Source organism: Deltaproteobacteria bacterium (assembly GCA_030690165.1).
In the GTDB taxonomy this organism is placed as follows: Bacteria; Desulfobacterota; GWC2-55-46; order UBA9637; family UBA9637; genus JACRNJ01.
Genome location: JAUYHF010000009.1, coordinates 1 through 57,671 on the forward strand (window position 1 = coordinate 1; position 57,671 = coordinate 57,671).

Sequence of the window (57,671 nt, forward strand, 5' to 3'; positions counted from 1 at the left end):
GCAAGTCTTACTGCTTCTTCCTTAAACTGCTTATCGTATTTCCTGTTCACTTTCCTTTCTTGCATTTCACACCTCCTTAGGTTATATGATTCTACTATAACCTAACCCTTTGGTGTGTCCACTATTTCGGGGGAGGTGCAAAAATGAATCCTTCCCATACAAAGAACTTTCCGTCTTTGTCATTACTATCAGCCATTCGCCTATAGTTTAGGTGCATTTCTTTTGCTTTCTTTTCTAAACCTGCCACTGGCATTCCAATAACTACCAGTTGATTAAATGCCTCAACCTGCTTTTTTGCCCACTCTACCTTCAGTTCCGCGTAGATGAAAAGAATACAGGTAAAAATTATGAAGGCGAGAACAGCTTTAGCGAAGAACTTCAATACTCTGCGCAGAAATGTCGGTTGTGACTTTATCAGGGGCTCATGGTTCATTGCGTTGCCCCCGAATTCACGCACTATATCCGTTAAAGACCCACGATAGCACCAGACAATCCAGCAAATGAAATAAAGCGCCATAGATACCTTTAAATTTTCCCATCTCAACATTTGGTTGCCAACAGCGGAATGATAAAGCCAATAAACCCAATCTACAGCAAACATCGCTGGCACGAGAGCAGCCACTACACGTAAAGGCCACGCATGAGGTCTAAATCGAATTGAGTTGTATATCGTAATCACGCTCCAAGGTGCAAAAACATACGTAAGCCCACCCATGATGAGGCTGATTCCTACATCCCAATCACATATGTCGTAGTACACCGCACCGTAGAGGAGCCAGAGCATCCCTATGCCGAAGGTGGCAAGTTTCCAAGGGCGCCGCAATTCGCTGAAGTATTTCCTGTCGGGCAGGAAGGTAATTAAGATATTCTTTTCTGTCATTTTGTTTCTTTTGTTGCACAACCAATTATTGACCAGTTTCTTGACTTTATCGGAATTCTCATGCCGTGTCAAACAAGACAACAAACAAGAAAACAAGGTAATGTCAATTATTATGTGTCAGTAAGAAAGGGGTATTAGTTCCCTCCTTTTTGTTTTCATAGGTAAATACAGCATACAGTATTCTTTCCATACTCGTTCTGTCGCTGAACACACCCATAGGTCTTGTCCTTCTCCTTACCTCTCTAAACCTCCTCTCTATTGCGTTCGTCGTCCTTACAGCTTTCCTTACAGGTTCTTCCTTGAATCTAAAAAAGGTAAGAAGAGCATCAATATCCTTTCTTAAGCAAAGAACTGCTTTAGGATATATCCTCTCCCATTTATCGGCAAATACCCTTGCGCTGCTTCTTGCCTTCCTTTCATCCTTTGCCCTGTATATCCTCCGAAGGTCTTTCTTTACCTCTTCCGTATCCTTCTTCTTTACCTTGTTAATGATATTTCTCATCTTATGCGCCCAGCATCTCTGGATTGGAATATCAGGATATACAGTCTTTAGGGCTGCAAGAAGCCCTTTGCCTCCATCAACACATAGAACATCTGTTCCTTCTCCGAGAAGTCCTCTCTTATACAGGTTTGTAAGAAACCTCTCCCATTCAGCCTCGCTTTCGCTTCCTGCAATATAAAAGTCTATAACCTCTTTCTTTAAATCATGCCGTATACCTAATGCTACAAGGACAATCTTCTTTATTGCCCCAACTCCTGTCTTTTTTGTTAGCACAACACCATCAAGGATTATGGCCTTATACTTATCCGCAAGTCTGCGCCTGTGAAATGCCTCTACTGCCTTGTCAAGGGTCTTGGCTACTATTGATACAGTGGATGGGCTTATCCTCTCTCCCAGCACGCTTAATAGCGCTTCGCCTACTTTGCGAGTGGATAGCCCAAGAACAAAACAACCCAGAATCATCTGGTCTATATCTGGGCTGCGTCTTGCATATGCCTTGAGAACAGATATGGCGCTGAATGTCCTTGTCCTGGGAACATCCAGCTCTATATCTCCAAGCCCTGTTAGAAGATGCCTTGAGTAATAACCGTTCCTGCGGTCATAGATACCTTGATTGGATATCTCAAGGAACTGCCGTTCCAGATAAGCAGCCATCCTGTCCTCTATTACTTGTTTAACCGCCTTCCTGCCTTCTTCCTTCCAATCGTTCTCTTTCCACTGGTGATAGTCAATATTCATTTCCTTGACTATCCTTACTGCCTGTGCATAATTCTCTATTGTGGCTCTTTGAGTCATGGGGTATCCTCCTTTTGTTTTGGTATTGGCTTACCATGGAGATACCCCTTTCTTGCTTCTGACACAAGAAATAATACATTACCATTTTTATAACAAACTTGACAACCGGCAAAACCATGCTACAATAATTTTCGTTCAAAATACATTAACCCCATAAGCCCTCACCGGAAGGGAGGCGGGGAAGTATTAAGGAGGCAGGACATGAAACGACACATGGCATTAGGTTTATTTTTAGCCATTTTTATGGCTATGGCATTCAGCCTGGCGAACCCCGCAGCATCCTTGGCAGTGGGTGAAGAACATGCAATAGAAGGGGTGAAACATGCAAAAGAGGGTGTAATGCATCTAAAGGAGGCTATAAAGCACCTTGAAGAGGGTCTCAAGCAGAATAGCAATCCTCATGCAAAATCGGCTATGGAGCATGCAAAAGAAGCCGTCAATCACGCTGAACAAGCAATACTCCATGGCGAGGAGGCTTCTGGAAAGAAAAAATAATGGGGTTAATTGCCTTATAATCAACAGCCCTGAGGGGTTTCATAACCTTGGGGCTGTATAGTTTTTAGAGTATATGCAACAATGAACCTCCCCGCAGCAAGCTGCGATATATTAAAATTTAAGAGAGGTCTAAATATGAAAATAGATTTGCAAATCACTGCCCGCAATTTTGAGATTACTGAGCTTATAAGAGAACAAATCAAGGAAAGAGCGGAAAAATTAGACAGCTTTTATAGCCGCATTATGCGCTGCAGGGTCGTGGTGGAGGTTCCTCATCACCATAAACATAAGGGTATTTTGTATGATGTTCATATCTACATAACAGTGCCTGGCGGAGAATTGGCAATAAAACGCGAGCCGAATGAAGATATCTCTGTGGCAATAAGGGATGCCTTTGACGCAGCGCGCCGCCAATTAGAGGACTATTCCAGAAAACAGCGTGGTGATACAAAACGGCACGATGAAATTCCTTCTGCCATGATAAGCGCCATATTTCCTGACAAAGGCTACGGCTTCATCACTACATCGAATGGCAGGGAAATATATTTTCATGAAAACAGCGTGCTGAACAACGAGTTTAAGCGCCTGAAGATTGGCGCAGGGGTGCATTTTGCGGAAGAACAAGGAGAAAAAGGACCGCAGGCCAGCACTGTAAAGGTGATAGGGAAATAAAAGTTTACACCCGTCATATACAGTCAATAAGCCCAGCCCTATGGGCGGGGTTATTAACCCACTTTTTTCAGGAATTTCTGTATCCTCCTTGCGTTGGTACCCACATCGCTTATACCAACCCTTGAGACTGATCGGATGTCAATACGGCTCCCGGCTCCTTCGGATATGATTCTCACCACAATGTCATCTTTAAATCCGAACCAGTATGTTGTATCAGTTGCCTCTATGCGCCCCTCTGCCTGATTTGCTTCAACGATCTGCCAGCCCATATTAACTGCCGCTGAGACAGCCCTCTGAAAGGCCTCATCCGGTGGAACAGTAAGCGCCAATGGACCTATGTCCGGGTAGCCGGCACGCTGTTGAGCGGCAATCTCCCTGCCTCCGTAATCTGATGGATTGAGCGCATCTCTTCTCATGGGAAGGATTGCCTTAAAAGATGGAGGATTCTCTGTATCCGTAGTGATGTCATGAATCCTCGGAACAGTCTGAGCCTTTATCTTCCACTGCCACAGGGTTCCGGCAACAGGAAGGGTGATGAGCAGGCCTGTCAGCGCAATAGCAAAACTCAACCGTGCACCAATGAACCCTGACCAGGCACACCCGAGCAGCGACAACCCTGCCGCAACAAGGCTTGCATAACCGCTGTATTTAAGAATAGCAAGCCCTGTCCTGAAATGCCACCATCCCCAGCGGCTGCCGAAGCCTGCCAGTATAACAGCAGATACTGCCAATATCGATATGAAAAAACAGATGAATACTAAACCGGTAAGCGCAGTATATCGCTGATTAGGTCGTCCTGTTGTAGCATTTGGTTTCCCATTTGTGTATATATCTTTGGGCATATTTGTTTAGGCACAGCGCTGGTCTGAGCATTTTGCAACTGCTCCTAATCACCGTGGTGACATTTTTTTTGCATTCTGTTTAAGAATATAGACTCTTGTAAATTTATAGCACAATAAATCAATAGTGCAAGCAATAAAATTGAGCGCCGTGTCCTTTCTCCATGCAGGATCGACTGGAAAGAGTCGTGGTCTTTGTGAAACAGATGAGCAGTGGCAACATTATAGAAGGTTTTTATTAATCAAAGCGGGAAATGGCAGGCAGCCAATCTACTATCCCGCCTTGGCATTAAAAGAGGCGCTTCTATTCTGCACCTCTCCTGCGCATATATACATCTTGTATGAAATACGCACCCAGACGGCGGATTTATGGGGCTTGGTATCTCACCTTTAAGTATAATCCTTTTCTTCTTTTTATTTGGATCTGGTATTGGAACTGCTGATAACAGCGCTTCTGTATATGGATGCACAGGATGGCTGTAGATTTCTTTGGATGTCGCTATCTCCATAATCTTTCCCAGATACATGACTGCAACCCTGTCGCTCAGATATTCCACAACCCTTAAATCGTGAGCAATAAAGAGGTATGTCAGGTTAAACTCTTTCTGCAAATCCTTAAAGAGATTTATAATCTGCGCCTGGATTGAAACATCAAGAGCAGAGATTGGCTCATCTGCTATAATAAACTTCGGGTTCAGTGCAATTGCCCTGGCAATACCGATCCTCTGCCTCTGTCCGCCGCTGAATTCATGGGGATAGAGCGAGATGGAATTCTTTGGAAGGCCGACAATGTCAATAAGCTGCTTGACCTTTTCTGTTTTCTCCACGCCTTTCGCTATACCATGAATGGTCAATGCCTCTCCTATAATCTCTCCAACAGGCATCCTTGGATTAAGAGATGCGTAAGGGTCCTGAAAGATAATCTGCAAGTCCCTTCTTACGGATTTAAGCTCCTTTGATTTTAGATGGGTTATATCTCTGCCATCAAAGATTATATTGCCAGATGTCGGTTCAATAAGCCTTGCAACAACACGGCCAAGGGTAGACTTGCCACATCCGCTCTCACCAACAAGGCCGAATGTCTCCCCTTTTTCTACGGAAAGACTCACACCGTCAACCGCATAAACAACCCCGTCGGTTTTCTTAAAAATACCGCCCCGTGCAGGAAAATACTTTGTGATATTATTTAGTGTGAGCAGTGGCATAATGTAATCTGTTTTCCCCCTTTACACATGTTGCTCTTTGGAAATGTAGGAATACACAGCAGGGATCACATACAGGGTCAGGGCGCTGGCGAAGGACATACCGCCAACAACGGCAATACCCGTATAAACGACAGCTTTAGTCATCGCCAGCCAGCTTAAGTGGCCCGCTTCCCGAAAAGCGATCAAGGTAGAGGTATATCACAGGTGTGATGAAAAGTGTGATCACCTGCGAGAACAACAATCCACCTACTACTGCAAGACCCAGCGGCTGACGCAGCTCGGCACCAGCGCCTAAGCCCATGGCGATAGGCAGCGCACCCATCATCGCCGCCAAGGTGGTCATCATTATCGGGCGGAAACGCAGCAGACATGCAGTTCGGATTGCCACACTTGGCGCCATTCCTTCGTTGCGTTGGGCGTTAATCGCAAAGTCGATCATCATGATGGCATTTTTTTTGACGATACCGATTAACATCAAAATGCCGATCATAGCGATAATCGAAATATCCATGTTAAACAGCCACAACATTGCCAGTGCGCCGACTGCGGCCGAGGGCAGCCCGGCAAGAATCGTGATCGGGTGGATATAGCTCTCGTACAAGACACCCAGCAGCACATAGATCACCACTAGCGCGACGGCGATCAGCATTACCTGGCTAGTCTGCGAGGACTGGAATGCAGCGGCATCGCCGCTGTAGCTGGTGAGAATGCTCACTGGCAGATTGAGTTCGTGCTTGAACTGTTCTATGCGCTTGGATGCGTCGCCCAGTGCCGTGCCAGGCGCGAGGTTGAAGGAAATAGTGAGTGCTGCAAGCTGCCCAGCGTGATTGATCGAGATTGGTCCCACTTCGCGCTCGACGGTCGCAACGCTCGATAATGGAACCAGAGTGCCGTTCTTTGCGCGCACATATATTTTGTTGAAGGCGCTCTCGTCGGTGCGATCTTCGGCAACAGCCTGCATGATGACCTGATAGCTGTCGCTGGAAGTGTATATCGTCGAAACCTGGCGCTCGCCGAAAGCACTGTAGAGTGTAGAACGGATATCCGCGATCTGCACACCCAGCAGGTTGGCCTTGTCGCGGTTGATATTGAGGCGCGCCTGTAAACCCTTCAGCTGCGAATCGCTGGCAACATCGCGGAAGATCGCGTCCTCGCGCATGCGCGCCATCAGGCCATCGGATGCTGCACGTAGTTCTTCGGCGCGCACGCTGCGCATGACATACTGATAGCGGCTCTTGCTGATACGGCTGCCAAGCCTGAGGTTTTGAATGGGGTTGATGAAAACATTGACACCTGGGATGACGCGCACATCACGGCGCAAATTTTCGATCACCTTGTCCATAGGCGAACGCTCGCGGCGCAGCTTGAGATCCATGAACAGGCGCCCGCTGTTGTTGTCGCTGGCGTTGACAACGAGCGTATCAACAGCTGGATTGGCGCGAATCACATCGCCCGTACGTTGCAACAGTTCGACCATGGCTGGAAAGGAAATATCCTCGACCGCCTCCACCGTAATGATAGCCTGACCGATATCCTCATTGGGAAAGAAACCCTTGGGCAAGAGCAGGAACAGAGCGACGGTAGCGACGAAGGTGCCGACCGCTATGCCAAGCACCACACGGCTGTGGCGCAATGCCCAGTCAAGCAGGTGTTCGTAGAACGTCCGCATTTTGGTGAATGCATAATCGAACCATGCTGTCCATTTCAGGACGCGCCCTTCGGTCTCATGCTGAACCAGATAGCGGCTGGCCAGCATTGGTATCAAAGTGAGCGACACCACGGCCGACACGAGAACAGCAACTCCCACCACAGCAGCGAACTCATGGAACAGCAACCCGATCACGCCTGGCATGAAGAAAATTGGGATGAACACCGCCACCAGCGAGAGGGATATTGAAATGATGGTAAAGCCCATTTCTCTCGACCCTTGCAGTGCGGCCTGCATCGGCGGTATGCCTTTCTCTACATGGCGCACAATATTCTCGAGCACCATGATGGCATCATCCACCACCAGTCCGACCGCAAGGGTGATGGCGAGCAACGAAATGTTGTCAAGGCTGTAGCCGAAGGCGCTCATGAAAGCCACCGTACCCAACAGCGAAATAGGCAGAGACAGCGCCGGAATGAATGTGGCGCTAAGCTTGCGCAGGAATAGGAAAATCACCAGCACGACAAGGGCGACGGTTATCATCAGTGTGACCTGTACGTCGTGAATCGAATTGCGGATTGACTCCGAGCGGTCAACGCGCAGCTTGAGTTGAACCGACGACGGCATTTGCGCGATGAGCTTGGGCAACGCCGCCTTGATCTTATCCACCGTAACAACGGTGTTGGCGCCCGGTTGGCGCTGCACCGAAAGCGTGATGGCACGTTCGCCGTTAACCCAGCTTGCTGTCTTCACCGATTCCACGCTATCTTCGACCACCGCAACATCTGAGAGTCGCACCGGATTGCCGCCGGGGGCTATTGCTACAACCAGATTGGCAAATGCGGCGGCCTTGCCAAGCTGGCGGTTGGCCTGGATGATGAGCGTTTGGCGCGGCCCTTCTAACGTGCCGACAGGGGTGTTGGCGTTAGCGCTGCGCAATGCATTTGCGATGTCATCAACAGTCAGGTTGCGCGCCGCAAGCGCATCAGGACGTACTCGAATGCGTACGGCATATTTCTTCTGCCCGTTTATGTTTACCTGCGCTACGCCGGCAAACGTGGAAAGTGTCGGCGAAATAAGATCACTGGCGAAGCTGTTCAAATCCGATAGCGGCATCGAGGGTGATGTCAGGGTAAGGAAAATGATTGGTGCGTCAGCTGGGTTGACCTTTTGATAGGATGGCGGCGTGGTCATTTCCGTTGGCAGCGAGCGCTGCGCACGAAGCAACGCCGCCTGTACATCAATGGAGGCGCTGTCAATATTACGGTCCTGATCGAATTCCAGCGTGATCGAGGTGTTGCCCAGCGTGCTCGTCGAGCTGATTACGGCCAGGCCAGAGATGGTGGAGAACTGGCGCTCGAGTTGCGTGGCCACCGAAGAGGCCATGGTTTCCGGACTGGCGCCGGGGAGCGTTGCTGTAACCGAGATGGTTGGGGTATCGTAAGTAGGCAACGCGGCAATGGGTAAGCTGCTGTAGGCAAGGATACCGGCAACTACAACGGCTGCCGACAACAGCACCGTCATCACCGGGCGACGGATGCACAACTCAGAGATGTTCATTGCTTGCCCACGATGTTGGTCTTCGCGCCGCCCTTGTTAGTGTTCTTGCCGTGGCTGTCTTCCATACTCTGTCCTCTGTTTTCTGACTCGACCACCACACTGCCCGGCCTGAGGTTCTGCGCCCCTTCCACAACGACGCGCTCGCCAGGCGCAATACCCTCAATCACTGCAAATCCATCCTGGATCAAGATTACATTGATGGGCAGCGATGTTACCTTGCGGTCTTCCCCTATCACGTAAATAAATTTCTTTTCAGGCCCGGTCTGTACCGCTTGCACAGGAACCGTTACTGCGTGGGTAAGTGTACGCGGCGCAAGTGTTACCGTGACAAACATGCCCGGCCAGAGGCGATTCTCCACATTGGGAAACTCTGCCTTGAGACGAATGGCACCGCTTGCCGTATCCACAGCATTATCAACAAAGACAAGGCGTCCCTTCAGGGCGGCTGGCTGGCCTGGTAAATCCAGCTTTGCGTGTACAGGCACTTCGCCTTTAATAAATGCCTGTTGTAAATCCGCAAACTCGCGTTCGGGCAAGGTGAAGCTGACATTGATGGGATTAATCTGCGCGATGCTTACCAGCGCAGCTCCGTTAGGCTGCACCAGGCTGCCAGGATATATTGCAATAGCACCAGTGCGCCCGGTGATAGGGGCGGTGATTTCGCTGAAACTACGCGCCACACGACTCACTTCCACGGCAGCCTGGTCAACCGCAAGCTGGCCGCGCAATCCATCTACCTGGTTCTGCGCCACATCAAGCGCAGCCTGTGAAATGAACTCCTGCCGGAACAAATTGCGCAGACGTTTAAGATTCCGTTCGGCGTTCATCAGGTCGGCGCGATCCTTGACCACCTGTGCCTCGGACTTGCTGAGATTAGCATTCTCGGTACGCATATCGAGCGTGAATAAACGGTCGCCCTTGCGCACGAACTGTCCCTCCTTGATATACACAGCCTTGATTGTGGCGCTGATCTGTGGATGCACCTCAACTGTTTGCATGGCAGTTACCGTGCCGTTGGCAATGAGCCTTACTGAAACATCAGTCTGCGCAACCAGGGCACTCACTACCTGAACCGTGATCGTTCCCTTAGCGCTGGTTGCAGTGCCCTTGGCGCGCCATACCCAGATGCCGCCTGTGGCCAACGCTATGAACAGAATTGCGGCAATAGCAATCCACCTTTGCCGCTTGCCGTGCACCGAAGCTTTTGTTTGGGACATGACTTCCATTTAAAAACCTCGCCTGAATCTCTTATTTGTAGATATTAGCTGGCAGGAGATGTTTTTGCAACCAATAATCCAAAATAAACCTCCTGAGACATTTTAATTACAGCTTATAAAACATTCATGCTGCTTTCAGTCTTTGAATATATGTTTTCCAGTATGACAATGGCATCGTCAACAACCAAACCGAATGCAATGGCAATGGCAATGCTTTGCTCTACTTCTTCAATCGACGTCCTGATATATTTATTACCTTCACTATAGTATTCGTACATTATTGCGCCTTATAACACGCCGCCCAATGCCCTTTTTTAACCTCCAGCAGTTCCGGCTCATGCTCTGTGCAGCCTGAGTCTCCCTTCGGACATCGGCCATAGAAGCTGCATCCGGGAGGGAGATTTATAAGCCCCGGCACTGTGCCTGGGATTGTTTTCAAAACTCCGTCTGTCCTTTCTATTGTTGGCAGAGAATCGAGAAGTCCGATAGTATATGGATGCAGCGGCTCTGCAAATAAAGTTTTTGTATCAGTGTATTCTACAATCTTCCCTGCATACATCACCGCAACATTATCTACTGTCTCTGCAACAACACCAAGGTCGTGGGTAATAAGAATCATTGCCATATCAAACTGTTTTTGCAAACCTTGTATCAATTCCAAAATCTGCGCTTGAATTGTAACATCAAGCGCGGTTGTAGGCTCATCAGCAATGAGCAAGCTTGGGTTGCACGAAAGCGCCATTGCAATCATAGCTCGCTGCCTCATGCCGCCGCTCATTTGATGTGGATAGTCTTTAATTCTTTTCTCAGGCGATGGAATGCCCACAAGCTTAAGCATCTCTGCGGTTTTATCAATTACCTCTCTTTTATTCAGATTTTGATGCAGAGAAATGGCCTCTGAAATCTGATTGCCGATGGTCAACACAGGATTGAGGGAGGTCATGGGTTCCTGAAATACCATTGCAATCTCAGCGCCACGTATCTTCCGCATATCATCTTCAGAACACTTGAGCAGGTCTTTATCGTTATAGAAGACCTCACCCTTTACAATCCTGCCCGGAAAAGAGACAAGCCTCATGATTGAAAGCGCGGTAACGCTCTTTCCGCAGCCGCTCTCTCCCACAAGACCGATGGTCTGACCTTTATCAAGACCAAAGCTCACTCCGCGCACAGCCTTGATCTCGCCAGCATCGGTGAAAAATGAGGTGTGCAGATCGGTTATTTTGAGTAGAGGGTTTGGCATAGTGTTTTGGTTTTCAAACCTTAAGGTTTGAGTTACAGTAACTCAAGGCTTTAGCCTTGAGATTTTTCAATCTCTGTATATATGCTGTCTATCTTATCCTGAATCTCTATTGTTTTCTTAAGGACAGCAACTATCCAGCAGTAATGTTTTATATCATCAAGAGACAGCGCCCTGTCTTTTCTATCCTTGAGCCATTTATCCAGAACCTGATAGCCGCCGATCCGGTATTCCCAGACCTCTTGAGAAATGCCCTCAAAATACTGGTCTTTGTTTATGTAAACAACCCCCTGACCCCCTTTGTTAAGGGGGACAATCCTTAATTCCCCCTTTGTTAAGGGGGATTGAGGGGGTTGTTCATATTTCGGCTTTTCAACTTTATTATCTCCTTCGCCTTGAAATCTGGCAATGGACTGGCCGAGTTCCTCTGGTTTCAGAAGATGCAGTTCAATAAGCCTTTCGCCGTATTCTCCTATCTTCTTAAACAGTTTATAATCATTTGTAAAAGGAACTCGTGGAAAATCTATCTTCAAGAATTCAGCATATTTCTCACGATAGATGTTTGAATAAAGAACTGCATAAATGTAATAGAAAATTTCTTCAGGGGAAGGAGCTTTTTTAAAAGTTTCTTTCAGTTTTTCAAAAAGTTCCTGAGATATATTCGGCTTCTTTGCCAGATAATCTGCCTTTGGTTCAAAGAGCATCATTACACTGCTTAAAGATTTCTTCTTGGGTTTATCTTTAGGTTGATAGAGGTAAAGGGGGAAAAGGTAATTTATTTCGGTTGTTTTATTTGAAACAACGCAAGATTCAGCAATCGTATTACAAACAAATGTATGATAAAAACTCGTACTACTTTGCTGTCTGCATGTTAATAATCCTAAATTCTCTTGGAGCATATGGTGCATGACCTCCCTTCGCGGACGTTCAATAAGCGCATCATGATAGAAAACCCACCGGTTGTCGAAAGGACGGTACAAAATTCTTGTAAAATCTTCTTCCCATTTATCATCTTTCCTGACTGTTTCCCGTGTGTCTTCAAGTTTCCAGTTGGATTTGTCTTTCAGGTTATAGGTTTGTTGCATGATTTCATCAGGTATTTTTTTATCCCTGAACTGCATTATTCTTCTTTTTAAAGCATTCCTGTCAGAGTCAATCACAAAATTGTCTCTTGCTGTAACTATCCCGACGCTGTTTACAGGAAATATATCCGTAATTTTAGGATAGGTTTCATACTGTTTTAAAAGCCCTTCATCTCTCGGTATAAAGAGATAAAATTCTGTTTTGGGATTTATCTTCTTCCACTTTGTTGTATTTATGTCATGTTTATCAAGATAGTTATATTTATCTTTTCTCTCTCCCCATATCTCAGAATGGAAAACTTTGCATTTGTGTTTTTTGGGTTTTTCTTCAACTTCCTTTTCTGTAAAAATATCCATTTGCGGCGAAGGTGCGAACATTGGATAAATAGGCTCTTCTTTTACCTTCTGTTTTTTTATGAACAGTGAAATCGCAACACCCTGCCGGATGTCAAAGACATTCTCATCTTTTGAGCCATCAGGACATTTTTCTTTTTTGAGGCTGTTGCCGTGAAGGTCGAGTAGATAAATCTCGTCAAAGCTCTGCATCAATGAATGCCGCATCCCCCTGAATGTCGGATTATCCAGATAACTGTGATTCGTGATAAATCCTAAAACCCCTTCGCCAGCCTGATCTATCTTCCACTGGGCAAACCGTATGAATTTCACATAGTCATCTTGCAGCCACTTTGGATTCTTTTCGCCAAGAGGTTTGCCGTCAACCTGATAGTATGCCTTTATCTCTTTTGATATCCAATCTCCGATATTGGTTGAATGCCCAGAGTAAGGCGGATTGCCGAGTATTACAAGAATGGACTGTTCCTTCTTGACAATACCTGCCAGATGCGATTCCTCTGAAAGCGATGCCATGCCGGGAAGACTCGTCTGCTCAAGTTCCTCCATTTCTAATGTATTTGTAAGGAAAAGGTTGAATCTATCATCATCTTTAAGTTTGCAACCAAGTTCTTCCAGCAAAAAAGACATCTTTATATGTCCGATTGCATAAGGAGCCATCATCAGTTCAAAGGCATAGAAATTTTGAAGGATATACTCTCGGATAAACTTTTCTTTTGCTCCGTCTCCGTATTTGTAGATAAATTCTTCCACGGCGAGCTTGCTTGTTTCGGCAAGAAAGGTGAGTGTGCCTGCAGCCGGATCCAATACGGTTACGGAACCTGATGCAAACCCGTCTCTTTTTTCAAAATATTTCTTCAGGATATTGTGCAGAGAACGGACAATATAAGAAACCACAGGCTCTGGCGTGTAATAGACGCCTCTCTTTTCCCGCGTCTTTGGGTCATATTCCGCAAGAAATGTCTCATAAAAATGGACAATGGGGTCTTTGCCTTTATGTTTGTTAAAATACTCATCAAGTATCTTATAAACATTTGTTGTAGCCAGAACATCTGATATGTCATCAATAATCCATTCCATCTGCCGGGGCAGATCGCCCAGTGAGATGAATCTGAATACATCCCTTAATATGCCTATTGTCCGTGGAATCTTATCGTATGCGAGTTTTCTGTTGAAACCGTTTTCTGTGCGGGTTCTGGCAGCAAAGAGGCCGTAGGCAATGGTTTGCGAATAAAGGTCTGCAAAGTCTTCCTTTGTCAGCCCGCTTATAAGATGCTCTTTAAACGCCTTATAAAAACCGAGGATGTTCCCTTTCCCCTTTTTTTCTTCTTCTTCCAACTCCTGTGCAATCACCTCATCCTTTAAAAAGCGCGTCCTCTTTGCAAGCTCTACTGCCAATGCTCTGGCATCATAGACCTTTGGCAAGGAAAAAGAGAAGAATTTTCCCAACAGATTGCAAAAATCTTTTTCTTTCTCAACCGGCGGGACTGCCTTGAGTTTGTGAATGACAAACGGCCGCGCAATCTGGGCTTTATCAATCAACTGGCCGTTGCGGTAAAGTCTGAATTCAAAAAAGTTGGTTAATATAAGATTGGGAAAGGTATGAAGGTAACGTTTTAACTGCCCGGTTTCTTCTATATGGTCTAAATATTCAACTGTCGGCGCCTTTGCCTCAATATACCCTACTATCTGCTGTTTTCCATCCCATATTCTGAAATCAGGATTTCCGGCATCGGTTTTTTTAGGCAGGGTTGTAATGTCTACATTTTTCCTGTTTATTGAGTCAGCATAATTTGTTAGAAGCTCCTCAAGGCATGAGTAGTAGCTCTCTTCCCTTGCATCGCCTCTATTTGTAATATCAGATACGCGTTTAAGATATGATTTCAGCATGAATTATATTTTCAGCCTCGGGTCTATAGAATCCCTTATCCCTTCCCCCAAAAGATTATATGCCAATACTGTTACAAATATGGCAAGGCCAGGAAAAACAGAAAGCCACCATGCAATCTCGATATTATCTTTGCCGATTGTGAGAATATTCCCCCAGCTTGCGGTGGGCGGCTGGACGCCTATGCCAAGAAAGCTCAATGCCGATTCTACGAGAACAGCGCCTGCAATTCCCAACACCGCTGACACAAGCACAGGTGACATGGCATTTGGAAGGATATGTCTGAAGATAATCCTGAAATCGCTTGCGCCCAGCGCCCTTGCCGCAAGCACAAATTCCCTTTCTTTCAATGACAAAAACTCTGCCCTCACAAGCCTTGCCACACCCATCCATGATGTGAGGCCGATTACAATCATTATGTTCCAGATACCCGGCTCAAGCATGGCAATGACTGCAAGGATTAAAAAGAATGTTGGGATGGCCAGCATAATGTCAACAAATCGCATTATGACGGTATCCGTCCATCTGCCGTAGTAGCCTGATAATGCGCCGAAGATGATGCCTGCTAAAGTGGCTATACCCACAGCAACAAAGCCCACTGCAAGGGATATCCTGGAACCGTAGATTACGCGGCTTAAAATGTCTCTTCCCAAGTCATCTGTTCCAAAAGGGTGTTGGAGGCTCGGCGGCTCAAGCACATGCTTCACATCTATTACATCTGGGCCATGTGGAGCAATAAATGGAGCAAGTATGGCAACGGTAAAAAGTATAAACACAATAACCCCGCCAAAAACCGCAAGCCGGTTCTTTTTAAACCTGCGCCAGAAGATATACTTTAAACTTCTGACTTCTGACTGCTGACTGCTGACTGTCATCTCGCCCTTATCCTCGGGTCCGTCAGAGCATACCCTATATCCGCCAGCATATTTCCCAACAATGTCAATATTGCTCCGATGGTTAATATGCCCATTATTACAGGATAGTCCCTCATCATTACAGATTGATAAAAAAGCTGGCCCATGCCCGGGATACCGAATATATTTTCAAATATTACGCTGCCGCCGATGAGCCCGGGGATTGAAAGACCAAGCAGGGTTATCACAGGAAGCAGTGCGTTTCTAAGGGCGTGCTTGTATATAACCTTCCTTTCAGAAAGCCCCTTTGCCCTGGCAGTAGTGATGTAGTCCTGCCTTATAACCTCAAGCATGTTGCTCCTCATGTATCTTGAAATGCCAGCAAGCCCTCCAAATGCCTCCAGTGTAACAGGCAATATCAGATGGCTCACGCTGTCCCATATCTTGTTTATAGCAGACAGGTTTTCATATCCGAGGGATTTCAAGCCTGATACGGGAAGCCAGTGCAGATTAACGCCAAAGAGTATCATAAGGAGCAATGCGAGCCAGAAAGTTGGAATGGCAAAGCCAATGAAGACAAGCATCGTCGTAATCTTGTCGTAAAGAGAATATTGATGAACAGCGGATGATACGCCTATGGGTATGGCAATGGCAAAGATTAAAACAAGGGCAAGGGAGTTAATCAGTATGGTAATAGAGAGTCTTTCTTTGATCTTTGTCCAGACAGGCCGCCTGTCAGTGGAAAACGAATCGCCGAAATCAAGTTTTGCAACCCTCTTAAGCCACATTAAATATTGAACATGGATGGGCTTGTCAAGATTGTAGTATTTTGTAAGCCTTTCCCTTGCCTCAGGCGTCATCTTCGGATTTAAATCAGCAAGCACATCCGTGGGCTTGCCGGGCGCAAGCTGGATTATGAAAAAGGAAATGATGGTAATCCCAAACAGAGTTGGGATCATCTCAAGGAGTCTTTTTAAGAGGTAGGTTAGCATCTTATGCACTTGCGGGAGCAGGTTTGCAACCTGCTCCCTGAATTCCGTGATTACTTCTATATGAACTATTTGGGTTCAAGTTGCAAACTTGAACCCGCTCGGGATTTTTACTGTATCACCTTATGTTTTTGCTGCCCTGCCGGCACATACCATTTATCTATATTGTAGCCCATGCCTATAAGGGGCGCCGGGTCTATTCCCTTAAAGCGCGCATGGACAATGGGTGTTGCGTCAGGGACATAAAGAAATATATATGGAAGTTCGTCTGCAAGTATCTCATGTATCCTGAAATATGCCTTTTTTCTTTCTTCTGTATCAAATGTCCTTCTACCCTTTTCCAGAAGCGCATCAACCTCTGGATTGTTGTAGCTTACAAAATTAAATTCCTTTTCTTTTGTCTTGCCCGAATGCCAGATATCGTACTGGTCAGGGTCAAGGCCAATACTCCATCCAAGTATCACCGCCTCAAATCTCCTTTTGTCTATAAATTCATTTATGAATGTCGACCATTCCAGTGTCCTCACTTTTACCATTATGCCAATCTTGGCCAGTCTCCACTGGATAATGGTTGCAGTATTTATCCTTACTGTATTTCCTTGATTCGTCAGTATGGTAAATTCAAACGGCCTGCCGTCTTTGTCAAGAATACCGTCTCCGTCAGTATCCCTCCACCCTGCCTCAGCAAGGAGTTCTTTCGCCTTTTCCGGATTGTATTCATATTTTTTTACATTGGGATTGTAAGGCCATGTATTCGGCACATATGGCCCAGTGGCTGGACTTCCAAGGCCAAAGAGAATGCCGTCCACTATCTCCTGTTTGTCTATGGCGTAGGCTATTGCCTGGCGCACCCTCTTGTCGCCGAACCAGGGATGTTTTTCCATGCACTTTCCTGTGTCAGGCTCGCGCCTTAAGCACATGTTCAAACCCATGTATGTATATGCAGGCACAGGGTATCTGTATTTCTTAAAGTTTTTTTCTAAATACGCAGTGTTTGTCTGTCTTGTATACTGAATCGGCGTAAGCCCCATCCAGTCAATGCCGCCTGCCTTGAGCTCAAGGAACATGGTCGCAGGGTCAGGTATGACACGATATATATACCTGTCTATATACGGTCTTCCCTCAAAATAGCCCTGATTTGCCTCTAAGACAACCTCCTGCCCTGGCGTCCATTTAAGAAATTTAAAACGGCCCATGCCGATGGGATGTCTTCCAAGTTCGCTTTTTGTTATATCCTTGCCCTCTAAAAGATGTTTGGGAAGGACAACTATATAAGACCAACTCCCCAATGCAGGGGCAAAGGGCTTTTCATAGATAATCCTGAAGGTATATTTATCAATAACCTCAGCCTTTTTTACCTGCTTAAAATCCTCTGAATATGCGGTAGGTGTTTTTTCATCTATTATGGTTTTATAGCCGAACATCACATCATCGGCAGTAAACTCAACACCGTCTGTCCATTTAACACCTTTTTTTAAATAGAATGTAATAACAAGGCCGTCTTTTGATATGTCCCATGACTCTGCCAAATCACCTATGAGCGTTAAGTCCTTATCATATTTTACTAACCCGTTGATAATAAGGCTTGCCACATTATGGGATGCCGAATCGCCTGCAAGCATGGGGATTAGGACGCTTGGCTCGCCGATTGTGCCTTCCACAATGGTATCGCCGTAGGCAGGGGCAGTATCGCTATTTGCAAGCTGCACTGCATTAGCTTCTTTGTCTATCTTGGTACAGTTAGCAATAAGAGATAAGGTAATAAATGGCAGAAGGATGTGTAATATGCGATATGTAATATGCGATGTGCGATACATGGCAATTTAAAATAACCCAATCAGGATATTTTTGCAAGGATTCCTACCATCCCATATTAATCAGTTCAAATATACCCCTTCTTATCATCATTACTGCAATGGCGGCAAGGAATATGCTCATGACTTTGGAAAATCCCTTTGCGCCGTTTTCGCCCAATATCTTCATTATTGCATCCGACTTGTTAAACGCAAGCCAGACTATGAAAAGATTTACGAGTATGGAAAAAAGCGCGGGCAGATAGCCGTATGTATCCACCAGAATTATTATAGTTGTCAATACGCCTGGACCCACAATCAGAGGCATCCCGAGCGGCACCACCCCTATGGATGAACCTTGAAATCTCCTTGTCTTTTCCGGAAACAAGAGATCATTGATTGCCAAAACAAGAAGGACTATCCCGCCTGCTATCTTAAAATCTGCGACAGTTATGCCAAGGGCCGAGAATATGAATTTTCCTACAGCAAGGAAACATACGCTTATCAGAAAGGCTGTAACTACTGACTGCTTTATAATAATCTTTTTATCGTCAGGCGGCATACCCTCTATCATGGATAAAAAGATGGGAAGCACAGCTATTGCGTCCATAGCCACAAATACGGGGATTAGCGCCAAAAGGAAATTTGTAATATCGTAATTCATATCTCCTCCAATCTGTTTTCTATCAGCGATGCCCTTTCAGTTCCTCTATTCGGGTCGTTTTCAGGCCTGCTTTTCCATCTCTGATGAAGCCAGAACCATTGTTCAGGATATTTTCTTACAAAATCCTCTATAACCCTTGTAAATGCGGCTGTATTCTCCATCTGGTCTTTTGCCCTGTCGCCTGTATCAATAACTTCAATCTCCTTGCCTATTATAACCCTGTGCCTCTTCCCATCCCTTACTATAAATGTGGGGACAACAGGCGCGCCGCTCGATATGGCCATAAGCGCTACCCCCTTATTTGTGCACGCAAGCCTGTTAAAAAAATAGACAAACACGCCTTCGGCCCAGGCTACATTCTGGTCAAGCAGAATCCCCGCAACCCCGCCTTTTGAGAGTATTCTGAGAAGCTCCCGCATAGAACGTCCTTTAGAAATTATCCTATTACCGGCCTTCGTTCTTACCCATCTTACAAATTCATCTATGAGAGGATTATCCATGTCCCTTACTACTATATCCACCGGATACCCCTTCAGGGCATAGAAGATGGCCATAAGTTCCCAGTTGCCGAAATGGCCGGTAAGAAATATCACTCCCCTCCCCTTGTCATACGCCATTTTAAAATTCTCAAACCCTTCGCACTCAATATATTTGTCCAGACTTTCCTTTTTAAGCCAGGGGAGTCTGCAAAACTCCATTAGATTCATTCCAAGATTTTCAAAAACCTTCTTTGCTATGATATCTATTTCATCAGATGTTTTTTCATCTCCAAAGGACGTCTTGAGATTATTTAGCGCAATCTCTCTGTGCTTTTTATCCAGATAAAAACCAATTCTGCCCAGACCCCTTCCAATCCAGAGACTTATAGATAGAGGTATATGCCCTATAAACCAGGATAAAATCTTAAGCGCAATGATTACAAATCTATTAAACATTCACCAATATCTCATTGAAATCTTTAGTGTTTTTAATATTAACATCTACTGCAATAGTATAAAGAGGCAGGTCTTTTATTGAAAGCCTCTTTAATTTTACGCCATCCTTCTCAGTTGTAACTATAATCTCAGCCTCAGCCGCTGCATCCTTAATCTTTTTCAAATCATCTAATGTATAAAAATGATGGTCGGGGTAGATAATCTCTTTGATTATAATTGCCCCTAATTCTTTTAGTGTCTCGCTAAATGATCTTGGCTCTGCTATGCCTGAAAGGGCGACAACCTTCTTCCCTTTTAAAGTATCCACATTATGCCTGCTGTTATCAAGAAGATTTATAACGGCCTGCGGTTTATAATTAAATGAAATAATAGGCTTGTTTTGTTTTTTTAAATTTGCAATTTGCAATTTGCAATTTGCAATTTGCAATTCATTGCCCTTAACCATAAAAAATGACGCCCGGTTAAGACCGCTCAAAGGCTCTCTCAGAATACCCATTGGAAAAAGCCTATGGTTTCCAAACCCTCTACGTGAGTCTATAAGCGCAATATCCATATCCCTTGCAAGCCTTATATGCTGAAAGCCGTCATCAAGTATGATAATATCCGGCTTGAATCTTTCAACGGCATACATACCTGCCCTGTAGCGGTCTCTGCCGACTATCACAGGAACGGTTTTTAATTTTACAGCCATTAGATACGGTTCGTCCCCCGCATCTTCAGGGCCTAATAATATATTTTCTCCGTCAGAAACAACGCCGACATCCTTTATCTTCCCCTTATATCCCCTGCTGAGTATAATTACTTTTTTGCCTCTTTCCAGTAATCGCTCCGCAAGATATATGGCCATCGGCGTCTTGCCACTTCCGCCTGTAGTGATATTGCCAATGGAAATGACCTTGCAATCGAGCCTGTGTGTCTTAAATACGCCAATACAATATAACAAAAATCTAAGCCGCAGCCCAATGCCATATAGAAGAGAAGGAAGGTATAAAAACCACCTCCCCTCTCCTTCCATCCAGTCGTTAAAAATGCGGGTTATCTGCTCAGAAATCTTTAAGTGGCTCATGTGATTTTCAGACTGCTAATTTTCATAGATATATAACCCATTCAGTATTCTTTGGCAAGAAAGAAAGGCATAGCTAAATCTCTTGACATACATGATTAAATAACTTATCATCTTCTTAATCATGGATGTTTTTTACAAGCCTGCATTCAGAAATTTTGTCAAAAAACAGACAAGGCCTTTTCAACTTGTTATTGAAGATGAAATTGACAGAATTAAAAACAATCCATCTACTGGAGAAATTAAAAAGGGAGACCTTGCAGGATTTAGAGTTCATAAGTTTAAATTCCACCATCAACAATATCTTCTTGCATACGAAATACAGGGTAATGACATAGTGGTCTATGCGATAGGGACTCATGAAAACTTTTACAGAGACTTCAAACACTATATAAGGGGGTAAATAATTATGATAACAACAATAACAGCGGAAAAGGTTTATAAGGAAATATTAGAAATGCCGGTAAAGGAAAGAGAGAAACTTTTCACCGTTATAGGAAGGCGGGGTTTTGAAAAAGAGGTTTATACGCATGATGAGGTGTTTGACGATATAAGGCGGTACCCCTTTACTATAAAAGAGGCAGCGGAATATCTTGAGGTAGCAGAAATAACTGTCAGGAGATGGGTAAAGCAAGGGATTTTAAAATTTAAAAGAATCGGCAAAAATATAGTGTTTGAAACAGATGAACTTAAATCTTTTAAAAAGAAAGTCTGAACATCTTAATTTTTTCATCAGGCTTACCTCTTTAATCAACTTGATAAAACTTCCTAAACTCTTCTTTGGTTAAATTAACCAACCTGTGCCAGTTCCATCCTTCCCTTCCATCTGGCATTGATTATCTCCTTTAACACCCTATGCCCTTCCTGTTCAAACTCAGGGTCGGTTTTTATCAGATTAAACGCCTCATCCCTTGCCTTCTGAAGCAGAGAGGCATCAGTCAAAAGGTTGGCAACCCTGAAATCAGGCAGACCTGACTGTCGCGTGCCGAGAAAATCTCCGGGGCCTCTAATCTTCAAGTCCTCCTCTGCTATCTTGAAACCATCGTTTGTCTCTTCCATTACTTTAAGCCTTTTGTATGTATCCACTGAGCCAATTTTACCGGCAAGAAGTATGCAGTATGAATCATGTTCTCCCCTTCCCACACGGCCCCTCAACTGATGAAGCTGGGAAAGGCCGAAGCGCTCTGCATGTTCCACCACCATACATGTTGCATTAGACACATCTATACCTACCTCTATTACAGTGGTTGAAACAAGGATATCCATCTCCCTTGCCTTAAATGCCTTCATAACAGCCTCTTTTTCATCAGACTTCATCTTTCCGTGGAGAAGGCCTATCTTATATTCCGTAAATATATCTTTTCTAAGATGCTCTGACATCCTCGTAGCATCCTTTAAATCAAGTTCCTCTGACTCCTCTATTAAAGGATAGACAATATAAACCTGTCTTCCCTTCTCCAGCTCACCCCTGATAATCTTATAAACTCCTTCTCTCTCCCTTTCTCTGAAGACCTTTGTTTTAACCGGCCTTCTTCCCGGAGGCAGCTCATCTATAACCGAAACATCAAGGTCTCCGAAAACTGTCATGGATAATGTCCTCGGTATCGGTGTTGCTGTCATAACGAGTATATCAGGATTTGCCCCTTTTTTCTTAAGCATCGCCCTCTGGATAACGCCGAACCTGTGCTGTTCATCCACAATCACAAGTCCGAGCCTTGTAAATTCCACATCCTCCTGAATAAGGGCATGGGTGCCAATGGCAAGGTTTATATTACCAGTTTTTATATCATCCAGAATTGCCTTCCTTTCAGATTTCGTGAGGCTGCTTGTGAGGAGCGCAGTCTTAATGCTAAGACCTTCAGCATATTTATGGATATTAAGATAATGCTGTTCTGCAAGTATCTCCGTGGGCGCCATAATTGCGGCTTGATAGCCGTTATCAATTGCAATAATACTTGCCATAAACGCAACAACAGTCTTGCCGCAGCCGACATCGCCTTGAATAAGACGGTTCGCAGGGTGCGGCTCTGACATATCTTTTTTTATTTCCGAGACAACCCTCTCTTGCGCCGCGGTTAATTTAAATGGCAACATGTTTATAAAATTTTCAACCAGCGCGGAATCAGTATTGAATGAAATGCCTTCTTCTTTGGCAAGCTTCTTCTGTTTGAGTGCAAGCCCCATTTCAAGGGAGAAGAGCTCATCAAACACAATGCCTTTTCTTGGCAACCAGTTTGATAAGTTTGAGGTAGGGGCGTAAGGCATTACGCCCTTACTGATTTCGGAGTTTGGAGTTTCCGTAGGTTTATGAAGTTCAGCCACAGCATTTGGCAATTCCATAAGCCCGTATCTCTTCAGAACATCCGGTGGAACCGAGCCGATTACCATGGGTGAAAACTCATCAACTATGCCTCGTATGATCTTTCTTATTGTCTTTTGATGCATATTCCCTACCTGCGAATAGACAGGCGCTATCGCATTAAAGTTAATGGAATCCAGTGTGTCATCATTTTCAAATATTTCTATATCAGGGTGTATTATCTCCTTTTGGCCGCTGAAAATACCCACATCACCGTAAACGACAAGCCTCTGCCCGATTTTATATCTCTTTTTCATAAGCGGAAGCCTGTAATGGAACCATTTCAATTTAAGAAACCCGCTCCCATCGCTTATGGCAATCTCAAAGACCCTTCGCCTGCCGTAAAATACCTCGCCCATGGCCGCTATCTCACCTGATACAACCTCTTTAGCTTTTAATATAAGTTGAGATATCTTTTTCATCTTGCGTCTGTCCTCATACCTGATTGGTAGCCAATATAAAACATCCTCAACCGTATTCAACCCTTTATTTGCGAATACCTGGGCCAATTTCGGGCCTATGCCTTTAATGTTTTTCAAAGGGGTGGAGAGCTTAGATAATCTCGTTTTTATATCATCTAAAGAGTAGTGTTCAGCATTCAGCTTTAGGTTTTCAGCAAATACATCTACATCCGGCCGCTGATTGCTGATTACTTTGATAATCTCCAATCCCATCCGGATTTTCTCCTTCTTTTCACCCACAGCCATTCTATCAAAGCCCTTGAATGCAGCCTCAAGTTCGCTCATTTTTTTAATGTCGTCATCTGAAATTGGAAGGGATAAGGCTTGTTTGCAGAGCTTTCCCACAAGACCTTCAACATCTTTTACTGCTGAGATATGCGTAAAATTGTCTTTGGATGCAAATGTGAAGGGTTTAAGGAGGGTTGAGATTATTTGAGAAAGCTCCATGTCCTAATTCCTGAGAATCAGAAATAAGTAGATGTTCATTCAATTTTTTGATGCCGAATACGAATACCCATAGGGGTAATGACTGAAAAGGACTCCATCAACTCACTGAAGTGTTTTATGATTAAGGGAACAACAATTTGAGCCTTCCTAATTGGGGATAAACCAGCCAATCTGACCAGCACAACTCCGGAAGAAAGACGACGAAGACGAAATACCAATTCACCGAAGTCTTTATCTGCTGTTAATAAAAGAGCTCCTTCACTGTTTGCAAGTTCAAGCACAACATCATCGGAAATTCCAGGGGCCATTTCAGCTACATAACCAACGATATATCCTTTCTCACGAAGCGCATCAACAATTTGCTTGTCGATGCTTTCATCTGCAAGTAAGTTCACGCCGCCGCCCCGGCAACCGGATAAACAACATCCCCTTTTAAGACCTCGGCAGCAAAAGCAAGCGCAGCCTGAACACCTTCATGAGTCAACCTTGTATGAGCTTCAAGAATATCTTCCACTGTTTCGCCAGCAGCCAGTTTTTCTAAAATAAGTTCAACAGTTATTCTTGTTCCGGCTACAACAGGTTTCCCCATCATCACAGCCGGATCTGATACAATTAAATTCCTCACCATATATACCTCCCTTGCAATTGCTTAATATTACCATACCCGCAAATTATATAGCAAAAATATTGAGAAGGGCAAAATTCTTGAACCTTACCCTTAAGCGCTCTCTGTTACTGCCGCTGCTGTAAATTACTTTTAAACGGCGCTACCCATATTAGTTTCTAAATTATTTATTGCCGTTACTATAATAAAGACCCTTTTTATTATCGTATAATAGTTCACCTTTTTTCTGCCTTTCTGTTAACTCCGTTAATACAGTCTCAAAAAGCTTTTGCGCTGTATAGCGGCCAAATCGCGTCTCAGGTTCGCAACCTGGGGCACCAAGCGCAAGCCAACTAAGCAGTATCACCATACCAGTTGAACACCATCTGTTCTTTTTACTCAAAAGGTAACCATGTAATTCGTTAAAACTTATTGACTTCACAACGCCTTCCCAAGTTTCCCTGTGTGTTTCTTTAGCATGTGCAACATTATCTGGGGTTACATTTACGCCAAACAAGACAAACTCATCACTACTATCTTCATTATCTTCTATTAGCTTGACATGTCCCATCTTCACCTTTTTATTCCATTGTATAGAGAGACCGGTTTCTTCCAGAATCTCGCGCATAGCTGTTTTTATTAGACTATAATTGTCAAAAAGCTTATTCGGCGAGGACGCAGGCATATACCCGCCACCAAACACATGATAGCAACCAGCATATCGAGTGCCTTTTTTTCTTTTATGTAAATATATTTCCTTGTTTTCAACACAGAAAACAATAACGGTAGAGTAAATAACATTAGGCTTTTCCCCCCCTTCTTCTCTTAAGGCTGCAATTGTAGCATAATCGGTAGTGTAGTAATGCCACTTAGAATCTTCAATCTTTTTTGCAGAAATTGCATGAGGATCGTTTGGCCTTTTCTCATCTTCAAACTTTTTTTTCAGTTTGCCTATTTTTTGTTGATAATCATCTCCAAGCCATTCTTTTAACTTATCATCAAAATTAGGCACTTCATCAGACGCAGGAAGTAACGAAGGAATATCATCCAACTCTTTTATAAATTTTGCGGCCTTTAATTCATTACAAAAGAGTTTATTTAACTTTTTTATATAGTTCATTGCAACCTTAGGCGGTTCAAACCGATATATGGGAATTTGTTTGCCATGTTTAACTAATACGCTATCTTCAACGATGCCAATATTAGGCCTAGTTTCGCTATCAAAACTTTTGATATTATTATAAGTTTCTTTAGATATAGCTAATTTATTTCTGTAACTTAGCCCCATTATCCGGAAAGCATTGTTAAGTGGTTTGCCAGCGAAATTCTCTCTATCATTTATATCTTTATAAATTATGACATCGCCGCTATTAATACCAATCCTAATATTATATTTATTACATCTACAATATCCTTTGACTTCAAAATCGCATCGTTTGTGTTTACATTCTGGTTTTGTGTTGTTAGCGTCTATCTCCTTTAAAAGGTCAAATGCAAACCTTAATGGCAACTTATTACTCGGAGTTAAATCTTGAAAAATAACAGCCACGCCGTCTCCTGTTGGTAAAAGAGTCATTGTGTAAAGTTTCTTCATTTTTTCGAGATGTTCTGTGAATAGGTTGATTATTTTGAGTTGTGATACAGTATCTCTCAAAGAATACTTTTCAATATCAACGGCAACGACATGAACATGTTTTATGTTTTGTTTCATCATAGAGATATTCCCCTTAAAACACAGAGTGAATGGTGGTCACAGTCCATACTACGGGCTACAAGCCTTAAAGACAGACGGCAAGGCAAGGGAGTGTCAAGCCGTTATTTTTTGATATTTCCCCTTTTTTACATTGGCTAACACAGGTCAATGGGTTAACCCCTTGTCCCTGCTTCATGATATTCCTGTATCGACGTTACACCAAGCCCTTCTGTTATCAACGCGCCTATTCCGTGAGCTGCTGCCTTTGCTCCTGATACGGTGGTAAAATACGGAACGCTGTATACGAGCGCAGACCTTCTTATGGAATACGAATCCTTAACCGCCTTTATCCCGAATGATGTGTTGATGACCATAGCAATCTCTCCGCTTTTTATCTTATCAACTATATGAGGCCTGCCCTCTACGACCTTATACACAAATTCTGCATTAACCCCTTTTGCTTTCAGATGCTGGGCAGTCCCGCTTGTCGCTATGATTTTAAAACCCATAGACTCTAATTTCCTTGCAGCAGGTATAATCGCGTCTTTGTCATCGTCTTTAACACTGATAAATACTGTGCCTTTTAAAGGGAGTTTTGCCCCTGCCGCAATCTGGGCCTTTGCAAATGCTCTCCCAAAATCTCTGTCTATCCCCATGACCTCGCCTGTTGATTTCATCTCAGGGCCAAGTATGGTATCAACTCCTGGAAATTTTATAAACGGGAATACCGATTCTTTTACCGATATATGTTCTGGCGCAGCCTCTTCTGTAAAACCCAGTTCTTTAAGCGTCTTGCCAAGCATAACCTTTGCAGCTATCTTTGCGAGCGGCCTTCCTATTGCCTTACTTACAAACGGAACAGTCCTGGATGCCCTTGGATTCACCTCAAGTATATAAACCGCATTATCCTTTACTGCGAACTGGACATTCATAAGCCCTATTACCTTTAGCTCCTTTGCAAGCGCATGTGCCTGCCTTCTAATATCTTCCATTACATCCAGGCTTAAGGAATACGGGGGAAGCGAACATGCCGAGTCGCCGGAATGGATGCCTGCCTCTTCAATATGCTCCATGATGCCGCCGATAACAACATCAGCGCCGTCGCTTACACAGTCAACATCAACCTCAATAGCATCGTTCAAAAAACGATCTGCATATATATCCAAGTCTTTGTCTGAAGAAATAATCAATTTCTTCAGATATTCATGTAATTCAGCTTGATTATAAACAATTGCCATAGCCCTACCACCTAACACATAAGATGGTCTAACAATAATTGGATAGTGAGTTTGTTCGGCGAGTCCATCAATTCCAGCATATATACCAATCTCAAATGCTTTTTTATTTGGTCTGATGTCAAAACCTTCAGGATAACGAAGCTCCAACTTATTCAATAGCTCACGAAATCTAAATCTATCTTCTGCAACATCAATGCTGTCAGAAGATGTTCCAAGAATGTTTACTCCAGCTTCTTTCAATGCTTTTGCCAATTTCAGCGGCGTCTGGCCGCCAAACTGCACAATAACGCCAAAAGGCTTTTCCTTATCAATTATGGCCATGACATCCTCAAAGGTGAGAGGCTCAAAATACAGTCTGTCAGATGTATCGTAATCAGTTGAAACCGTCTCAGGATTGCAGTTCACCATTATGCTCTCAATCCCCTCTTCCTTGAGCGCAAATGACGCATGGACACAGCAATAATCAAATTCAATCCCCTGCCCGATTCGGTTCGGGCCGCTGCCGAGGATAACGACCTTTTTGCGGTTGGTGGGATTGGATTCGCAGTCTGACACAGGGATCGGGGAAAACTGACCCCTGACCCCCGACCCCTGACCCCTGGAATATGGTCTTTCATATGTTGAATACAGATACGGCGTGTGCGCCTCAAATTCTGCGCCGCATGTATCAACTGTCTTGTAAACAGGTCCAATGCCATATCCTTTTCTTATCTTCCTTACTTCGGTCTCGCTGGTATTTAAAAGTTGAGCGAGCCGTTTATCGGAAAACCCAAGTTCCTTTGCCTGCCATAAAAGTTCGGAGTTTTTCAATTCCGCAATCCGCAATCCGCAATCCACAATCTCTTTTTCAAATTCCACAATATCCCTTATATTATTCAAAAACCATCTGTCAATCTTTGACAGGGCATATATCTCATCAACGGACATACCGCATCTTAAGGCGTCCCCTATATACCAGAGCCTCTCCCAGTTTGGTATCCTCAGTTTCTCCTTAATTATTTCTATGTTTTCTTCTATCTTCTGGCTTCTGTCCTCTGTCTTCTTGGATTCAAACCCATAACTCCCTATCTCAAGCGACCTCATGGCCTTTTGCAGGGATTCTTTAAATGTCCTCCCTATGGCCATAGCCTCGCCAACTGACTTCATCTGCGTTGTAAGAGTTGCGTCTGCCTGCGGGAATTTTTCAAATGTAAATCTTGGAATCTTTGTAACCACATAATCTATGGTGGGCTCAAAACATGCAGGTGTCATCTTGGTTATGTCATTTGGAATTTCATCAAGTGTGTAGCCGACTGCCAATTTTGCCGCAATCTTTGCGATGGGAAAACCTGTTGCCTTGCTCGCAAGCGCGGATGAGCGGGAGACCCTGGGGTTCATCTCTATCACATACATCTTGCCGTCAACAGGGTTCACTGAAAACTGTATATTGGAGCCGCCTGTATCAACACCTATCTCCCTTATAATCTTTAAAGCAGCATCCCTCATTATCTGATATTCTTTGTCCGTCAGTGTTTGGGCAGGCGCAACTGTGATGGAATCCCCTGTGTGCACGCCCATAGGATCAAAATTTTCAATGGAGCAAATAATCACCACATTGTCTTTCGTATCCCTCATTACCTCAAGCTCATATTCCTTCCAGCCGATCACCGATTCTTCAATCAGAAGTTCACGGTAAGGGCTTGCATCAAGACCAAACTGAACCATTTCCTTAAACTCCTCAGCATTATATGCAATGCCGCCGCCAGTGCCGCCGAGGGTAAACGATGGTCTTATGATGACAGGACAAGTCATCGTCTCTACTATGCTCAATGCATCCTGTAATGTCTTTGCATAACCGCTCCTCGGCACATTAAGGCCAATCATCTTCATTGCCTCCTTAAATAGTTCCCTGTCCTCCGCCTTTTTAATTGCATGGAGCTTTGCGCCTATGAGTTCAACACCATATTTTTCAAGGATACCGGACTCTGCAAGAATAACGGCAGTATTAAGCGCTGTCTGGCCGCCCATAGTTGGCAGCAACGCATCCGGTCTTTCCTTTTCAATTATCTTCTCAACTATCTCAGGCGTAATCGGTTCAATGTAGGTTCTGTCTGCCAGCCCCGGATCTGTCATTATTGTTGCCGGGTTTGAGTTTATAAGTATTACCTTATACCCTTCTTCCTTCAGCGCCTTGCACGCCTGTGTGCCTGAATAATCAAACTCGCAAGCCTGTCCTATGACAATAGGCCCGGCGCCAATGATTAAGATGCTTTTTATGTCAGTTCGTTTAGGCAAAATGAACTCCTTGTGCTTTTTGTATCAGTCTTACAAAATACCGTTGGGTTGATGAAACCACTCGCTAAATGTCTACCTGGTCTATTTTGCGCCGTTCTTCTGCCAACTCTTTAAACTTTTTTTCGTCTAGTTTACCTGCTTCAGCGGCAGAGAGTAGATTAAGGTAATAGCTGGCCAAAGCTGGCAGTGAAGTAATAAAATTGGGGCGGTCTTTAAAAACTGTGGTTTGTCCTTGATAGTCAGCGGTTGCCATTTCAAATGCTAATTTTCGCATATCACGTTTGTAGCTCCACTTCTCCTTCAACCAAAGAGTCACGATAGTTGTTCCAGAACCAATCAATGCTCCTACGAGACCAATGATGAGCGGTATCCATTCTTGCATTTTTCCTCCTGTTGTTGCTTGGCGGACATTATCTTCTCTTTTATACCTATAGGCACCTTTTAACCACGTAGATTTGGTTGAGCAACGCGAAACCCAACCCGCTCCCAAATATTCCAGCGGGACAAAACCCCTACATCCTACATTAGTTACGAGTCATTTTTCTTTTTGCCCGCCGAAATCCTATCGCTTACCACCTTTAATATCTCCCTGATGTTCCATTCATGCGATTCCGTTATTTCGCCGGAAATATGCCTGTGGTGCGGATAAGTCGGGACTTCCTTGTGGTGATGAGAATTATCCCATCTTGATATCAGATTGCCTTCAACATCCTGCCAGTGATAAGAATATTTTCTTCTGCCGTCCAAAAAGAGATAGTCTCTGATATGCAGAACAGATTCGTTTACAAACCGAATCTTCGCCGCAAATGACATGCCGGAACCGTATCTCTTGTGTTCCAAGACAGAGAAACTGGCGACGATATCTGAAAACTCCTCTATTGTCTTATAAAACATTCTTCAACTCTTTCAGTTTCCCTTCCCAGTAGTCCTTTCCCTCTTGTGCAAATTTCCACGCCATCAAGTCGTCATATTGCGCGAAATCCTCTTCCCCTGCCTCATATTCTCTATTAAAGTTATCGAATCCTTTGCCATACTTTTTCTCAAAATGCTCCACCTCTTCGGAAAAATTAGAGACCTTGCAAACAATCTCTGTCATAACCGTGTCTTTTATCAAATCTTCAACCCCTTTAAATTCAAGCTCCCGAATAATGTTTTTAATCTTTTCATTAATCACAATTTCTGTTTTCATTAGTCAACCTCCCGAATATTTTTTACGCGAGCCGTCCTTCCGCTCTTGTTTCTGATTCGTTTATAAAATATTAAATATTATTCTTTATCCTACTCAACACCGATTTTCCAAACACCCTTTTCTAAAAAAGCCTCAATGGTTTGTCTATTGGCTTTATTTATAAGATTCGAATGTGAAAGTTTATTGTTCTTTGCATAGCCGGCAAGGGTAATGATTTTTTTACCTTCCAAATACGTCAATCGTTTATGATAACTATTCGTAAGCGCTTTTCCCACTATTTCTTCCATGATGGCGGTCTTGCCTTTTTCATCAAATTCTTTAAATTCTTCGTAATATTTTTTCCTATCAATAAATTTTATATTTATCGGAACAAATCCTTCCCGTATCAACAAATAATTATTAATGACACGTCCAATACGACCGTTACCGTCAACAAAAGGATGAACATACTCAAAAGTAAGGTGTAATTTTGCTATACGCTTGATGATATTTTTATGACTTGTGGCATTATACTCTGCCAGCATTTTTTCAAGACGATCCGTTATCTCTTTCGGATTGGGCGCAATATGATTCCCGACACGAACATATTCATTATTATTTCTGAACCTTCCGGCAATATCGTCACGGATATTTGAAATCAACATCTTGTGAAGTAATAAAATTACCTCAAGAATAAGTTCTCGTTCATTAGCCCTTTTATCTATGTATGATACAACTTGCGCAAGGTTCTTTGCTTCAAAGATTTCTCGTTCGGTGATAAATCTATCCAAATCAATTTGAAGAAGTATCTTTTCAGTTTCTTCAAGGGTAAGCGTGCTGTTCTCTATAGCATTTGAGTTATATACCTGTTCAGCAACTTCAGTTTCGGCAATGAGTTTAATAAGAGCATCTTTGCCTATGGACGCTTTATAGTATCTCTCGCGAAGAGAATTTACCTTATTAAAAACATTAAGTGTTTTTGCCATACACTCATATTACAGTTATTTTCACTGTTTTGTCAATATAACCGTGAAAATTTGCCTTAAAACACATATTTTCACGGTTTTGGCGTACAAGCCTGACTACTTAGGCAATCCATCCTTCCTCCATGAGCGCATAAATCTTTTTCACATCCATTCTTGAACATCTGCTCCACACTGTTTTAATCTTTCTGAACTTTCTGATTAAAGGAAGAAAATTTTCAAAAATATGCCTTCAACACATACTCCTGCATCATACGATGAGTATTGAAAAAGGAGCCGTTAAGGGCAATAGAGTAACGCATAATTTCAATAAAATAATTACGATTATGATAGAAAGTGGGGATAACAATGTTTTCCAGTTTTTCGTACAGGGATGCGGCATCCTTAGCATGGTCCGATTCTCCCATTGCCCAGCCTGTTATTCCCTCTATATGCCCTTCAACCCACCATCCATCAAGCACGCTCAGACTTGGTACGCCGTTCATTGCCGCCTTCATACCGCTCGTGCCCGATGCTTCCATTGGAGGCTGAGGCGTATTAAGCCACACATCAACTCCGGCAACAACCTTCTTTGCAAGGTCCATATTGTAATCCTGAAGATAAACTATCTTTATCTTATCTTGCAAAGACTTTGCGGCATCAAATATTCGCTTGATAATCTCCTTGCCGCCTTGATCTCGCGGGTGGGCTTTACCAGAATAAATGAACTGAAGCGGCCCCGCATTCAGAGCGATTTTTTCCAATCTCCCCATGTCTTCAAAAAGGATTGCTCCTCTCTTATAGCTCGCGGAACGGCGGGCAAAACCTATAGTAAGAATATTTTCGTCCATATCTACACCTGTTTCATTCTTCACATAATCAAAGAGGTTTCTTTTAGATTCTGTATGTGCCTTCATGATATCCTCTACTGGAATGCCAAGGGCTGCACGAAGACTAAAATTATCTTCTTTCCATTCAGGTATAAAGAGGTTAAATAGTTCCTGGAATGGCTCTGAAACCCATGTGGCTGCGTGAACGCCATTAGTGATGGCATCAATCTCATATCCGGCAAACATAAGCCTTGAAACTTCACCATGTTTTTTAGCAACACCATTTACATAACTGCTCATGTTGAGAGCAAGATAGGTCATATTGAAAAGCCCTTCATAAACGGCAAGAGATTCAATGGAAGAAAGTATTTCAGGAATTCCTAAAACACGTCGTAAGATGTCCAGAGGAAACTTGTCATGTCCTGCAAGTACCGGTGTATGGGTGGTAAATATGCATTTCCCCCGCACCGCCTCAACCTGTGATTCAGAAACTCCTTTCCTCTCCCTTTCTTCCCTAAGGAGCTCAAGGGTGAGAAACGCTGCATGCCCTTCATTCATGTGAAACCGCGATATATTGTCATAACCAAGGGCACGAAGCATCTTGACACCGCCTATGCCAAGAATAACCTCCTGGCACAGACGATAATACTCATCGCCGCCGTAAAGATGGTCAGTAAGCCTTCTATCCCATTCAGTGTTTTCAGGCAGGTTGGCATCAAGAAAATATACCGGCGCAGTGAAACCGGATATACCCTGCACAGTATACCTCCATGCCCGAAGTTTTACCTTTCTCCCTTCAAGAAAAATACTCACCCTTTGCGGTATCTCTTCAAGAAATTCCTCAACAAACCTGCCAACAGGCTCTTCATGCTGCCACCCGTTTTCATCAATCCTCTGCCTGAAATAACCCTTCCTGTATATTAGTGTAATTGCCACCATAGGCACTTTCAGATCAGCCCCTGACCTTATAGTGTCTCCTGCAAGAATGCCAAGCCCGCCGCTGTAAGTGGGCATACTGTTATCAATCCCAATTTCCATGGAAAAGTAGGCAATACTTCTCTGCTGGTTCATTTCTAATCTCCTTCCGGCCTTTTATGCGAAATCATATCAAAGAAAACAACCCTGCCTGAGGAGAATTTCATATATATGCTTTTGAAACTCACTTTCCATCCATCATGTCTGTAAAACGTTTAAAGAGATACGAAGAATCATGCGGCCCCGGCGATGCCTCAGGATGATACTGCACGGAAAAAATCGGCAGCTTTGTGTGAGCAAATCCCTCAACAGTTTTATCATTCAGATTTATGTGCGTCAACTCTGCTATGCCTTTTAGTGAATCCACATCAACTGCAAAGCCGTGGTTCTGCGCAGTAATCTCTACCTTTTTGGTAGTCAAATCCATGACAGGCTGGTTTCCGCCGTGATGTCCGAATTTGAGTTTATAAGTCTTTCCACCTAAAGCCAACCCAAGTATCTGATGACCGAGGCAGATGCCGAATATTGGCTTTTTGCCGATAAGCTTCCTTGTGCTCTCAATGACGTATGAGACAGCATCAGGGTCGCCAGGGCCGTTTGAGAGGAGTATGCCGTCGGGATTCATCTTCAAAACCTCTTCTGCAGGCGTAAACGCAGGCACAATAGTTACTTCATAACCAACATTAATAAGATTTCGCAATATATTGAATTTAATGCCAAAATCATAGACAACTACTTTATGCCGTGATGCGTGATGTGTGGTGCGTGATGCGTAACCTCCTTCTAAGTCCCAGAGACCCTGCTCCCATTTATACGGCTCTTTGCATGTTACTTCCTTTACAAGGTCAAGGCCTGTCATTTGAGGAAACGTCTTTGCCTTTTTAACAAGGCTTGCAGCGTCTAAATCCAGAGTTGATATAACGCCGTTCATTGCGCCGTTATCCCGCAGATGTTTTGTAAGCGCCCTTGTATCTATGCCCTGTATGCCAACCACATTATTTTTTTTGAGGTAACTGTCTATTGTTTCTTTTGCGCGCCAGTTGCTCGGATAATTACAAGATTCCCTTACAATAAAACCCTCAAGCCAGAGTCTGTTTGACTCTATATCCTCTTCATCCACCCCGTAATTCCCTATCTGCGTATAGGTCATGGCAACCATCTGCCCTTTGTAAGACGGATCAGTAAGAACCTCCTGATACCCGTACATGGAGGTGTTGAAAACCACCTCGCCTATCGCCTCCCCTTCTGCGCCAAAGGAATAGCCCTCAAATATAGTGCCATCCGCAAGTGCAAGGATTGCTTTTTTCTTAGATAATGTCATAAATTCCTTACCCCAGCACCTTTCTGCAAACCTCCTGATATGCCTCTTCTGTCTTTCCGAGGTCGCGCCTGAATCTGTCCTTGTCCATCTTCTCTTTCGTCTCTTTATCCCACAGCCTGCAGCCGTCAGGGGTTATCTCGTCGCCCAATAATATCTGTCCCTTGTGCCTGCCAAACTCCAGCTTAAAATCCACAAGGATTATTCCCCTCTCGTCAAAAAAATTTGAGAGATACCCGTTTATCTCAATGGCCATCTCTTTTAAAATATCCACCTCAAATTTCCGGGCAAGACCAAATGCCTCTATATGATAATCGTTTATCATGGGGTCGCCGAGCGGGTCGCTCTTGTAATAAAATTCCAGGATGGTTTTTTTAAGAAACATACCCTCTTCAACGCCCATGCGCTTTGCAAGGCTTCCTGCAACTATATTCCTCACAACAACCTCTATCGGGATTATCTCCAGTTTTTTTACCACCATCTCCCTGTCAGACGGCCTTTCTACAAAATGGGTAGGTATGCCTTTATCCTCAAGATATTGAAAGAGCCTTGAAGAAATTTTGTTATTCAATATCCCCTTTTCCTGAATAATCCCTTTCTTTTTTCCGTCAAAGGCCGTTGCCTCGTCCTTAAAATATTGTATCAGCAAATCAGGACTGTCCGTAGCATAAAGGATCTTGGCCTTGCCCTCGTAGAGTTTTTCAAGCTGTTTCATCTAAACCTCCTCTTTCGCGCACGATCATCTCTCATTTTTCAAATATACCGTCCTCACCGGATACGGTATCTCAATATCCTCTTTTTCAAACCTCTTTTTTATCTCTGTATTTATCTGGTCAAGGGCTATGCCTATCTGAAAACAGTCCGGAGTCCAGAAGAACATCTGTAGGTTTAAAGAAGAATCGCCGAATTCCAGAAAGAGCGCCAGCGGGGCCGGTTCCCTGACAACAAGGGGGTTTTCCCTTGCCGCATCTAACATTATATTCTTTGCCTTTTCCACATCGCTTCCATACGCAATCCCAACCTTTATCAGGCCGCGCATTAACTTATCCGGATAACACTGATTTATGACCTTTGTATTCACAAGCTCTGTGTTAGGGACTATCAGCATGTTGCTGTCCATGGTCTTTATCTTTGTGCTCCTCAAACCTATCTCCGCCACGTCTCCGATATCGCCTGTTGATAGCTTTACCCTGTCCCCCACCCTGAACGGCCTGTCTATCATGAGGGTAAATCCTGATATCATATTTGCAAGCGTATCCTTTGCCGCAAGACCAATGGCAAAGGATGTAACACCCAGCGCTGTAATAAGGGACAGGACATCGTAATTGAAATGCTTGAGGACAATTATCAAACCTGTGATAAATATGAAAATGAATACAATCTTCTCTATTAACGGCAGGAATTCTTTTTCAAGCTGGCTTTCAGTCTTTTTTTGGGCATTGTGGGTATACCATTCAAGGATGACATTAACTACCTTGTATGCCATAAACAAAGCAATTGCCACGCCCAGCACAAAAACTATGCCGTCGCCTATTGATTTTAATTTTGCATGGAGCGGCAGATTGTCTAAAGCAAGGGAGAAACCAAATAATAGGATAATGTAAAGTATAGGCCCCTTTACAGCCTCAACTATCTTATCATCCAACTCAGTCTCAGTATGCTTTGTAAATACCGAAACCCACCTGGCAAAGAAATATCTCGCAAACTTTGCAAACACCCAGAAGCCCAAAAGTATGGCAAGGGATATCAGCCCTTCCTTGAGCCATAGTTCAGTATTCTTATTTATATTGATTCCCATAGAACCCGAAAGAGTTCTCCTTACAAAATAAATCTAAGTATAAAAATTAGATACCAAATTGATTAAAAAATCAAGGCTGAATAAAGCGCTATTTATATAGACATACTTTTAGAAAAGTTGCAAGATGTTCGTGTAGTAATGTTAGCGGCAAGTAAACTGTCCTCCTTTGCAGCACATGAAGTGTCCTATTTATGGTTTCCTGAATTTCAAGGAGGAGACCATGAAACGGACAGAGATGTTACAGGAGGTCAGGAAGATGGGCATAGAAAACTTGCTGAATATGACTCGGAAGGTCAATTGAAGAGAAAGGAGACGGAAAAAACGGCTGTACAGAGTCAGAGCCGTCATATCTCATCCAAAACAGGAAAGGCGCTTCGGGCTACGCCCCCGTGCCTTTCCTGTTGAATCAAAAAGCGGACAATTCATTTGCTCTAAAAGCGGACATTTCTATTTGTTGACAACAAAACAATAAATAGGTTGCACTAATTTAACCGCGTAGAACACCGTATTATTCAAATATCTTTTTAAAAAATCCCTTGCCTTCCTTTTGTTTCCTCGTCTGGATGAGCCTAAGTTCACTTTGCGCCTCGGACAGGTTCGGGTTTTTCTGCACAGCCTTATTAAAGGCAGCCTCTGCCTCTTCCAACTTGCCGTTCACTCTATGAATGACGCCTAGGAAATAATATGCCCTGTCCTGCTTCGGATTTGCCGCTATGCCATCCTGTATGAGTTCTTTTGCCTTTTTTACCTCTGCCGCATCCTTTGGTGAGAGATTAAAGATTGTCCAGCCCAGATATGTCTTGTATTCTCCCTCATCAGGGTTCAGTTTGACAGTCCATTCAAAGGCCTCTCTGGCGCTCTTGTAATCCTTTCTTGACAGGGCGATTTTTCCTTTTTGAAACTGAAGTTCTGCATTCATAATATTCGCCGCATCCTGATGGATATCCTGCTTTCCGCCGCTCTTTAAGGATTCTTCATAGGTTCTGCGGGCATTTTCATCCGAAAGTGTGGTGTATGCCGTATTGATAAGGGTAAATATATCCGAGGCAGCCGCCAGTACATCCTGTATATTGTTGTGATATTTATCCGGATGATACTGCTTTGCCATCTTAAAATACGCCTTTTTTATACTGCCGTTATCTGCATCCTGAGCAATGCCGAGGATCTCAAATGAGTTGAGGGATTTCATCTGAAGGTATTTGCCGGTAAGCTCCTCTATTAAGGCGCTGTCTTCTGAAGAAGGCCCCTCCGGTTTTTTTTCTTTTTCCACCTGTTTTAAGATAAGGATATCTGTTGTAAGCAGGGTATAAATAAACGGATAGATTTCTTCTTTTGAGATTGAGAGCCTCGTTTCTACTTCAACTAATATTTCACCTAATTTTTTCTTTCCGTCTATCAGCGTAAGAACCCTTCTTTCTGCTGGAGTGGGCTGAAAATCTTCCAATGCGTATACGGTTTTATTTGAAAATAGAACAAGTTGTTCCTTATTTTCATCTATCGCTGCCTTCATTCTGTCAGCGGGATAATATCCGCCCTTTAAGGCATGGAGGATGGCATAGGCAGGATGGACAGGATAAAAAAACAGGTCTTTTGGCAATTTTTCTATTGTATAGTAATGGTATGTCCCGTTTATCCAGTTGAATGCGCTGAATAGTCTTTCCTTTGCCTGTATGTTTAATGCGTCATTCAATTGATGCGGGGTTATATGCCCGTTGGATAACAACACCTCTCCCTGCCTCTTTTTTCCATTTAGCATTATCTCCAGGGATTTTTCATAAATCCCCTGTGTAATTATCTCTTTTCGCACCATCAATCTGCCAAGTACCTCGTTAAGGGTATTGGAAATGCCGTAAACAGGGACGCCTGTTTTAAAGAAAAACCTCTTCTTGATATTTCTGTCTTCCATATCAAGAGCGCTGGCTGTGTCCCTGGCTGCGAATATATTATGCAAAAGCCTTGGGAATCCAATATCGCTTAATTTTCCCCATTTTTCCTGCATCTAAAATTCCTCTTTTATGCCTATAATTCTCTCGTACAGATTTCTTACCTTATTTGACATTATACCTGCCAAGGCCTTCTTTGGCAATCTCTATTTGTTGACAACATATCCCATCATAGATTGTTGCTATATTAGGCGCGTTATTGTATTATCAGCTCTAAAGACCTGTCTCTACAATATAACAATATTATGATAGTTGGCATTCCAAAAGAGATTAAAGACAAAGAATATCGTGTTGCCATAACGCCGGCGGGCGTTGATGTCATTATAAAGGCAGGCCATAAGGTAATTATTGAGAAGGCCGCCGGCGCAGGCAGCGGGATAACGGATGAGGAATATGCAAAGGCAGGGGCAGAGATAGCCGGCAAGGCCCATGAGGTATTTGAGCGGGCTGATATGATTGTAAAAGTCAAAGAGCCTCTTTCCCAGGAATATCCATTATTAAGAAAAGGACAAATACTCTTTACCTATCTTCACCTTGCCCCTGTGCCTGAATTGACCGTTGCCCTGATAAAGAGCGGGGTAATTGCCATTGCGTATGAAACAGTTGAACTTCAGGATGGAAGTCTTCCGATACTAACGCCAATGAGCGAGGTTGCAGGAAAGATAGCTGTTCAGGTGGGCGCATATTATCTTATGAAGGCTCATGGCGGAAAGGGGATACTCCTTGCCGGCGTGCCGGGCGTGGAAAAAGGAAAGGTGGCTATCATTGGCGGCGGGGTAGTGGGGACAAATTCCGCCAAAATGGCCATTGGTCTTGGCGCAGAGGTGGTCATTATAAATAACAGTCTTGAGAGGCTGCGGTATCTGGATGATATATTTGGCGGCAAAGTAAAAACCCTTGCATCCAATTCCTATAATATTGAAAAGGCTGTAACAGAGGCTGACCTTGTTATAGGCGCTGTCCTGATTACGGGCGCAAAGGCGCCGCATCTTGTTACAAGAGATATGATAAGAAGGATGAAAAAAGGTTCTGTTATTGTGGATGTGTCTGTTGATCAGGGGGGCTGCGTTGAAACCATAAAACCCACAAGTCATTCAGACCCTGTTTATGAGGTTGACGGTATTATCCATTACGGTGTTACGAATATGCCCGGCGCTGTGCCGAGGACATCCACATTTGCCCTCACAAACGCAACACTCCCTTATGTTGTAAAACTGGCAAATCTTGGAATAGAGGCATTGAAACAAGACCCTGCGCTGGCAAAGGGAGTGAATCTATTTAAAGGCAGGATAACATACAAGGCTGTTGCAGATATTATGGGAGAGAAATTTACGCCTCTTGAAGAACTCTTATAACAGGGCGACCCGCCAACTGTAGTTATATCTTTAACCCGTTAGATCAATCTCACTGTTGATATAAATCTATGCCGGTTATAAAAAAGACGGTTGACATAAAGGCTTCCCCGAAAAAGGTTTTTGACCTTATTGCAAGGCCGGAGGATTTTCCAAGATATTCAAGCCTTGTAAAAAAGGTTACGGCTATCGGGCATTCAGCCTATCACTGGATTGTGGATATACATGGGATTGAATTTGAATGGGATGCGAAGGTTGTTGAATTGAAAAAGCCGGAGAGATTTGCGTGGCAGTCAATAACAGGCATTCAAAATTCCGGTTCGTATACGCTCGAACCAATTAAAAATGGCACAAGGATTAAATTCTATATGGAATATCTCCTTCCAAATATTATACTGGAAGAATTGGCGCAGGTCATTACAGAGGGATATATGGAGAGGATGGCCTCTGAGATACTTGAGAATGTAAAAAAAGAACTGGAAAATTCCTGATGACTTTATCTGCTTCTTTTGATAATCTTTTTTAACAAAAAAAATTATATTGGAGGGTATTTGTGCGGGCAATGAAACCTATCATCTGGAACGGCATAATCCGGGAATTTCAAGAATTTCTTCCAAAGGTAAAAGAAGAGTGTATAGTCCATTTCAGGGAAGGCAATACGCCCCTGATAGAGGCATTGAACATGAGCGAGGTCTTTGGAAAGGAATTAAAGATATTTCTCAAGTATGAAGGCCTGAACCCAACAGGTTCTTTCAAAGACAGAGGTATGACCATGGCTGTGTCAAAGGCGAAGGAAGACGGCTCACACGCCATAATATGCGCCTCAACAGGGAATACCTCGGCTGCGGCAGCCGCTTATGCGGCAAGGGGAGGTCTGCGGGCGTATGTTTTGATACCGGAAGGAAAGATTGCGCTTGGCAAGCTGTCCCAGGCAATGATGCACGGCGCAAAGGTTATACAGATACAGGGCAATTTTGACGAGGCCATGACAATAGTGAAGGAGGTTTCCAAAAATTACCCTGTAACATTGGTCAATTCAATAAATCCTTACAGGCTTGAGGGCCAGAAGACAGCGGCATTTGAGGTGTGCAATCGTCTTGGTTTTGCGCCGACATATCATTTTCTTCCAGTGGGCAATGCCGGAAATATAACAGCATACTGGAGGGGTTATAAGGAATTTAAGGAAAGAGGGATTATAAATACCCTTCCGAAGATGTTCGGTTTTGAGGCAGAGGGCGCTGCGCCTATTGTAAGGGGCTATCCCATAAAAAGTCCAGAGACAGTTGCATCGGCAATAAGGATTGGCAACCCTACAAGCTGGGAAGCCGCATTAAAGGCAAGAGACGAATCCGGCGGCGCGATAGACATGGTGTCAGATGATGAAATCATCTATGCGTATAAACTCCTGTCAACAAAGGAAGGGATATTCTGCGAGCCTGCGTCTGCCGCATCTCTGGCAGGTGTTATCAAGATGCATAAAAAAGGTATTTTCAAAAACGGTGATACGGTTGTCTGCACATTGACAGGGCATGGTCTAAAGGATCCTGATACAGCGATAAAATCGTCAGACAAGCCAATAACAGTGCCTTCTGAACTGGATGAGGTTGTAAAGGCGTTCGGGTTTTGATTATGAAATATATAATCCTCATAGGCGATGGGATGTCTGATGACCCCATCGAAGAATTAGGCGGCAGAACCCCTTTGCAAGCGGCTAAGACTCCCAACATGGACATGCTTGCACAGAAGGGTTCCATCGGCCTTGTGAAGAATGTGCCTGATAAATATCCGCCCGGCAGCGATGTGGCCATCTTGAGCGTATTGGGTTATGACCCTGCAAAATATTATACAGGCAGGTCGCCGTTGGAGGCTGCAAGCATTGGCGTTGAATTGGCTACGGATGACCTTGCTGTGAGGTGTAATCTGGTTACATTGGACCAGAAGGACGGCAAGGTTTATATGGATGATTTCAGCGCAGGCCATATAACCACGGATGAAGCCAAAGAGATTATTCATGATGTGGATAAGGAACTGGGCGGAAACGGATTCAGATTTTATCCGGGCGTGAGCTACCGGCATCTCATGGTATGGAGCGGCGGTCCGGACGGCCTTGAAACAACGCCGCCCCATGATATATCAGGCAAGGAGATAAAAGACTATCTGCCAAAAGGAAAAGGCTCTGATAAATTTATTCAGTTGATGAACGCATCCCAGATGCTTCTCAAAGACCATCCTGCAAATGCCCGAAGGGAGGAAGACGGCCACAAGCCTGCAAACTCAATCTGGCTATGGGGACAGGGGAGGGCGCCTAAGCTGCCTACCCTGAAGCAAAGATTCGGCATTGAAGGCTCTATTATATCAGCAGTTGACTTGCTCAAAGGCCTCGGTATATATGCCGGATTGAAGGTAGTCAATGTGCCTGGCGCAACAGGGTATCTTGATACGAATTACAAGGGCAAGGCGGAATATGCGCTTAGAGAGCTTGAGACAAGGGATTTTGTCTGTGTGCATGTAGAGGCGCCGGACGAGGCAGGCCATAACGGCGATTTGAAAGGCAAAATCAAGGCGATAGAGGATTTTGACAGAGAGGTTGTAGGCAGGGTGATTGATGGAATGGACAGATTTAAGGAATACAGGATACTTGTGCTTCCCGACCATCCCACGCCTTTAATAAAGAAAACCCACACAAGAGACCCTGTGCCGTTTGTGCTTTATCCTTCCAATGATAATCACGGCAAGGCATATACAGAGGCAGAGGCAAAGGGAAGCGGTCTATTTATAGAGCAAGGACATAGGCTGATAGAGGGGCTTTTTAAGAGATGAGAATGTCAGAAAATTACGGCTATATGCGAAGCTGCTTTGTAAAAGCAATAATATGTTTTTTGCTCCTTGTCCTGCCCCTTTATCTGTATGCAGAAGTGGCGATATGGGAGACCAAAAAGCCTGCACTGAAGGAGAGGTCAGAAGTAGCCGCAGCTTCCATTGAGGGAAAGATTTATGTAATAGGCGGTTTCGGAAGATTTAGTGTAACCGATCTTCTGGAAGAGTATGACACCTCCACAGATACGTGGAAGAAAAAGGCGCCTTTGCCCACGTCTCTACATCACGCAGGGGCGGCTGAGGCTGGAGGAAAGATATATGTTATTGGCGGTTTTAAGAGGCTCTGGCCCTGGTCGCCGATGGATACTGTTTACGAATATAATCCGGCAAAAGACCAGTGGACTCAAAAGGCATCCATGCCGACTGCGCGAGGCGCATTAGCCTTGGGGGTTGTTAACAACAAGATATATGCCGTTGGCGGGGTGGGTAAAGATGGAGACACAAAGGCAAATGAGGTCTATGACCCCATGACCAATACATGGGAGATAAAACCCCCCATGCCCACTGCCCGGGATCACCTATCAATAGGGAGCGTTGAAGGAAAGATATACGCAATAGGGGGAAGGCTTGGGACATATGCAAAGAATTTGGCTATAAACGAGATGTATGACCCGAAAACAGATACATGGAAAAACCTCGCGCCCTTGCCGACACCGCGAAGCGGGATTGCTGCCTCTGTTTTACATGAAAGGATATATGTATTCGGAGGTGAGTCTTCGGAAGGGACATTTAAGACGGTTGAGGGATATGATCCGAAAACAGATTCCTGAAAAACCATGCCTCCGATGCCCACTGCACGCCACGGCCTGAGTTCTGCAGTGGTCGGGAAGAAAATCTATGTAATAGGCGGCAGTAAAAGGCCCGGCGGGTCAGTAAGTAACATCAATGAGGTCTTTACCCCGTCTCCTTAGGCAATTTTTAAGAAATGGGGACAGATTTATTTTTCCATAATTTTTGGGATACCATACTTAACTTTTGGCATTGATGACAAAAAGGCTTTTGAGGTCAACTCTTTACATTGGCAAAATAGATTTTAAAATGCTATAGACTTTATATGGCAATGCCGTGCGGTTTATCACCTATCACAGCAATAAAAAAGAATCTCCATTGAAAATTCGCCTCTGGTTTTATCCTTGTAAAATGAAACCTCTTATTTTAAAATGCAAGCAGGCCGCATAATCTACCATGAGTTAGAATCTTTTGCCCTGAACGAAACAGGCTATGATAATCTTAATATTTTATGGTTAAGGGGAGCAATCTAAAAACAGTAACAATAAATAATATAGATTTTGCACTAATTTGTGTTATAATACAGTGCGAAATAACTATAAAAGGAGTGTATATGCGAGCCACCATAACCATAGAAAAGGATATACTTGACAGCATTCTTATGGAAACACATGCAAAAAGTAAGACTTCTGCTGTAAAAATAGTTATAGATGACTATTTGCGAAGAAAAAAAATAGAGAAGATAAAATCAATGAAAGGCAAACTTGAATTTGATAAATCTGCTGAAGAAATAAGGCATTATGAACGGTGAGAAGATCTTAATAGACACCTCCGTATGGATAGACTACTTTAAGTCTGCAAGCAACAATATTGTTGAACAGGTTGATGAAATTTTAACTAATGCAGAGGTTTATGTTCCCAAATCTGTTATTGCTGAACTCATTCAAGGCGCAAAGTCAGAAAAAGAAATATCAGTGATTGAAGAATTTGTGAATGCCTTTCATCTCATTGACCAGTCAGAGGATACATGGTCAAAGGCAGGCAAACTATCCTATACAATGAAAAGAAAAGGCATCACAGCAAACCTCATGGACTGTTATTTGGCTGTAATTGCACAAGAAAACAATTGCAAAATCCTTACACTTGACAGGCATTTTAAAGATATTAAAAAGTTTTTGAGGATTGAACTTGTATAATGAGCAAGAAGGATGGGGAATTACAGCAGTTGGAAAATAAAATTAAGATGGATCTGATATTGCAAGACCTGAGCCCCTCACCGCTGTAAAGGAACTTTATGAGAAAACATAGGAGTTCAATAGCACGGGCAGCATCTTACAAAGACATTGGTAAGTTTTGGGATACCCACTATTTATCTGACTTCTGGGATAAAACTAAAGAGACATTGTTTGAAGTAGATATTGAACAGAAATTACTTAATTACGCGGTTGACAGGACACTTTCAGAAAAGATTCAGCCCCTTGCACAAAAATGTGGAGTTACTGCTGGCTGTAGCACGAAATATCACTGTATTGCCTGTTAAAGAACTATTAAAGATTGCAAAGTAATTTTAAAGAAAATTGGATTGCGTATGTCTGCAAACTCTGTTATCAATATAAGAAAATCCGATATAGAGATAGAATTCTATCGGAGTTCAGGTCCCGGCGGTCAGCACAAGAATAAAACTGCCACTGCTGTCCGCATAAGGCATATCCCGACAGGGATTATTGCGCAGGCTTCGGAGAGACGCTCACAGCATCTAAACAGGGAAATAGCAATGGAGAGGCTTAAAAAGGCCATTGCAAAGATGTTATTTAAACCTAAAAAACGCATTTCTGTTAAGGTTTCTGAATCGCAGAAGAGAAAACGGCTTGAGCAAAAGAAGAAAGTAGCAAAGAAAAAAGTATTAAGAAGGGTCTCAGAGGAGGGATAGGATATGAACAAAAAAGTGGCCAGAAAAGGTCTAATGAGGTTGATTTTGTTTTTACTGCTTACTGCCTACTGTTTACTTACCACTGGACTTATGGGTTGCGGCAAAAAAGAAAAAGAGACTGCAAAGGAAGATGCCCAAGTCTCAGTAGTTGAAAAAAAGACAGAGGTTACGTCCTCGGTCGATAGCGCATCTCCTGAATTTACAGCAGATACATACAAGGGTGTGCTTGTCGTATCGTCAGTAGAAGGCGTTGATTGGCAAAAAGGTGTAATAACTGCTGTGGGCAGAGGTTTACCGCCAAAAGATATTACAAACCCGGCACAGGCAAGGCTACTTGCAATGCGTGCGGCAAAAGTGGAAGGCTATAAAAATTTATTGGAGATAATCCTGAAGATGAAAACGGCTCCTGACAGGGGCATGAAAGAATATCTTGACGAAAAACATATAGAAATAACCAGAATAGAAGGCTTTGTTAAAGGCGCAATGGTTGTTAAAGAAGAATATAAGAATGACGGCAGCGCAGAGGTTACATTGGAAGTTCCTATAGCCGGTGGAAGCGGGCTGGTAGCGGAGCTTAAATAAAATATGTGATTAGACTTTTAGCCTATGTCCTTTTTAAACCTCATTACCCATTACTCATTACCTATTACTATCTTCTTTGCATATCTCCTTGATTTAATACTCGGCGACCCGAGATGGCTTCCGCATCCTGTGAGATGGATTGGCAGATATATTTCATTCCTTGAAGATAAAATAAGAAGATTTGCAACCCCCCCAGCCCCCCCTTTAATAAAGGGGGGGGGAAGAGAGGAAAAGATTGGCGGGGTATTTCTTTTTATCATTATTGTTGGAACAGTGTTTGGTGCGGCATGGTTTCTCTTGTATCTTGCCTATCAGCTATCAGCTATCAGCTATCAGCTATTAGCCGTCTTTATTGCGTATGTCTCGCTTTCCATCAAATCATTGAAGGATGAGGCATTGTCAGTTGCATACGCAGTGGAAAATATTTCCATAGAAGAGGCCAGAAAAAGGTTAAAGAATATTGTAGGAAGGGATACTGAAAATCTTTATAAAGGCGAGATATACCGCGCTGTTACAGAAACTGTTGCAGAGAATACATCAGACGGCATTATTGCCCCGCTCTTTTATCTTGCCCTTGGCGGGCCAGCGCTGGCTCTGGCATATAAGGCGGTCAATACACTTGATTCAATGGTCGGCTATAAAAATGAGAGATATAAAAACCTTGGCTGGTTTTCTGCCAGGATGGATGATATTGCCAATTTCATACCTGCAAGGATTACAGCCATCTTGATGGTTTTTGCCTCTTTTATCCTTAGATTCAACTGGAGAAATTCTTTAAAGATAATATGGAGAGATGCAAGAAAACATCCAAGCCCCAACGCAGGCTTTCCTGAGGCTGCTGTTGCAGGCGCGCTGGGGTTACAGCTTGGCGGGACGAATTATTATTTTGGCGCGCCGCACCACAGGCCGCTTATCGGAGCATTTAGAAGTCAAAATGGATTTACCATAAAGACAGTTAAAGATGCTGTCAGAATCACATATCTTACCGCATTTTTAGGCGCTATTTTGGCAGTATTGGCTGCAAAACTTGCTTTGTCTTGACAAACAAATATGATTTTGTTAATATCATAGCCATATCAGGCGGACTGATGGGCAAGATGCGGCAGGTTTATCTTATTTAACTTTTGACTGTTGACTCTTAACTTTACGTAAAAGGGGGTATTGTAGACATGAAAAGGTTTTTACTCCTTTCCGCTCTATCTCTGGTATTTGCCATAACAGCCTATCTTTATCCCTGGGCCGGTTTAAAAATCATCCCCGATGCCTTTGCCACAGGCGGCGCATTTATCAACACCAAGCACGGCGGCGGCACAACAGATGGTCTTACACCCTGCGCCGGAGGCGTGAACAGGGGATTGGGGGCAGACTATGAGGGGCTCACTGCTGACCCTTGCAATACCCTTCCTGGCACAAACCCTTACAATAGCACCAACCCCGAGGCAGGCACATACGGCTCCGGCGAATGTCTCCACTGCCATGAACCTATGGGAAGCTTTGGCGGGAGCGAGCCGCACCCAAATACCTCTTCAACACCTGCTGATACAGCAGGTCCGAGTCCCTATCTTCTCTTTAAGGGAGATTATAACTCCGCAACAACAAATGGGGCAAGCGCCGAACTTTGCTGGTATTGTCATCAAAATCAAGTCAATATAAACAACTCTAACAGCCCCCGCAGTATGGGCAGATGGAGTTTCTATCAGGGTAAGACGATTTTCCAGGCATCCAGCCATTTTCTTCCGCCTTTCGACCCACAATTCGCAACAGGCCAATTTTACTGGCCTGGCACTACTGGCGACCCTGTCCAAATATGGCCGAGGCAAAATAGGTCTGGCCTCCCAACTGGTAACAAGGGAAGCTGTCTTAACTGCCATACCCCGCACGGAATAAAGGCGGCAAATGCGGCCAATGCTTATGACACAACAGCCCCTGACGGAACCGGCGGCGTGCCTGCCACCAAGCAGATTCCCTGCGCTGACCCGAATATACTGAATAATCCGATAGGGTGCAACCCTTCTGTAATGTCTGATTACATGATACCCCGAAAGCTTATTGCATGGGAGGAAAACCTCTGTGAGGCGTGTCATAGCGGACCAGGCCCATCAACAAAGGATATCCGGGAAGAGATAAACAAGAGACATCCGGTCGGCGGCGCCGGTAGTGGTCATCCTATTGATGATACTGCCCTATCAGGCCGTCATACGGTAAGAGAGTCTATCCCTCTTACCTTAACAGAGGGTAGTCGTCTTGTTACTGAAAAACATGTAGAATGTTACGATTGCCATAATCCTCATGCAGTAAAACTCGGCGGGAATGATCCCCTTCTCTGGGACGATGGGGGCAGGTTAAAGGGGATAAGATATATTACGCTCGGCGGCGGCACGCTCGCGCTCCCCGGCACGATATGCGACCCTGTAAGTTCCACTAACCCTGCGGAATGCACGACTTTCAACGGTTTCACTAAGACCTCTGCGCAGCCGTTCATCTATGAACTCTGTTTCAAGTGTCATGGGGATCCTTACGCAAGTTTTGTTCCGGACCGGCCTTGCAGCCCCGCATGTCCTGATAATAATCCACTCAGAACCACAGTTGCGCAGAACGGCTGCACAACGAGAACGCCTGCGTCATCATGCACTGACGGCAGCAATAAAAGACTGGAATTTAATCCACTCACACAGGCCAATGACGGCTTTGGCGGCACCCTTGCGGGCAACAGGGCATATCATCCTGTGGCCGTGCCAGGCAGGAATACATCCAGAGCCCTTTGCTTACAGCTTAAGACTAAGCAAAACGGCAGCGTTGTAGGCGGTTTTGCCGGTCTTGATTGCACAAGCGCTGCGGCAGCTACAGCTTCTTTATCAAATTTAACCATCTACTGTACCGATTGCCACAATAACGACGCTGCAGGCGCTGGGAATTTTACCGGACTAACCGCAACCCCCACTTATCCCGGCCCTGTTACTGAATCGAGCCTCAGGTCAACAGATAAGGCCTCCGCGTTCAATCTCCCTGCTACTCCGGTTGGTCCGCATGGGTCTGTAAATCCAAGGATCCTTCGCGCACAATATAACACAGGCTTCACCTGTCCTGACGGCACCGGCGCCCTCGGCAGCAAATGCACCCAAGGTTTTAACGCTGCAAATTTTGCCCTCTGCTTTCAATGTCATAATATTGACCCATTTGTCAGGACTGATGGCACAGTGTTAGACCCAGTAACCAACACCCGGATCGTAGCAACAAATTTCTTCAATGCGTCTCTGGGAAGTCTTCATGAATGGCATCTTATTCGGAAAACTAACAGCTCTTGCATCAATTGTCACTACAATATCCATTCAAATTATGAACAGGCGCATACTCAACTTGGTACGGCTACAGGAGGAGTCGATCTTCCTCCGGATGGGGACACACATCTTATAAATTTTTCACCGGCGGTAACTGCTAATGGTTTAGCAAAACCTGCCTGGTATTATCGCGGCGGGAATATGGGATGTACTGTAACATGCCATGGCATAAAAATGGATGGTGCTGGAATAGGAGGAGGAGGCAGGAATGCAATATATGTATTTAACCCTTCTTAATTAAAACCTGGCGCACCTGAATCCGCCGTCATCTCCACCCATGTCCGGCCAGTAAAAGTTTCTGTATGATGACCGTGCAAAGAGCCTGATGAGAGAATTATAATGCCCTTTGAAATTCCCGACGCCCCCGCGTAGTATCCTGAATTTTTTGCCAAAATCTCCATTCTTCATCTTACTTCCTGGATATGGTTCATACCATGCATCAACCCATTCCATCACATTTCCACCCATGTCATACACCCCATAGTAGCTTTTGTCTGTTTCGTATGAGCCAACCGGAACGGTATCTCCTGTGGTGAGGTTGGCCTTATTCTCATCATATTCCTTTCCCCATGGGTATCTATTTCCCAATGGTCCCCGGGCAGCCTTTTCCCACTCTTCCTCTGTTGGAAGGCGCTTCCCGGCCCATTTGCAGTAAGCCCTGGCATCAAACCATGTTACATTATTTACAGGATGCTTCCCTCTTCCATCAGGATAGACACCCTTTTCCCAATCCCAGGAAGGCGGGAGGGGATACCCTGTTGCGTAAGTAAATATCTTGTAGCGCTCATTCGTTACCTCGTATTTATCTATGTAAAAACCAGGCAGGAATATATTTCTCATAGGTCTTTCATTTCCATAGAAAGCCCCTCCCCGGGATCCAACATCCTTTCCAAGACCCTCGGTGTCAATATCCTCGCTTCCCATAATAAACCGGCCTGAGGGTATGAACACCATCCCTTCAATAGGCAGCGCCTTTTCCCCTGTGCAGGAAAAGAGAAAAAGCGCTGCGGCTATGTAAAGATATTTCTTAATGAAATATGACAAGCTTGTTTTTCCCTTCAATAAATCCTTCCACCATACTGAAAGACTCTTCTATGGTCTTTATCATTACCTCTCCCTGCAAGAGAGTATCATTATATCCAATAACCTCTCTTAAGCAAACACCTTCTTCCTTCTTCTTTTGCGCTTCATCAGGGGTGAGGCTCTCCATTATAATAACCATTGCCCCATTCTCAGACACGCCGCCTGCAATAACCGCATTCATTACGCCTCTATGCAGCAATTCAAAGCCATATCCTACTGCCTTCAGGAATGAAGAGGCCCCGCTAACAATGGTAAGAGCCTCGCCCTTTATGCCAAAGGCAATGGTCGCCTGGGCTGTTATGGCATTGTGACTTGTGTAAGGAAAAAGCAGAGGGCTCGCGCCAATGGGACCCTCTGATACAAGGCCTTTAAAAAATTCCGCCTTGCATTTGTCTATGGCATTATCTATGCCAAAGACAATACCGGTGGTGTCTAATTCCAAATTTCTAATTTGTTTTAGCGCCGCAGATAGTGCGGCCAGAGTTAGTTCCTCAGCCCTGAGCACAGTCTTAACTGGCTTCGGTGTTTCTATATGGCTCGGGCCTTCCCTGCATATACCCATGCCTGTTATGAAAATCCTTGTGTCCATAAAATTAGTTTTAAGCGGCCTTTACCCTTCCTGCCTTCTTTAAAATAAAAAATATCATGACATCCCAGCCTGCTATTAAAAGCCTTTTAATCCCTGCCGGGTCTTTGAGCATGGCGATAAATAAAGAAAGGGTCTTTTGCGGCCTCCAGTAATATTTTGCAATGGCCTTTTTGTATTCCCAGTCTAATTCCTTTTCAGTCCATCCATGCGGGATAAAAACGAAATTCATGGCATTCATCTTTTTCCAATCAGGGGAAAACTGCCCATATTTGTGGGCGTCCTTATATATCTCTGTGCCTGGGAAAGGTGTAAATTTGCTGATATTTATGATGTCAAAAGGCAGCCTCTTTGCAAGGTCAATGGTCTCTTTAATGGTCTCGCGGGTCTCAAGGGGATGTCCCATCATAAAAAGCCCCTTTACTTTTATCCCTGCCTCATGTGTCCAGCGCACGGCTTTTTCTATTTCCTCCAACGTAATCCCCTTTGCCACAAGGTCAAGTATCTTCTGCGAGCCGCTCTCTATGCCGTATGCAATCTCCCAGCACTCTGCCTTTTTCATCAGGGCAAGGGTTTCAGGGGTTACTGTATTCACCCTTGCGTCGCATGTCCAGCTTATGTTCAATTTTTTAGCCATAATACTTTCGCAGATTGTTTTAATCCTTGATCCCGATGCGGCAAAGAGATCATCATAAAATATAATGTGCCTGATTCCATATCTTTCCACAAGATGCCCTATCATCTTTATAACATAATCTGCGCTGTAGCATCTGTAGCGGTTCCCGAATACAGACCTGTCGCAGAATATGCACTGGAAAGGACATCCCCTGGATGTAACCATGGACGCCACAGGGAGTTCCTTATAGCTCATAAGCGGCGGCTGATAACGTTCCGGGAAACCTTCCAGCAGATCCCATGCAGGTATTGGCAGGGTATCCAGATTTTCTATATACGGCCTTTTTGGCGCAAGCCTTGCCGCGCCGTCATGCCTGTAAACCAGCCCCTTTACCCCCCCAAAATCTTTGGTGTGAGGGTTAACAGCCTCAAGGAATTCAATAATGGTCTCTTCCCCCTCGCCGATTATCCCTGCGTCAAATTGCGGAAAATCCTGGATTGTCTCAATGGGAAGGGCAGTAACATGAGGTCCGCCGATAAGGGTTATAATATTTTTATCATATTCCTTTATCTCTTTTGCCAGAAACGCAGCATTGAGAAAAGAAATTGTGGATGCCCTGAACCCCACTACTTTAGGCCGCTCCTTTATGATATAGGCAATGGTCTGCTTAAGGGTAAGCTGCAGCGCGCCTGCCTCCAATATCTTAGGCTCATACCCCTTCTCCCTTAAAACCGAGGCAAGACAGCACAGCCCAAAGGAAGGCATTGTATTCTCCAGTGTCTTTGGCAGGGGAACAGATGTGTCCCATGCAGCATAGGGTGGATTGACTAAAACTATTTTTGACATTTTATTATCAGTTAATCCGTTGCGCTGAAAAGGAGGGCTGCGTTTTGCCCTCCGAAGCCGGCGGACAGAGAGATGGCTGTTTTTATATCGACCTTTCTTGCTGTATTCGGCACATAGTCAAGGTCACATTCAGGGTCTTTTTCCTGATAGTTTATTGTGGGAGGTATTGCGCCATTTTTGATGGCAAGGAGACACGTTGCCGCCTCTATTGCGCCGCCTGCGCCAAAGCTGTGGCCTATCATGGATTTTATTGAGCTTACCGGTATTTCGTATGCGGGATTGCCGAATGCGAGCTTTATCGCCTTTGTCTCCATTGCATCGTTATATATTGTGCCTGTGCCGTGGGCGTTTATATAATCAGGCTTTGATATGCCTGCCTCTTTTAATGCCGCTTTAATGGCCGCTGCCAGTCCCCGGCCCTCTTTGTCAGGCCCTGTCATGTGATGGGCATCTGCCCTTGAGGCATAGCCTATTATCCTGCCGTAAACCAGCGCACCTCTTTTTTTTGCGGCGACAGCCTCTTCCAGAACAAGAAATGCAGCGCCCTCGCCAAGCGCTAAGCCATCCCTGTTTTTGTCAAACGGCCTTACCTTGGTCTTTGTCAGCGCTTTAAGATTATTAAAACCGCAGAATGCAAACTCGCTTAATGTGTCGGATCCGCCTGCTACCATTACATCGGCCTTTCCCCAGAGGATATTTCTGTATGCCATACCAAGGGCATCTGTGCCTGATGCGCAGGCAGTGGACACAGTAAGGACATGGCCTTTTATGCCATATTTATCTGTAAGATATCTTTCGCCGGAATAGAAGTGATATTCTTCAGGAAGAGTGGGTTTATTTTCTTTCCATGCCTTTTGGCCTGCAAGGATACCTCCGAGGACTGTGCCGATGTATAATCCAAATCCCCCTGCGCCCGCATCAACCCCTGCATCGGCAAGCGCCTCCTTAAATGCAAAATCAAGAAAATTTATCCATCGTTCCGTCCCTGTATGCTCAAACCTCTTTACCTCTCCTGCTATTTTGCATTCATATCTCCCGGTATCAAAAGACTTAACCTCTTTTATGGCATCCTTTCCCTTCAGCAACTCCTTCCAGAACATTTCAAGCCCATCCCCTGATTCAAGGGGAGATATGATACCGATGCCTGTTACAACGACTTGTCTGCTCATGGCCTCTTAAACACCCATACAGCAGAGTCAAGCATATAAAAATTATTAACCACCGCGTTTAACCCGACAAACCCTATATCCTTAGCCATCCTGACAGTAGAGTCTATATCGCGGAAGCCGTGCCATCCATTGCATACGCTCTCTGCGAAATCGTGTATATATATCCCCTTCCTTACCCATTCATTCTGTATGTGCCTCTTTTGCCTGTCAGGATACCCCCACGCAACAATACCCGCAGCGCCGCCGGGCTTCAAAATCCTGTATATGTCTTTATATACATATTCGCGCAGGGGTTCCGGGATATAAGGGTCTCCACATGAGAAAAACACCCTATCAAAAGTCATGTCTTTAAACGGGAGTTTTGACCCAAAGCCGTTCCATCTGCGCGCATCAACCCAGCTTATCTTTCCGGAATTCTCTCCGAGCCTTGACATCACGAACTGCCTCATTGCGCCGGTAAAGTCTATTGCAGTTATTCCGGCATTCGGGAAATCCCTGCATATGGCTTTAAGCCCGTGGCCTGTCCCGTAGCAGAGGTCCAGCATTTGACAGTCCTCTGTTTTATCCGATGCCATAGCCTTTAAGAGTATATCCCTTGCTATGCTGAACTCATAATTTCCGAGGAACCTGTCCCATATATCCTCCATGCCTTTGGCAAAATTATAAAGATGATCGCCGCCGCGCAGAAACTCGCCTGCATAGTCAATGCACCTGCCGAAAAACTCCACCTCGCTGTAAAAACCCTCTTTTAGGGTCTTTCTCTCAATTAGAGAAAGCGCCGGCAGAGGTTTTACATCATCGTTGTATATGCAGCTATGCGCCGGGTTCTGCGAAACATACCCGCACTCTTCAAGAAAATCCAGCAGGATAAACAACATCCTCTTCCTTGCACTGTCTCCTGTCTTGTATTTAAGCTGTCCCGCGGCCCTATCGCAGAATTCTTCTCTTGTAAAACTCTTCATCTCTTTTATGACAGAGATGAGCCCTTCCTGTTCCGCAAATTCAACAAGCCTTAATGTAAATGCCCTCGGGACAATAAACTGCCTTAATATGTCAATCCCTGTCTTTATGTCTTCAAAGACTGCTGTCATAATCCTCACCTTCTTCTAATACAAACGCATTAAATAAAGTAAAGAGCCGCTCCCCTCAAATCCGATTGAACTTATTAGCGCCATATCTGCCTTTACCTCTTCTTCCTTTGTGTTGGGCCTGCACCAATCCATCTCTTTTATCAGGCCATCTCCAATGGTTGACGGAGGTATGATTCCTTTATGAAGCGCCATTGCCGCTGATGCGGCCTGCATTGCGCTGCCAGCGGCAAAACATTCGCCTGTAAGGGGTTTAATATTCCCCACAAAGACCTTCGCCGCGTTTTTATTATTCCCTGATAGCAATGCCTTTAATATCCCGGCCTCAACAACATCTTTGCCGGTGCCGTTTGCGCCTGTTACCGCATAGATTATCTTATTATCAAAATCCTTTGCATCAGAAATTCCGGCATAAAGAACCGCGCCCCTTTTGACTGCCGCCTCTTTTTTTTCAAGCACAAGCATGCACGCGCCTTCTCCTGTCACGAACCCGTTTCTATCAGAGGCAAAGGGCTTAATGCCTTCTTTTCCCCTGTTATTCGGCGACAGCAGCCTGAACCTTGCATAGCTGTCAAATACCAGGGCGTCTATCTCCTCTGCGCCGCCTGCAATGCAGACATCCAGATTATTATTCCTCATAACCCTTATTGCGTAATCAATGGCGTCTATCCCGGCCGGTATGCCGCCGGCGATTGTATGCGCCGCGCCCTTTATATTGAATGCAATCGAGGCATTGCCAGCAGGCGCATTTAGGACAGAGTCTGAAAAAAACATAGGGCTGGCTGAGAGCGCCCCTTCCCTTATCAGCGCAGTGTGGAAGTCCCTGGTGTAATTCATTGCGCCGTGAGTAACACCCACAATAAGGCCGGCCTTTGCCGGGTCCCATACGGAGGGGTTGAGCCCACTGTCCTTTATGGCCATATCTGCGGCCGCAAGACAGTATTTAGATATCTTTGCCGCCCTCCTGAATCTCTTGTCAAAAAAAACAGCATCTATATCGTCTGTGTTTATCTCTGCGCCAAGGCGGCTTCTCTGTCCTCCGGTATCAAAACTCTTTATCTCTTTTATACCGGTTCTACCGGCAAGGAGCGCATCCCAGAATACAGGATTGCCGATACCGATGGGGCTTACAATGCCGATGCCTGTAATAACATATTCGCAGCTCATGTGTTAACATCCTGAAATACTATTGCGGCATTCGCCCCGCCAAAACCGAATGAGTTTGAAACAGCCCTTTTTATTGATATCCTCTGGCCGGGCTTATCAACGATATTAAGGGGACAGTCGGGGTCAGGGGTTTTGTAATTCAGATTCGGCGGAAGAACCCCTTCCTTCATTGCCAAAATAGTAATAACAGCCTCTACTGCGCCTGCCCCGCCAAGGAGATGGCCTATCATGGATTTTATTGAGCTTACCGGTATGGTTTTGGAGATGTTTCCAAAGACACGTTGGATTGCCTTTGCCTCCATAGCGTCATTATAAGTCGTGGCTGTACCGTGGGCGTTTATATAGTCAATCCGGGACGCATCAATTTGAGCGTCCTCCAACGCATTTGATATTGCTGCAGCGGCAGAAGCGCCGCCCGGCTCAGGCCGCGTAATATGAAACGCATCGCTGGACTCACCGTATCCTATAACCTCCGCGATAATATCCGCTCCCCTTCCCTCAGCGCGCCCCATCTCCTCAAGCACCATAACACCGGCTCCCTCTCCGAGCGCGAGGCCGTCGCGCCCTTTATCAAACGGCCTGCAAAGCGAAGGGGTTACTGCCTGAAGCGAATTAAAGCCCGCAAATGTAAATTCGCACATAGTATCATAACCGCCGGCAATGATTGTATGCGCGCGGCCTGAAAGTATCTCTTTATACGCAAACCCTATGGCATTTGTACCTGATGCGCAGGCATTGGAGATTGTAAACTGCCTGCCGTTTAATCCGTATTCTTCGGCTAAATGAGAGCCCTGACAGTGGGCAAGATAATCCAGAATGAGCGAAGGGCTTCCCTTTTTCCCATAGACTCTGCTGCGATGGTATGTCTCGCCTGAAAACATTCCCCCTAACGTTGTTCCTAATATAAGCGATGTATCATGAGGGAGGCCTTCCTTTAAACCCGCTTCCAGAACCGCCTCGTCAGCCACTGTCAGCAGAAGCTTTGTCGCCCTGTCAAGCCGCGAAGGTCTTAGTCTTTTGAGTTCTTTCGAAAAATTAAACCCCTTTATCTCTCCGCCGGTCTTACCCCTATAGCTTTTTACATCAAAAGAGGCTATCTCTTTTATTGCATTTCGCCCTTCAATTATTCCTGAAAGATTCTGTTTTTTCCCAATGCCAAGGGCGGTTATCAGGCCGGCTCCGGTAATAACAACTCTTCTATTCATTTTATAAAACCGATAAACTTGCTGTCAAATCTGTAATACCACCCGAAAAATAAAACTAACATTGACAGAAAAAACCATGCGGCCCAAACTGAATAAAAACAAAACCATATAATAGCGCCTAATATGGCTCCAACAAAAAGACATGTGGCTATAAAAGATTTTATGAAATATTTATCAATCATAGTTGCAGCTCATGGCTCTTGGCTCATAGTAGTTACTATCAACTACAACGTTATAACCTCTTTAATAGGCCCAAACTTTATATGCCTTAACAGGCCTTCTAATTTTGGCCTTGTCGTAGATATCCTGAAATAATGCATAAAGCGCCTTGATATCGGGAGGTCTATCTCAGAATGCTCAT

55 protein-coding genes (1 of these 55 running past the window's edge) are annotated in these 57,671 nt (G+C 44.4%); 18 read left to right on the top strand and 37 right to left on the bottom strand.

Translation table 11 applies throughout. The annotated features are described in order from the left end of the window. Window positions 1–121: 121 nt before the first annotated feature. The gene (locus tag Q8P28_02705; protein ID MDP2681704.1) at window positions 122–880 is read right to left on the bottom strand and encodes a hypothetical protein; all 759 of its coding nucleotides are present in this window, start codon (window positions 878–880) and stop codon (window positions 122–124) included. A 103-nt stretch (window positions 881–983) separates the two neighbouring features. Further along, window positions 984–2,177, bottom strand: coding sequence for an IS256 family transposase (locus Q8P28_02710; GenBank protein MDP2681705.1), 1,194 nt, complete (start codon window positions 2,175–2,177; stop codon window positions 984–986). Between the two features lie 201 nt (window positions 2,178–2,378). Between Q8P28_02710 and Q8P28_02715 the strand changes: the two genes are divergently transcribed. Further along, window positions 2,379–2,672, top strand: coding sequence for a hypothetical protein (locus Q8P28_02715; protein ID MDP2681706.1), 294 nt, complete (start codon window positions 2,379–2,381; stop codon window positions 2,670–2,672). Window positions 2,673–2,807: 135 nt separating this feature from the next. Continuing rightward, window positions 2,808–3,344, top strand: coding sequence for an HPF/RaiA family ribosome-associated protein (locus tag Q8P28_02720; GenBank protein MDP2681707.1), 537 nt, complete (start codon window positions 2,808–2,810; stop codon window positions 3,342–3,344). Between the two features lie 53 nt (window positions 3,345–3,397). On the opposite strand, the gene Q8P28_02725 is transcribed toward Q8P28_02720, so the two are convergent. From Q8P28_02725 to lpxK, 13 genes are all read right to left on the bottom strand, one after another. Next, window positions 3,398–4,186: a DUF1499 domain-containing protein gene (locus Q8P28_02725; GenBank protein ID MDP2681708.1), complete on the bottom strand. Its 789-nt coding sequence runs from the start codon at window positions 4,184–4,186 to the stop codon at window positions 3,398–3,400. 239 nt (window positions 4,187–4,425) lie between these two features. Continuing rightward, window positions 4,426–5,388: a dipeptide ABC transporter ATP-binding protein gene (locus tag Q8P28_02730; GenBank protein MDP2681709.1), complete on the bottom strand. Its 963-nt coding sequence runs from the start codon at window positions 5,386–5,388 to the stop codon at window positions 4,426–4,428. Between the two features lie 136 nt (window positions 5,389–5,524). Then, window positions 5,525–8,596 carry an efflux RND transporter permease subunit gene (locus Q8P28_02735; GenBank protein MDP2681710.1) on the bottom strand — a complete coding sequence of 1,024 codons (3,072 nt, stop codon included), beginning with the start codon at window positions 8,594–8,596 and terminating at the stop codon, window positions 5,525–5,527. Next, entirely contained in the window at window positions 8,593–9,822 is a 1,230-nt protein-coding gene (locus tag Q8P28_02740; protein MDP2681711.1) for an efflux RND transporter periplasmic adaptor subunit, read from the bottom strand. Before Q8P28_02740 ends, Q8P28_02735 begins: the two co-directional genes overlap by 4 nt. A 104-nt stretch (window positions 9,823–9,926) precedes the next feature. Further along, complete coding sequence (locus tag Q8P28_02745; GenBank protein MDP2681712.1) at window positions 9,927–10,091, bottom strand: hypothetical protein; 165 nt, start codon at window positions 10,089–10,091, stop codon at window positions 9,927–9,929. After that, window positions 10,091–11,056 (bottom strand): ABC transporter ATP-binding protein, encoded by a 966-nt coding sequence (locus tag Q8P28_02750; GenBank protein MDP2681713.1) that lies wholly within the window; start codon window positions 11,054–11,056, stop codon window positions 10,091–10,093. Before Q8P28_02750 ends, Q8P28_02745 begins: the two co-directional genes overlap by 1 nt. Before the next feature lie 50 nt (window positions 11,057–11,106). Further along, window positions 11,107–14,376: a type ISP restriction/modification enzyme gene (locus tag Q8P28_02755; GenBank protein MDP2681714.1), complete on the bottom strand. Its 3,270-nt coding sequence runs from the start codon at window positions 14,374–14,376 to the stop codon at window positions 11,107–11,109. Window positions 14,377–14,379: 3 nt separating this feature from the next. Continuing rightward, window positions 14,380–15,249, bottom strand: coding sequence for an ABC transporter permease (locus Q8P28_02760; GenBank protein ID MDP2681715.1), 870 nt, complete (start codon window positions 15,247–15,249; stop codon window positions 14,380–14,382). Then, window positions 15,246–16,220, bottom strand: coding sequence for an ABC transporter permease (locus Q8P28_02765; protein MDP2681716.1), 975 nt, complete (start codon window positions 16,218–16,220; stop codon window positions 15,246–15,248). The genes Q8P28_02760 and Q8P28_02765 overlap by 4 nt, the downstream gene beginning before the upstream one ends. 107 nt (window positions 16,221–16,327) lie before the next feature. Next, on the bottom strand, window positions 16,328–18,034 hold the full coding sequence (locus Q8P28_02770) for a peptide-binding protein (protein MDP2681717.1): 1,707 nt from the start codon (window positions 18,032–18,034) through the stop codon (window positions 16,328–16,330). Window positions 18,035–18,077: 43 nt separating this feature from the next. Next, the gene (locus tag Q8P28_02775) at window positions 18,078–18,674 is read right to left on the bottom strand and encodes a MarC family protein (protein ID MDP2681718.1); all 597 of its coding nucleotides are present in this window, start codon (window positions 18,672–18,674) and stop codon (window positions 18,078–18,080) included. Next, window positions 18,671–19,609 (bottom strand): lysophospholipid acyltransferase family protein, encoded by a 939-nt coding sequence (locus Q8P28_02780; GenBank protein ID MDP2681719.1) that lies wholly within the window; start codon window positions 19,607–19,609, stop codon window positions 18,671–18,673. The genes Q8P28_02775 and Q8P28_02780 overlap by 4 nt, the downstream gene beginning before the upstream one ends. Next, window positions 19,602–20,675 (bottom strand): tetraacyldisaccharide 4'-kinase, encoded by a 1,074-nt coding sequence (gene lpxK, locus Q8P28_02785; GenBank protein ID MDP2681720.1) that lies wholly within the window; start codon window positions 20,673–20,675, stop codon window positions 19,602–19,604. The genes Q8P28_02780 and lpxK overlap by 8 nt, the downstream gene beginning before the upstream one ends. Before the next feature lie 121 nt (window positions 20,676–20,796). Here lpxK and Q8P28_02790 point away from each other — a divergent pair, with 121 nt between their 5' ends. After that, entirely contained in the window at window positions 20,797–21,075 is a 279-nt protein-coding gene (locus Q8P28_02790) for a type II toxin-antitoxin system RelE/ParE family toxin (protein ID MDP2681721.1), read from the top strand. Between the two features lie 6 nt (window positions 21,076–21,081). Beyond that, window positions 21,082–21,387 carry a helix-turn-helix domain-containing protein gene (locus Q8P28_02795; GenBank protein ID MDP2681722.1) on the top strand — a complete coding sequence of 102 codons (306 nt, stop codon included), beginning with the start codon at window positions 21,082–21,084 and terminating at the stop codon, window positions 21,385–21,387. A gap of 74 nt (window positions 21,388–21,461) precedes the next feature. Here the strand turns inward: Q8P28_02795 and recG are convergent, their stop codons facing one another. The 13 genes from recG to Q8P28_02860 form a co-directional block, all read right to left on the bottom strand. Further along, window positions 21,462–23,939, bottom strand: coding sequence for an ATP-dependent DNA helicase RecG (recG, locus tag Q8P28_02800; protein MDP2681723.1), 2,478 nt, complete (start codon window positions 23,937–23,939; stop codon window positions 21,462–21,464). Between the two features lie 35 nt (window positions 23,940–23,974). Further along, complete coding sequence (locus tag Q8P28_02805) at window positions 23,975–24,334, bottom strand: DUF5615 family PIN-like protein (protein MDP2681724.1); 360 nt, start codon at window positions 24,332–24,334, stop codon at window positions 23,975–23,977. Then, complete coding sequence (locus tag Q8P28_02810) at window positions 24,331–24,567, bottom strand: DUF433 domain-containing protein (protein ID MDP2681725.1); 237 nt, start codon at window positions 24,565–24,567, stop codon at window positions 24,331–24,333. The genes Q8P28_02805 and Q8P28_02810 overlap by 4 nt, the downstream gene beginning before the upstream one ends. A gap of 160 nt (window positions 24,568–24,727) precedes the next feature. Continuing rightward, complete coding sequence (locus Q8P28_02815) at window positions 24,728–26,257, bottom strand: adenylate/guanylate cyclase domain-containing protein (GenBank protein ID MDP2681726.1); 1,530 nt, start codon at window positions 26,255–26,257, stop codon at window positions 24,728–24,730. A gap of 152 nt (window positions 26,258–26,409) precedes the next feature. After that, complete coding sequence (gene carB / locus Q8P28_02820; protein MDP2681727.1) at window positions 26,410–29,748, bottom strand: carbamoyl-phosphate synthase large subunit; 3,339 nt, start codon at window positions 29,746–29,748, stop codon at window positions 26,410–26,412. 64 nt (window positions 29,749–29,812) lie between these two features. Continuing rightward, complete coding sequence (locus Q8P28_02825) at window positions 29,813–30,130, bottom strand: hypothetical protein (protein ID MDP2681728.1); 318 nt, start codon at window positions 30,128–30,130, stop codon at window positions 29,813–29,815. A gap of 146 nt (window positions 30,131–30,276) precedes the next feature. Beyond that, complete coding sequence (locus tag Q8P28_02830) at window positions 30,277–30,642, bottom strand: DUF6516 family protein (protein MDP2681729.1); 366 nt, start codon at window positions 30,640–30,642, stop codon at window positions 30,277–30,279. Further along, the gene (locus Q8P28_02835) at window positions 30,632–30,937 is read right to left on the bottom strand and encodes a hypothetical protein (GenBank protein MDP2681730.1); all 306 of its coding nucleotides are present in this window, start codon (window positions 30,935–30,937) and stop codon (window positions 30,632–30,634) included. Before Q8P28_02835 ends, Q8P28_02830 begins: the two co-directional genes overlap by 11 nt. 89 nt (window positions 30,938–31,026) lie before the next feature. After that, window positions 31,027–31,902: a Fic family protein gene (locus Q8P28_02840; protein ID MDP2681731.1), complete on the bottom strand. Its 876-nt coding sequence runs from the start codon at window positions 31,900–31,902 to the stop codon at window positions 31,027–31,029. A gap of 215 nt (window positions 31,903–32,117) precedes the next feature. Next, window positions 32,118–33,779: an alpha-glucan family phosphorylase gene (gene glgP / locus Q8P28_02845; protein MDP2681732.1), complete on the bottom strand. Its 1,662-nt coding sequence runs from the start codon at window positions 33,777–33,779 to the stop codon at window positions 32,118–32,120. Window positions 33,780–33,867: 88 nt separating this feature from the next. Continuing rightward, window positions 33,868–35,004 (bottom strand): glutamine-hydrolyzing carbamoyl-phosphate synthase small subunit, encoded by a 1,137-nt coding sequence (gene carA / locus Q8P28_02850; GenBank protein ID MDP2681733.1) that lies wholly within the window; start codon window positions 35,002–35,004, stop codon window positions 33,868–33,870. 7 nt (window positions 35,005–35,011) lie between these two features. Then, the gene (locus Q8P28_02855) at window positions 35,012–35,716 is read right to left on the bottom strand and encodes a phosphoribosylaminoimidazolesuccinocarboxamide synthase (protein MDP2681734.1); all 705 of its coding nucleotides are present in this window, start codon (window positions 35,714–35,716) and stop codon (window positions 35,012–35,014) included. A 24-nt stretch (window positions 35,717–35,740) separates the two neighbouring features. Continuing rightward, complete coding sequence (locus tag Q8P28_02860; protein MDP2681735.1) at window positions 35,741–36,799, bottom strand: mechanosensitive ion channel; 1,059 nt, start codon at window positions 36,797–36,799, stop codon at window positions 35,741–35,743. A gap of 175 nt (window positions 36,800–36,974) precedes the next feature. Between Q8P28_02860 and Q8P28_02865 the strand changes: the two genes are divergently transcribed. Further along, entirely contained in the window at window positions 36,975–37,100 is a 126-nt protein-coding gene (locus Q8P28_02865) for a hypothetical protein (GenBank protein MDP2681736.1), read from the top strand. A gap of 207 nt (window positions 37,101–37,307) precedes the next feature. Here the strand turns inward: Q8P28_02865 and Q8P28_02870 are convergent, their stop codons facing one another. Beyond that, window positions 37,308–38,798 (bottom strand): DnaJ domain-containing protein, encoded by a 1,491-nt coding sequence (locus Q8P28_02870; GenBank protein ID MDP2681737.1) that lies wholly within the window; start codon window positions 38,796–38,798, stop codon window positions 37,308–37,310. 189 nt (window positions 38,799–38,987) lie between these two features. On the opposite strand from Q8P28_02870, the gene ald reads away from it, so the two are divergent. The 13 genes from ald (at window position 38,988) to Q8P28_02935 (ending at window position 49,787) form a co-directional block, all read left to right on the top strand. Then, window positions 38,988–40,097: an alanine dehydrogenase gene (gene ald, locus Q8P28_02875; protein MDP2681738.1), complete on the top strand. Its 1,110-nt coding sequence runs from the start codon at window positions 38,988–38,990 to the stop codon at window positions 40,095–40,097. Window positions 40,098–40,165: 68 nt separating this feature from the next. Continuing rightward, entirely contained in the window at window positions 40,166–40,585 is a 420-nt protein-coding gene (locus Q8P28_02880) for an SRPBCC family protein (protein ID MDP2681739.1), read from the top strand. Between the two features lie 71 nt (window positions 40,586–40,656). After that, window positions 40,657–41,721: a threonine synthase gene (thrC, locus tag Q8P28_02885; protein ID MDP2681740.1), complete on the top strand. Its 1,065-nt coding sequence runs from the start codon at window positions 40,657–40,659 to the stop codon at window positions 41,719–41,721. Between the two features lie 2 nt (window positions 41,722–41,723). Beyond that, window positions 41,724–42,914: a cofactor-independent phosphoglycerate mutase gene (locus Q8P28_02890; protein MDP2681741.1), complete on the top strand. Its 1,191-nt coding sequence runs from the start codon at window positions 41,724–41,726 to the stop codon at window positions 42,912–42,914. Window positions 42,915–42,916: 2 nt separating this feature from the next. Beyond that, entirely contained in the window at window positions 42,917–43,741 is an 825-nt protein-coding gene (locus Q8P28_02895) for a kelch repeat-containing protein (GenBank protein MDP2681742.1), read from the top strand. Window positions 43,742–43,756: 15 nt separating this feature from the next. Then, on the top strand, window positions 43,757–43,882 hold the full coding sequence (locus tag Q8P28_02900; GenBank protein ID MDP2681743.1) for a kelch repeat-containing protein: 126 nt from the start codon (window positions 43,757–43,759) through the stop codon (window positions 43,880–43,882). 431 nt (window positions 43,883–44,313) lie between these two features. Continuing rightward, window positions 44,314–44,511 carry a DUF2191 domain-containing protein gene (locus tag Q8P28_02905; protein MDP2681744.1) on the top strand — a complete coding sequence of 66 codons (198 nt, stop codon included), beginning with the start codon at window positions 44,314–44,316 and terminating at the stop codon, window positions 44,509–44,511. Further along, on the top strand, window positions 44,501–44,896 hold the full coding sequence (locus tag Q8P28_02910; GenBank protein ID MDP2681745.1) for a PIN domain-containing protein: 396 nt from the start codon (window positions 44,501–44,503) through the stop codon (window positions 44,894–44,896). The genes Q8P28_02905 and Q8P28_02910 overlap by 11 nt, the downstream gene beginning before the upstream one ends. Before the next feature lie 98 nt (window positions 44,897–44,994). Continuing rightward, window positions 44,995–45,240, top strand: coding sequence for a CopG family antitoxin (locus Q8P28_02915; GenBank protein MDP2681746.1), 246 nt, complete (start codon window positions 44,995–44,997; stop codon window positions 45,238–45,240). Window positions 45,241–45,288: 48 nt separating this feature from the next. Continuing rightward, the gene (locus Q8P28_02920; protein MDP2681747.1) at window positions 45,289–45,630 is read left to right on the top strand and encodes a peptide chain release factor-like protein; all 342 of its coding nucleotides are present in this window, start codon (window positions 45,289–45,291) and stop codon (window positions 45,628–45,630) included. 3 nt (window positions 45,631–45,633) lie between these two features. Beyond that, window positions 45,634–46,212 (top strand): hypothetical protein, encoded by a 579-nt coding sequence (locus Q8P28_02925; protein ID MDP2681748.1) that lies wholly within the window; start codon window positions 45,634–45,636, stop codon window positions 46,210–46,212. A gap of 24 nt (window positions 46,213–46,236) precedes the next feature. Further along, window positions 46,237–47,253, top strand: coding sequence for an adenosylcobinamide-phosphate synthase CbiB (gene cbiB / locus Q8P28_02930; protein MDP2681749.1), 1,017 nt, complete (start codon window positions 46,237–46,239; stop codon window positions 47,251–47,253). Window positions 47,254–47,381: 128 nt separating this feature from the next. Beyond that, on the top strand, window positions 47,382–49,787 hold the full coding sequence (locus Q8P28_02935; protein MDP2681750.1) for a hypothetical protein: 2,406 nt from the start codon (window positions 47,382–47,384) through the stop codon (window positions 49,785–49,787). On the opposite strand, the gene Q8P28_02940 is transcribed toward Q8P28_02935, so the two are convergent. The 8 genes from Q8P28_02940 to Q8P28_02975 form a co-directional block, all read right to left on the bottom strand. Next, window positions 49,788–50,594 (bottom strand): SUMF1/EgtB/PvdO family nonheme iron enzyme, encoded by an 807-nt coding sequence (locus Q8P28_02940; GenBank protein ID MDP2681751.1) that lies wholly within the window; start codon window positions 50,592–50,594, stop codon window positions 49,788–49,790. It abuts the gene before it with no gap. After that, a complete protein-coding gene (locus Q8P28_02945) occupies window positions 50,578–51,222 on the bottom strand; it encodes a beta-ketoacyl synthase N-terminal-like domain-containing protein (GenBank protein ID MDP2681752.1) in 645 nt (214 codons plus the stop codon). Before Q8P28_02945 ends, Q8P28_02940 begins: the two co-directional genes overlap by 17 nt. A 10-nt stretch (window positions 51,223–51,232) precedes the next feature. After that, window positions 51,233–52,681 (bottom strand): radical SAM protein, encoded by a 1,449-nt coding sequence (locus Q8P28_02950; GenBank protein ID MDP2681753.1) that lies wholly within the window; start codon window positions 52,679–52,681, stop codon window positions 51,233–51,235. An 11-nt stretch (window positions 52,682–52,692) separates the two neighbouring features. Further along, window positions 52,693–53,850 carry a beta-ketoacyl-[acyl-carrier-protein] synthase family protein gene (locus tag Q8P28_02955; GenBank protein ID MDP2681754.1) on the bottom strand — a complete coding sequence of 386 codons (1,158 nt, stop codon included), beginning with the start codon at window positions 53,848–53,850 and terminating at the stop codon, window positions 52,693–52,695. Beyond that, complete coding sequence (locus Q8P28_02960) at window positions 53,847–54,941, bottom strand: class I SAM-dependent methyltransferase (GenBank protein ID MDP2681755.1); 1,095 nt, start codon at window positions 54,939–54,941, stop codon at window positions 53,847–53,849. Before Q8P28_02960 ends, Q8P28_02955 begins: the two co-directional genes overlap by 4 nt. Before the next feature lie 15 nt (window positions 54,942–54,956). Beyond that, window positions 54,957–56,105, bottom strand: coding sequence for a beta-ketoacyl synthase N-terminal-like domain-containing protein (locus Q8P28_02965; GenBank protein ID MDP2681756.1), 1,149 nt, complete (start codon window positions 56,103–56,105; stop codon window positions 54,957–54,959). Then, complete coding sequence (locus tag Q8P28_02970) at window positions 56,102–57,310, bottom strand: beta-ketoacyl-[acyl-carrier-protein] synthase family protein (protein MDP2681757.1); 1,209 nt, start codon at window positions 57,308–57,310, stop codon at window positions 56,102–56,104. Before Q8P28_02970 ends, Q8P28_02965 begins: the two co-directional genes overlap by 4 nt. Before the next feature lie 224 nt (window positions 57,311–57,534). Beyond that, on the bottom strand, window positions 57,535–57,671 hold the 3' portion of the coding sequence (locus tag Q8P28_02975; protein MDP2681758.1) for a polysaccharide deacetylase family protein. Its footprint extends 685 nt past the window's final position; 137 of the gene's 822 nt are visible here — the last part of the coding sequence; its start codon lies beyond the right edge, outside the window; its stop codon occupies window positions 57,535–57,537.

Excerpts from the sequence above, each read along its gene's own strand:
- lpxK (MDP2681720.1), bottom strand. The coding sequence starts at position 20,675 with ATGAGCCACTTAAAGATTTCTGAGCAGATAACCCGCATTTTTAACGAC.
- Q8P28_02830 (MDP2681729.1), bottom strand. The coding sequence starts at position 30,642 with ATGTTTTATAAGACAATAGAGGAGTTTTCAGATATCGTCGCCAGTTTC.
- Q8P28_02960 (MDP2681755.1), bottom strand. The coding sequence starts at position 54,941 with ATGACAGCAGTCTTTGAAGACATAAAGACAGGGATTGACATATTAAGG.
- Q8P28_02950 (MDP2681753.1), bottom strand. The coding sequence starts at position 52,681 with ATGTCAAAAATAGTTTTAGTCAATCCACCCTATGCTGCATGGGACACA.
- Q8P28_02735 (MDP2681710.1), bottom strand. The coding sequence starts at position 8,596 with ATGAACATCTCTGAGTTGTGCATCCGTCGCCCGGTGATGACGGTGCTG.
- ald (MDP2681738.1), top strand. The coding sequence starts at position 38,988 with ATGATAGTTGGCATTCCAAAAGAGATTAAAGACAAAGAATATCGTGTT.
- Q8P28_02910 (MDP2681745.1), top strand. The coding sequence starts at position 44,501 with ATGAACGGTGAGAAGATCTTAATAGACACCTCCGTATGGATAGACTAC.
- Q8P28_02825 (MDP2681728.1), bottom strand. The coding sequence starts at position 30,130 with ATGCAAGAATGGATACCGCTCATCATTGGTCTCGTAGGAGCATTGATT.
- Q8P28_02860 (MDP2681735.1), bottom strand. The coding sequence starts at position 36,799 with ATGGGAATCAATATAAATAAGAATACTGAACTATGGCTCAAGGAAGGG.
- glgP (MDP2681732.1), bottom strand. The coding sequence starts at position 33,779 with ATGAACCAGCAGAGAAGTATTGCCTACTTTTCCATGGAAATTGGGATT.
- Q8P28_02770 (MDP2681717.1), bottom strand. The coding sequence starts at position 18,034 with ATGTATCGCACATCGCATATTACATATCGCATATTACACATCCTTCTG.
- Q8P28_02810 (MDP2681725.1), bottom strand. The coding sequence starts at position 24,567 with ATGGTGAGGAATTTAATTGTATCAGATCCGGCTGTGATGATGGGGAAA.
- Q8P28_02905 (MDP2681744.1), top strand. The coding sequence starts at position 44,314 with ATGCGAGCCACCATAACCATAGAAAAGGATATACTTGACAGCATTCTT.
- Q8P28_02760 (MDP2681715.1), bottom strand. The coding sequence starts at position 15,249 with ATGACAGTCAGCAGTCAGCAGTCAGAAGTCAGAAGTTTAAAGTATATC.
- Q8P28_02745 (MDP2681712.1), bottom strand. The coding sequence starts at position 10,091 with ATGTACGAATACTATAGTGAAGGTAATAAATATATCAGGACGTCGATT.
- Q8P28_02955 (MDP2681754.1), bottom strand. The coding sequence starts at position 53,850 with ATGAGCAGACAAGTCGTTGTAACAGGCATCGGTATCATATCTCCCCTT.
- Q8P28_02750 (MDP2681713.1), bottom strand. The coding sequence starts at position 11,056 with ATGCCAAACCCTCTACTCAAAATAACCGATCTGCACACCTCATTTTTC.
- thrC (MDP2681740.1), top strand. The coding sequence starts at position 40,657 with ATGAAACCTATCATCTGGAACGGCATAATCCGGGAATTTCAAGAATTT.
- carA (MDP2681733.1), bottom strand. The coding sequence starts at position 35,004 with ATGACATTATCTAAGAAAAAAGCAATCCTTGCACTTGCGGATGGCACT.
- Q8P28_02795 (MDP2681722.1), top strand. The coding sequence starts at position 21,082 with ATGATAACAACAATAACAGCGGAAAAGGTTTATAAGGAAATATTAGAA.
- Q8P28_02900 (MDP2681743.1), top strand. The coding sequence starts at position 43,757 with ATGCCCACTGCACGCCACGGCCTGAGTTCTGCAGTGGTCGGGAAGAAA.
- Q8P28_02855 (MDP2681734.1), bottom strand. The coding sequence starts at position 35,716 with ATGAAACAGCTTGAAAAACTCTACGAGGGCAAGGCCAAGATCCTTTAT.
- Q8P28_02710 (MDP2681705.1), bottom strand. The coding sequence starts at position 2,177 with ATGACTCAAAGAGCCACAATAGAGAATTATGCACAGGCAGTAAGGATA.
- Q8P28_02870 (MDP2681737.1), bottom strand. The coding sequence starts at position 38,798 with ATGCAGGAAAAATGGGGAAAATTAAGCGATATTGGATTCCCAAGGCTT.
- cbiB (MDP2681749.1), top strand. The coding sequence starts at position 46,237 with ATGTCCTTTTTAAACCTCATTACCCATTACTCATTACCTATTACTATC.
- Q8P28_02925 (MDP2681748.1), top strand. The coding sequence starts at position 45,634 with ATGAACAAAAAAGTGGCCAGAAAAGGTCTAATGAGGTTGATTTTGTTT.
- Q8P28_02730 (MDP2681709.1), bottom strand. The coding sequence starts at position 5,388 with ATGCCACTGCTCACACTAAATAATATCACAAAGTATTTTCCTGCACGG.
- Q8P28_02775 (MDP2681718.1), bottom strand. The coding sequence starts at position 18,674 with ATGAATTACGATATTACAAATTTCCTTTTGGCGCTAATCCCCGTATTT.
- Q8P28_02895 (MDP2681742.1), top strand. The coding sequence starts at position 42,917 with ATGTCAGAAAATTACGGCTATATGCGAAGCTGCTTTGTAAAAGCAATA.
- Q8P28_02970 (MDP2681757.1), bottom strand. The coding sequence starts at position 57,310 with ATGAATAGAAGAGTTGTTATTACCGGAGCCGGCCTGATAACCGCCCTT.
- Q8P28_02880 (MDP2681739.1), top strand. The coding sequence starts at position 40,166 with ATGCCGGTTATAAAAAAGACGGTTGACATAAAGGCTTCCCCGAAAAAG.
- Q8P28_02935 (MDP2681750.1), top strand. The coding sequence starts at position 47,382 with ATGAAAAGGTTTTTACTCCTTTCCGCTCTATCTCTGGTATTTGCCATA.
- Q8P28_02780 (MDP2681719.1), bottom strand. The coding sequence starts at position 19,609 with ATGTTTAATAGATTTGTAATCATTGCGCTTAAGATTTTATCCTGGTTT.
- Q8P28_02715 (MDP2681706.1), top strand. The coding sequence starts at position 2,379 with ATGAAACGACACATGGCATTAGGTTTATTTTTAGCCATTTTTATGGCT.
- Q8P28_02965 (MDP2681756.1), bottom strand. The coding sequence starts at position 56,105 with ATGAGCTGCGAATATGTTATTACAGGCATCGGCATTGTAAGCCCCATC.
- Q8P28_02755 (MDP2681714.1), bottom strand. The coding sequence starts at position 14,376 with ATGCTGAAATCATATCTTAAACGCGTATCTGATATTACAAATAGAGGC.
- Q8P28_02790 (MDP2681721.1), top strand. The coding sequence starts at position 20,797 with ATGGATGTTTTTTACAAGCCTGCATTCAGAAATTTTGTCAAAAAACAG.
- Q8P28_02765 (MDP2681716.1), bottom strand. The coding sequence starts at position 16,220 with ATGCTAACCTACCTCTTAAAAAGACTCCTTGAGATGATCCCAACTCTG.
- Q8P28_02920 (MDP2681747.1), top strand. The coding sequence starts at position 45,289 with ATGTCTGCAAACTCTGTTATCAATATAAGAAAATCCGATATAGAGATA.
- Q8P28_02725 (MDP2681708.1), bottom strand. The coding sequence starts at position 4,186 with ATGCCCAAAGATATATACACAAATGGGAAACCAAATGCTACAACAGGA.
- Q8P28_02915 (MDP2681746.1), top strand. The coding sequence starts at position 44,995 with ATGAGAAAACATAGGAGTTCAATAGCACGGGCAGCATCTTACAAAGAC.
- Q8P28_02720 (MDP2681707.1), top strand. The coding sequence starts at position 2,808 with ATGAAAATAGATTTGCAAATCACTGCCCGCAATTTTGAGATTACTGAG.
- Q8P28_02815 (MDP2681726.1), bottom strand. The coding sequence starts at position 26,257 with ATGATGAAACAAAACATAAAACATGTTCATGTCGTTGCCGTTGATATT.
- Q8P28_02705 (MDP2681704.1), bottom strand. The coding sequence starts at position 880 with ATGACAGAAAAGAATATCTTAATTACCTTCCTGCCCGACAGGAAATAC.
- recG (MDP2681723.1), bottom strand. The coding sequence starts at position 23,939 with ATGGAGCTTTCTCAAATAATCTCAACCCTCCTTAAACCCTTCACATTT.
- Q8P28_02835 (MDP2681730.1), bottom strand. The coding sequence starts at position 30,937 with ATGAAAACAGAAATTGTGATTAATGAAAAGATTAAAAACATTATTCGG.
- Q8P28_02865 (MDP2681736.1), top strand. The coding sequence starts at position 36,975 with ATGAAGTGTCCTATTTATGGTTTCCTGAATTTCAAGGAGGAGACCATG.
- Q8P28_02840 (MDP2681731.1), bottom strand. The coding sequence starts at position 31,902 with ATGGCAAAAACACTTAATGTTTTTAATAAGGTAAATTCTCTTCGCGAG.
- Q8P28_02740 (MDP2681711.1), bottom strand. The coding sequence starts at position 9,822 with ATGGAAGTCATGTCCCAAACAAAAGCTTCGGTGCACGGCAAGCGGCAA.
- Q8P28_02890 (MDP2681741.1), top strand. The coding sequence starts at position 41,724 with ATGAAATATATAATCCTCATAGGCGATGGGATGTCTGATGACCCCATC.
- Q8P28_02945 (MDP2681752.1), bottom strand. The coding sequence starts at position 51,222 with ATGGACACAAGGATTTTCATAACAGGCATGGGTATATGCAGGGAAGGC.